The following is a 55589-nucleotide window of genomic DNA, read 5'->3' as shown; positions in this document are numbered from 1 at the left end:
ACTTTACCCAAGAGCGCCACGTCGGTTTTGAAGCCGCAGCATGGTACTGGCACTTTGTGGACGTGGTCTGGCTGTTCCTCTTTGCCGCCATCTACATCTGGGGCCGGTAAGCATCCGGCTGACCTGCAACGCTGCGGCGGCACAAGTGGCCATTCGGGGCGGACAGGGTTTATCATAACAAAAGGCGCGGGCTGGAAGGTTCGCGCCTTTGCCGTTTGAAGGGCCGAAGGGTCTGAATCGAGTATTTGGAGAACATTGAAGCATGAGTGTCCGAATGATTTTGCCCCTGCTGTTCGGTATCGCAGGTGTTGCGACCCTGTTGTGGCTAGGGTTCTGGCAGTTAGACCGGCTGGCGTGGAAAGAGGACCGTCTGGCCCAGATCGAGGCGCGCAAGTCCGCAGCAGCGTCACCTTTGGCGCCGTATTTCCATGACAGCGGCCCGCGGGAAGATGACAACTATCGCCGTGTGGCGTTTGAAGGGGTGCTGACAGACAAGCAGGCCCATGTGCTGACCTCTTTGAAGTTCACAGGGGCGGGGTTTCGCATCCTGCAAGAGGTGATCTGGGAGGGCAAAGCCTTTATGCTCGATCTCGGGTTTGTGCCGGAAGAGGAAAAAGACGCGCCGCGTCCGGTGGGGCCGGTGCGTGTGGTGGGGAATATCCTTAATCCGGATGATTATGACGAATCCTTCACCCCAGACCCCGATCTCGACAAGAATATCTGGTTCGCCCGCTACCTGCCGATGCTGGCGGAAAAGCTCGATGTTCTGCCGTTCATGGTGGTGGTGGAAACAGCGGAATACCGCAAAGATGGCGCTTGGGTCGCTTATGATGCGGTAACACCGTTGCCCGTCTCGGTGAATATCCCTAATGATCACCGCGAATATGCGATCACATGGTTTTCATTAGCGGTTGTCTGGTTCGGGATGACCGCTTACCTGTTGTGGCGCATTCGGCAGAAAACGGTTTAGGCAAGGCTGGCATGAAATATATCTCCACACGCGGGCAGGCGCCCGAGCTGACATTTGAAGAAGCGATGCTGACAGGGCTGGCCCGTGATGGCGGACTTTATGTGCCGGAAAGCTGGCCAAGCCTGAGCGAAGGGCAGATCGCAGGGTTTGCCGGTAAGTCTTACGAGGATGTTGCTTTTGAGGTGATGAAGCCTTTCGTGGGTGACACGTTCGGTGACGCAGAATTTCGCGAGATCATTGCTAGAGCCTACAGCAGTTTCGGGCATGACGCCCGTTGCCCTGTCGTGCAACTGGACAGCAACCACTACCTGCTGGAGCTGTTCCACGGTCCGACGCTGGCGTTCAAAGATGTGGCGATGCAGTTGATCGGCCAGATGTTCGAAGCCGCGCTGAAACGGTCCGGCAAACGGGTGACGATTGTGGGGGCGACCAGTGGCGACACAGGATCGGCTGCGATTGAAGCCTTTCGCGGGCTGGACGCGGTGGATGTGTTTATCATGTATCCCCATGGCCGCGTATCCGAGGTACAGCGCCGCCAGATGACCACTCCGGTAGAAGACAACGTTCATGCGCTGGCGGTGGACGGTGATTTTGACACCTGTCAGGCCTTGCTGAAGGATATGTTCAACGATTTTGATTTCCGCGATTCCGTACAGCTCGCCGGTGTGAACAGCATCAACTGGGCACGGGTGCTGGCACAGGTGGTGTATTACTTTACCTCTGCCGTGTCGCTCGGAGCGCCCCATCGCAAGGTCTCCTTCACGGTGCCAACCGGCAATTTCGGGGATATTTTTGCAGGCTATGTCGCCAAACGCATGGGACTGCCGATTGAACGTCTGGTGATCGCGACGAACCAGAACGACATTCTGCACCGGACGCTGCAATCAGGTGATCATGCGAAAACAGGCGTTGTGCCCTCTATCAGCCCGTCGATGGATATTCAGGTCAGCTCCAATTACGAAAGGTTAGTATTTGACCTGTATGATCGGGAAGGAGAGGCCGTCGCGCAGCTGTTCGAGGCGTTGAAAGATGTCGGGTCTTTCAAACTCTCGCAAGGGGCGTTGGGCCGGATGGCAGAGGAATTTGACTCCGGGCGCGTTTCGGAAGAAGAGACCACTGCGGCGATCAAGGATTTTTACGACCGCACCGGAGAGGTTCTTTGCCCCCATTCGGCCATCGGTGCGAAGATCGGGGATGAAATGCAGGGCAATGTGCCGATGATCACGCTGGCCACCGCCCATCCGGCCAAGTTTCCGGCGGCGGTTGAGGCGGCTTGCGGTGAGCATCCGGCCTTGCCCCCACGTATGGCAGACCTATTTGAACGCGAAGAGCGTGTCACACGGGTCGCAGGCGATTTGGCAGCGGTTGAGGCTGTCATTCGAGAAAGGATTGCGGGTTGACCGTAGAAATACACACACTCTCTAACGGATTCCGCGTTGTGACCGAACATATGCCGGGGCTGAAATCAGCGTCTCTGGGGATCTGGGTCGGTGCAGGCGGGCGGCACGAGCGGCCCGAGCAAAACGGGATCGCCCATTTTCTGGAGCATATGGCCTTTAAGGGCACACAGAAACGCAACGCACTGGAGATTGCCGAGGCGATTGAGGACGTGGGCGGTTACATCAACGCCTATACCAGCCGCGAGATGACGGCCTATTACGTGCGTGTGCTGGAAAACGACGTGCCGCTGGCGATGGATGTGATCAGCGACATTGTGTTGAACTCCGTCTTTGATCCGGCAGAGGTCGAGATCGAACGGGGCGTGATCCTGCAAGAAATCGGGCAGTCGCTCGACACGCCGGACGATGTGATTTTCGACTGGCTGCAAGAGGTCTCTTATCCGGATCAGCCCATCGGGCGCACGATCCTTGGACCGGAGGAGCGGGTGCGCGCCTTTACCCGTGCGGATTTGCAGGCCTTCATCAAGGAACAATACCGCCCCGAACAGATGGTTCTGTCGGCGGCAGGGGCTGTGGATCACGACCAGTTGGTGAAACTGGCGGAAGAAGCCTTTGGTCATATGGAGCGGGGCGCAGCACCCGTGCTGTTGCAACCGGCACTGTATCGGGGTGGTGAACACCGTGTGGTCAAGGATCTGGAGCAGGCCCATTTCGCGCTGGCGTTTGAAACGGCCAGTTACATGGACGATGAAATTTACACCGCGCAGGTGTTTTCGCTCGCGCTTGGTGGCGGCATGTCGAGTCGGCTGTTTCAGGAGGTCCGTGAAAAACGCGGGCTGTGTTACACGATTTACGCGCAGGCAGGGGCCTATGCCGATACGGGCGCTCTGACGATCTATGCGGGCACCAGCGGTGCAGATGTGGCGGACCTGTCCACCCTTTGCATTGACGAGCTGCGCCGCGCGGCCGACGACATGGGTGAGGCCGAAGTCAACCGTGCCCGTGTGCAGATGAAAGCAGGAATGCTGATGGGGCTGGAAAGCCCGTCGTCCCGCTGTGAACGTCTGGCGCGGATGGTGATGATCTGGGGCCGTGTGCCCGGTCTGGACGAGGTGGTGGCCAAAATTGACGGCGTGGACCGCGCCGGTGTTGCGGAATATGCCGCACGGCTTTGCGCCTCCGGAGTGCCCTCGCTCGCGCTTTACGGTCCGGTCGTGGATGCGCCGGAAGTGGGCGTGCTGGCGGATCGGCTGGCGGCCTGATCCGTGGCCTCCATCACCTTTGACGATGTCTCCCTGACGCTGGACGGGCGGCAGGTCTTCGGACCGGCCTCTCTGGTGCTGGAAGAGCGGCGCATCGGGGTTATCGGGCAGAACGGCGCAGGTAAATCCAGCTTTCTGCGCTTGATGGCAGGTCTGGTCAAACCGGACAGCGGGAAGGTGCGACTGGGCGACAGTGATGTATACACCGATCGCAAGGCGGCACTGGCAGGTATCGGGGTGATCTTTCAGAACCCCGACCATCAGATCCTGTTTCCCACCGTGGTCGAGGAAATTGCCTTCGGACTGACCCAGCTTGGCGCGTCCAAAGCCGAGGCCCATGCACAGGCCCTTCGCGTTCTGGAAACACAGGATCGTGCGGATTGGGCGGATCGGCAATGTTACACCCTGTCAGGCGGGCAGCGGCATTACCTGTGCCTGATGGCGGTTCTGGCGATGGAACCGGATGTGATCCTGCTGGATGAACCCTATGCGGGGTTGGATATTCCCACGTCGGCGCGGCTGCACCGGCAGTTGCACGGTCTGGCGCAATCGCTGGTGATGATCACCCATGATCCCGAACTACTGACTGATTATGACCGTGTGATCTGGCTTGACGGTGGCAGGGTTCAAGCTGATGGCGCACCGGCAGAGGTTCTGCCGCCTTTCAAGGCCGAAATGGCGCGGCGCGGCGCATGTTGAGCCTGACACTAGAGCGGCAAAGCTGGGCCCATCGCATCCCTGTCGGCTGGAAACTGGCTACATTGTTCGCGCTGACCTTTGTGACTTTTCCGATTGAACGGCTCGAACCCCTGATTGCGGGGATTGTGCTGGTGGTTCTATGCTGGATCAGTCTCGGGCGCACCGGTTTCAGGGCGAGCCTGCGGGCCTTGCGTCCGGTGTTATGGTTTGTGGTGATCATTCTGGTTTACCACTTTTTTGTCGGGCGTCTGCATCAAGGCGCGGTGATTGTGCTGCAAATGCTGTTCCTGTTTGGCGCTGCGAATTTCGTCACGATGACCAGCCGGTTAAGCGACATGATGGAATTGGTGATCCGGTTGCTCTCGCCACTGCGCCGGTTCGGTATTCCACCGGAACGGATAGCGCTTGCCTTTGCTTTGGTGATCCGCTTTACCCCTGTGTTAGGTCAGCGCGGCGTGCGTCTGGCCGAGGCTTGGCGGGCGCGATCGCCCCGACGGGTCGGAGTTCGAATCGTCGCCCCCCTTGCGGTGTCGGCACTGGATGATGCGGATCAGGTTGCCGAGGCGCTGCGCGCGCGGGGCGGTCTGCGCGAATAGGAATAAGATTATGGAAAGAAACATTGTATATATCGCCGTTTTTGCGGCCCTGATTGCGGCTCTCGGGCTGGTGCCGAAGGTTACTTTGCTCAGCGGGATTCCGATCACCGCGCAATCAATGGGGATTATGCTCTGCGGGGCCATGCTGGGGGCACGTAAGGGTGCGCTGGCCGTGCTGCTGTTTCTGGGGCTGGTTGCCCTTGGCCTGCCGCTGCTTGCGGGCGGTCGTGGTGGATTGGGTGTGTTTACAACACCGTGGGCCGGTTTTCTCTTCGGGTTTCCGGTTGCCGCATTTGCCACGGGTCTGGCGATGCGCTGGATGCGCGGTGCCCGCGTGGGTGTGGCCGCCGGTGTGGCATCGGTCTTTGGCGGGATCGGTGTGCTCTACCTGATCGCTGTGCCGTATTACATGGCGATGACCGGCGCCGGTCTGCCGGATGCAATTGCGACTGCGATGATCCCGTTTATTCCGGGTGATCTGGTCAAGGCTGTTGTTGCAGGGGCCATCACCGGCACGATCTACAAGGCGCGTCCACGGGCGGTTATGTCCCGCGCCTGAGGCTTACACCTCTAGCAGCAGGGCGGTGCCCAATCCGCCCGCTGCAGCAATTGCGGCCAGACCTGTGCCGCCGGTCTGCTGTAATTCGTGAAACAACCGCACCGCATTGATTGCGCCTGACGCGCCGATAGGATGCCCCCGCGCCAAAGCACCGCCGCCGCGGTTCATCGTTTCAGGATCAAGCCCTGCCGCCTGCTGACAGGCAATGGCCTGCACTGCGTAGGCTTCCATAACCTCGCTACAGACCAGCGCCGCTGCGTTAACTCTTGCCTGATGCAGTGCCGTGCGCATGGCTGCGATTGGCGCCGTCGCAGGGGTTTCCGGTGCGGCCCCAAGTGTGATGCCGCCGGCTATGCGGGCCGGTTTTGTCCCGTTCACAGCAGCGGCCAGCGTTTCGTCCACCACCAGAACAAAGGCCGCCGCATCCGCTTTGACAGCGGTGTTTGCCGCGCTCAGGCTGCCGGTGATCTGCGGCACACGGGCGGCTGTTTTGGCTGACAGGTCACGGGTGAAGGCATCCCTGTCCAATCCGTTTATCGGTAGAATCTCTTGTCCCAACCGGTCAGCGGCGGCGCGGGCCTTTGCGTGGCTTTGCACCGCAAAGCGGTCCTGTTCGGCGCGGGAGATCCCAAGTCGCGCTGCCAGCCGTGCGGCGCTTTCATGGAGGTCGGGATCGCGTTCTGCAAAGGGGCTGAAGGGCGGGCGGTCATAGGCAACAGGCGGCCCGCCATCCGGATCGGTACGCAAGCGCAGAGGGCGGCGGGAATGGCTTTCGGCACCGCCCGCCAGAACCGCCCGCGCCGCGCCGGATTGCACCAGCCGCGCTGCCAGCAGCACCGCATCAAGCCCGCCCGCGCACTGCCGGTCGATGGACAGGCCCGCCACTGTTTCCGGCAGACCGGCCGCAAGAGCGGCGAGCCGTGCGGGATTACCACCCCCATAAAGAGCATTAGACAGGATAACTTCGTCAACATCGCAAGGACAGTCGGCAAGACAGGCCTGCAACACCGGCGCTGCCAGTTCGTGCAGATCCAATCGCGCAAAGGCGCCGTTTTCAGGGGCGACCGCGCTGCGGTATCCGGCGATGATGTAGGCTTGGCTCATGGCAGCAGGCGCTCCAAAGCGCGGTAATCCGGTTTGCCAGAGGCAAGGCGGGGCAATTCGGGCAGGCTGGTCAGGGTTTTCAGCGCGGCCGGACAGGGGACCGCGCCCTCAACAAATCCGTGCAGGATGTAGCCGCGCAGGGGATCTGGCACCGGCAAAACCGCAGCGGCCGTTGCACCAGCGGTGATCAGGCCGATTTCCAGTTGATCGAGCGACACCGACGTATCGGCAATGGTGAGGATACGATCCTGTCGCCCTGTCAGACATAGAAAACCGTCCGATTCTAGCCTGCCGATCTCTCCGACTGTGATCCAACCGTCTTGGACCCGTGTGCTGCTGCTGCTCTCGCAGGCGTATTCCGTGAACAGCATCGGGCTGCGCACCCAGACCAGACCCTCAGCGCCGGACTGACAGGGCTGACCCTGAGAATCGCGGATTTCAATTTCGACACCGGGAAAGGCGGCGCCAACCGCGTTTTCGGGGGTAGAGCTGTCGGCAAGCGTGATGAAACTGGTCTCTGCCGCGCCGTAAAACCGCCAGACCTGCGCGTTGGGCAAAACCGTTGCCACATGCGCTGCTGTTGCCGGATCAAACGGACCACCACCGCTGATGACATGGGTTACATCGGGCGCGATCTGGCGGATCAGGCGCAACTGTGTCGGGGTGGCGTAAAGATGGGTGATGCCCCGTGCCGCCAATCCGCGGCGCGGCAGGAAATGCAGATGCGCCCCGCAGCACAGGGCTTCAACCGCAGCATAGAGCGAGAGGGAATAGGTGAGATCCCCGAAAACACCAACCCGCGCATCCGGCCCAAGGCCGAGCCGCGCAGCAAGCACAGCAATGGAATGCTCCCAACTGGCAGCGCTGCGCCGGATCACCTTGGGCGGGCCGCTGCTGCCCCCTGTCAGGGTGAAAAAGTGATCTGCCAGATCAGGGGCGTCTACGGGCGGTCCGATCACCGGCGACAGACCAGCATCCAGTGCCTGAAAGAACCCGGCCATAGCACGGGCGGGGGCGGCAGGATCGCCTTGGCGTGCCGCTGGCACAGCCGCAGCCTGCGCCGCAGTCAGGGTGACGCCGTCAAAATCCGTTAACGTTGCTTTCGGGTGCCAGATAAGCCTGTTCATACAGGCGGTGTAGCGGGGATTGCTGGGTGGCTCAATCCTGTTGGGCGGGACGGGACAGGGGCTTGTGCCGCAGTTTGCCGCAAAACCGTGCATTTTTTGCCCGCAGACCGCGGCTTGTGCTTTTCTTGCGGGCGCTCTTGTTCTAAGAGCGGGTCACTTGCGATCCAAGGAGTGCTGCACATGTTTTCCAACAGTTTTATCGACAAAGACGCGATGGCCGAACTGGCAGCCAAGATGCTGCTGGAAATCAAGGCAGTCAATTTCCGCGCGGACGAACCCTATACCTTTGCCAGCGGGCTGGCCTCTCCGGTGTATATCGACTGCCGCAAGCTGATTTCCTATCCCCATATCCGCAGCGCGCTGATGGATTTCGCCGTGGCCACGCTCTACCGCGATGTGGGCTTTGAGCAGTTCGACGCAGCCGCAGGTGGGGAAACCGCGGGCATTCCTTTTGCGGCCTGGATTGCCGAGCGTATGGCCCTGCCGATGCAATATGTGCGCAAGAAACCAAAGGGTTACGGGCGTGATGCGCAAATCGAAGGGGATATTTCCGAAGGTCAGCGGGTGCTGCTGGTGGAGGATCTGACCACCGACGGCGGCTCCAAACTGCGCTTTGCCGAGGCGATCCGCAAGGCGGGTGCTACCTGTGATCACACTTTGGTGGTGTTTTACTATGACATCTTCAAGAACACCCATGAAATGCTGGCGGAAAACGGGCTGAAGCTGCACTATCTGGTGACGTGGTGGGATGTGCTTAAGGTGGCCCGCGCACAGGGCAACTTCGACGATAAAACGCTGGATCAGGTTGAGGCGTTCCTGAATGCGCCGCTGGAATGGTCCAAGGCCAACGGCGGTGTCTACGAACTGCCAAGTGCCGGATAGGATTCGCGCCACGTGCTGCTGGTCCGCCGTTCGTAAAAATTTGACGAGCCCTCCGCCAAAAACGGGGGGCTTTGTCGTTTTTCTGTGGATAAGACGGGATTAGCTGGGGATGGAACGGGGCTGTTGCCAAGTTTTTTCTTTACATGCCGCCGGATTGCTTACACCATATCTTGTAAGGAAAGCGGAAAAAATCCGTAAACCTAGCGCCAGAGCCTACTACTAGGTGTGGCGTGTACCGGATGGGCAACCAAGAAGGCAGCAGGCATGACAAGCACAGAGCATTATCTTGATAGCGGTGAAATGCATCCAATCGATGTGGTCGAAACACTGGCCGAACATTACGATTGGGCGTTTGACCGTGTGGCCGAAGACCAGATCGCTATGGCGATCGAAGGGGCGTGGCGCACCTATTCCATCACACTGGCGTGGTCCGATTACGATGAAACCTTACGGATGCTATGTTCGTTTGAAATGGCACCGCCTCAGGACAAACTACCCGCATTGTTTCAGGCAATGAATGCGGCCAACGACAAATGCTGGGCGGGGTCTTTCTCTCTCTGGGATGAACAGCAACTGATGGTTTACCGTTACGGTCTGATGCTGGGGGGCGGCGTGTCCGCAGCACCCGAGCAAGTGGACCAGATGCTGTCAGCGGCAGTAATGGCCTGCGAGCGGTTCTATCCCGCCTTTCAGTTGATCTGCTGGGGCGATGAAACTGTCGAACGGGCGATGGACATTGCCATGTCGCAAGCCTACGGCCGCGCCTGAGGCAAATGTGGTGACAGGGCCTGCGAGTCGGGCTTGATTTCCCTATGGTCATCCCCCAAGGTCCGCCCTGAATCGGCGGGACTTTGAGAGGGTTGGAAACGTGACTTTAGAACGTGTGAATACGGGCGGTCTTGTGCTGCTTGGCTGCGGTAAAATGGGCTCTGCCATGTTGCAGGGCTGGTTGTCCCAGGGGGTAAAACCGCCGTCTGTTACAATTCTTGATCCGTCCCCCTCTGACTGGGTGCAGGCGTTGCAGGCTGACGGTGTCGGCGTGAACGGTGATTTGCCCCCCGCACCCGCGGTTTGTATCGTGGCGGTCAAGCCGCAGATGATGGGCGATGCCTTGCCCCGTTTGCAGGCGATGGGCAATGGCAGCACTGTCTTCATCTCTGTGGCGGCTGGTACGCCGATTGCCGCGTTTGAGGCGGTTCTGGGGGATAAAACCCCGATTATCCGCGCGATGCCGAACACACCCGCAGCGGTGTCCAAGGGGATTACCGCCTTGATCGGAAACGCAAATATCTCTGAGGCGGATATGCAGATGGCAGAAAACCTGCTGCAAGCGGTGGGACAGACTGTCCGACTGGAGGACGAGGGCCAGATGGATGCGGTAACGGCTGTGTCCGGCTCCGGTCCGGCCTATGTGTTCCACCTGATAGAAACCCTTGCTGCGGCAGGCGAAGCCGAAGGGCTGAGTGGGGCGCTATCCCTGAAACTGGCGCGCGCCACAGTTGCCGGGGCCGGCGCACTGGCAGAACAAGCCGAGGAAGATCCCGCGCAATTGCGGCGCAATGTGACCTCGCCCGCGGGTACAACAGCCGCTGCACTGGAGGTGCTGATGGACGCGGAAACCGGCTTTCCGCCCCTGTTGCGCCGTGGCGTCAAAGCCGCAGCAGACCGCAGTCGGGAGCTGGCGAAATGAGCGATCAACGGGACGATAACATCAGTTTTGACGATTTCATAAAGGTAGACGTGCGTGTTGGTGTCATCACTCGCGCCGAACCCTTCCCCGAAGCCCGTAAACCGGCGCTCAAACTTTGGGTGGATTTCGGCGGAGAGCTGGGGGAGAAGAAATCTTCGGCACAGATCACCGCCCATTACACGCCGGAAACGTTGGTGGGGACGCAAGTCATGGCGGTCGTGAACTTCCCGCCGCGCCAGATCGGGCCGGTGATGTCCGAGGTTCTGGTGCTGGGCGTGCCGGATGCCAATGGAGAGGTCGTGTTGGTGCGGCCCGACCAGACTGTGCCTGCGGGCGGGCGGTTGCATTAGGTGTAACCTGCACTGCGACCTTGTTAATTTTGAGTATTTGAGGAACATTGAAGATGGCTGACTTGCCACAAGTATTCGTGACACGGCCTCTGCCGGAGAAGGTTCTGGAAGAAGCGGCGCGGCATTTTGAGTTGACGGTGCGCAAAGAGACGCTGCCGCTCGACAAGGGCGAGATGGCTGCGGTTTTGGGTGCCTATGACGGGGTTTTGCCGACGCTGGGCGATCCGCTTGGCGCGGATGTTCTGGGCCGCGGTGCAAGAGCGCGTGTTCTGGCAAATTTCGGTGTGGGGTATAACCATATCGATGTAACAGCGGCAGAGGCGGCGGGCATCGTTGTCTCCAACACGCCCGGAGCGGTGACGGATGCGACCGCAGATATTGCGGTTCTGCTGATGTTGATGACCGCACGGCGGGCGAGCGAGGCCGAGGCCGCTGTACGGGATGGTAGCTGGCAGGGCTGGCATCCGACCCAGTATCTTGGTCTGCATGTCAGTGGCAAAACCCTTGGGGTGATCGGCATGGGGCGGATCGGTAAGGCGATTGCAAAACGCTGCCACTACGGGTTTGGAATGGATGTGGTGTTTTACAACCGCTCGACCGTTGCGAATTGTGGTGTGCCTGCCCGTCAGCTTGGCTCTGTGGCCGAGGTGATGGCGGCGGCGGACGTGGTGTCGCTGTCTGTGCCGGGTGGCGCGACCAACCAGCATATGATCGGAGCAGAAGAACTGGCGGCGATGAAACCTCACGGTGTTCTGGTGAACACGGCGCGGGGCGATGTGGTGGACGAGGCAGCTTTGATCGCGGCGTTGGAATCGGGCAGCATCGGTGGCGCAGGTCTGGACGTTTATGAAAACGAGCCGCAGGTGCCAGAGGCGCTGCGCCGGTTGAAGAACGTGTCCTTGCTGCCCCATCTGGGCACGGCGGCGCTTGATGTGCGCACGGATATGGGGCTGATGGCGGTGGAAAACCTGCGGACGTTTTTCGCCGGTGAAGACATGCCCAACAGGGTGACGGCCTAGCCTAGCCGCGAAGTAGGCTGTCTACCCATTCCGGTACAATCTGGCTGGCAGGGCCGTTGCGGCTTTCGTCAAAGCTGGACGCGCCGAGCGAGGGTTCGAGGTTTAGTTCCAGCGTGCGCGCGCCTGCGGCGGCGGCCTCCTGAACGAAACCGGCAGCGGGATAGACATTGCCCGAGGTGCCGATAGACACGAACAGGTCTGCGCGATGCAGCCGGTCGTAAATATCTTCCATGAAATAAGGCATTTCCCCGAACCAGACCACATCCGGACGGGTGGCTGCTGTGTTGCAATCCGGGCAGGGGTCGTCGGGGTGCATCTTGGCCGGTGCGTTCCAGCTATGATCGCAAACAGCGCATTTCGCGCGGTTAAGGGCGCCGTGCATGTGCCAGACAGACCGACTGCCCGCCCGTTCGTGCAAATCGTCCACATTCTGCGTGACGATCAGCATGTCATTCCCGAGTGTGCCTTCCAGTCGCGCCAGCGCGTCATGCGCAGCGTTCGGGGCAGAGGTCAAACAGTTGGCGCGGCGGGCGTTGTAGAATTCATGTACCAGCGCTGGATCAGCCGCAAAGCCTTCGGGGGTGGCGACCTGTTCGATGGGGTATTTCTCCCACAGCCCACCTGCATCGCGAAATGTGCCAAGGCCGCTTTCGGCAGAAATTCCCGCACCTGTCAGAATGACCAGTTTCATGTTCGGCTCCTTCACATATTCAGCAATGGCTCATAAAAAAACCGGGGCCAGTGGCCCCGGCTGTTGTCCGGTTAGCAATCCTGTCGGCTGCGATTATTCGCGATTGCCAAACAGGGCGAGCAGCATCATGAACATGTTCAGGAAGTTCAGATACAGGCCCAATGCGCCCATGATCGCGGATTTACCAAGCCATTCGTTGTCGCCGTGGTGGGCGTGGGCAAGGTAGGTGTTCTTGATGTTCTGCGTGTCATAGGCTGTCAGACCCGCAAAGATCAGCACACCGATCGCGTTGATTGCGAACATAATGGCAGGGGATTGCAGGAAGATGTTCAGGATCATCGCAACGATAATGCCGATCAGACCCATGAACAGGAAGCTGCCCCAGCCGGAGATGTCTTTCTTCGTGGTGTAGCCCCAAAGCGACAGGGACGCAAAAGCGATGGCTGTCACAAAGAAGATCTGTGCGATGGAAAAGCCGGTGTAAACCGCGAAAATCCACGAAATCGACAGACCCATCAGGGCGGAAAAGCCCCAGAACACCAGTTGTGCGGTGCCCAGAGACATCTTGTTGATCATTGCGCCAAAGGCGAAGACCACGGCCAGCGGAGCGAACATAATGACGTATTTGATCGGGCTGCTGAACATGGCCTGAAGCATGGCGACAGGGAAGATCAGTGTTTCTTCGCCGTTCACGGCACGTGCAAAATCCGTGCCGACGAAATAGGCGACGATGCCGGTAATGAACATCGCGACACCCATCAGGGCGTAAACTTTGTTCATATGCGCGCGCAACCCTGCGTCAATCTGGGTTGCTTCGACACCCACACCTGCGCGGCGGACTGTCTCGTATTGTGCCATTTGGTTTTCTCCTCGAAAATCTGTTGAACGTCCCACCGAGAATTCCGGAAGGGTTACAGAGAATATCGGTGGGATGGACCAATAATTCAAGAGAAACCCGTTGAAAATTGTGCTGTTAGACCTAGAGCAGCACAATTTTCATCTTGGTTGCGCGGGGATCACCCTTTCCAGTGGCTTGGCGCGTCCCAGGGGCTACGGCGGGCCTCGGCTTCGACTTGGGTGCGGGTCAGGCCGATGTCGCGCAACTGGGCATCGGTCAGCCGCAGGAGGTGCAATCGCTGGCGGCGCAGGCGCAGGGCGTTTTTAATACGACGCAATAATCCGGTACGACGGGTGGCTGCGCGGGGCAGGGGGGTTACTGTGTAAGCCATTGAATTATCCTTTCGAGTTTCGGATATGAAATCCGGTTTTCATCAAACTTCTTGATAAGAATCTCGCATAGGGGTACCTATTTGAGAAACGAATGTTTGTGTCTGTTAACATCAAGGAATTTGATATGGTGCGAAATCTGGATCTGACCGCGTTGCGCAGCTTTGTTGCTGTGGCGGATACCGGCGGCGTCACGCGGGCGGCGGCGCAGTTGAACCTGACCCAGTCTGCGGTTTCTATGCAGTTGAAACGGCTGGAGGAATCCTTGGGGCAGAGCCTGCTTGACCGGGCCAATCGCAGCGTGACCCCCACCGCGCAGGGGGAGGTGTTGCTAAGCTACGGGCGGCGTCTGCTGGCGTTAAATGACGAAGCGTGGAACCGGATGACCGATCAGAAATTTGAGGGCGAAATCGTGTTCGGTGTGCCCCATGACATTGTCTATCCCCATATTCCCAAAGTGCTAAAGCGGTTTTCCACGGCCTATCCCAAGGTGAAGGTAAAAATGGTGTCCTGCTACACGTCCGAGTTGAAACGCCAGTTTGAGGCCGGAGAGTGTGATGTCATCCTCACAACAGAAACCGGCGGTGCAGAAGATTCGATCCGGCTCGCCAGTCTTGATCTCGTCTGGTACGGGGCGCCGGGGGGAACCACGTGGAAAGAACGGCCTTTGCGGATTGCGTTTGAATCCCAGTGTATCTTTCGCCCCATCGCGCTCAGAGCGCTGGATGAGGCGCAGATCCCTTGGGAAATGGTGGTGGAATCCATGTCCTCCATGACGGTGGAGGCATCGCTAAGTGCGGATCTGGCGGTGCAGGCGCGGTTGCAAGGGACAGCGCCCCCCTATCTGGAGGCGATCCCGCAGGGCGCATTGCCCGATTTGCCGGAGTTCCAGATCAACATGATGATTGCGCCGGCCAGCCGCAACGAGATGGCACCGCTGCTCGCAGAAGTGGTGCGGGAGGAATATTGTTGCAGCGTAGAACCGGCGCGACGGATCCGGGCTGCCGAATAACCCTGTCGTCCCTTTAGGGGAATAAGGGGGCGGATGTGGCGCCCCCTTTGCAATTCACGCGATGGTTATGACAACCTTGCCCGTCGCTTTGCGGGCGCGCAGCAGTTCCAGACCTTCATTGGCCTGTTCCATCGGCAAGGTGTGGCTGACGTGGGGTTTGATCTTGCCCGCCGCGTACCAGTCCAGCAGTTTTGCAAGACTGTCGTTCAGCACCGCAGGGTTGGTTTTGGAATATCCCCCCCAATAATAGCCGATTACCGTCAGGTTCTTCACCAAAAGGATGTTGGCGGGAATTTGCGGCACCTCGCCAGAGGCAAAGCCGAGCGGGATCAGGCGGCCTTCGGGATTGGTGGCGCGCAGGGCCTGATTGAACAGATCACCGCCCACCGGATCGTAGACCACATCGGCCCCGCCCAGCGCCTTGACCCTGTCACGCAGGTCGCCGTCATCGGAATCAATCAGGTGATCGGCACCGGCGGCTTTGGCAATGGCGAGCTTTTCTGCCCCCCGCGCCACCGCAATGACCTCGGCGCCCATCAGCTTGCCAAGTTCTACCGCCGTCAATCCAACACCACCCGATGCCCCAAGCACCAACAGTCTTTCGCCCGGTTGCATCCTTGCGCGGTGATCAAGCGCAAGATGCGCCGTGCCGTACCCCACGGGGAAGGCGGCCGCATCAACCATCGGCATGCTATCGGGCACCGGCAGACAAATATCCGCATCCACAGCCGCATATTCAGCAATGCCGCCATACCCGATGTAGGAAATGACCTTCTGCCCCACGGCGAGCCCGCTGACATCTGTGCCCACCGCTTCGATCGTGCCGGAAATCTCCATCCCCAGCGTGAACGGCAGGGGCGGTTTTTCCTGATAGGTGCCTTTGACCAGCAGCAGATCCCCGAAGTTCAACGCACAGGCGGCGACACGGATGAGCACCTGCCCGCTGGACGGTTCCGGCTTGTCGACCTCGCGCAGATCAAGCGGGTCTTGATGTTGGATGACTTGCATTGCACGCATTCGTGTGTTCCTCCTTAAATTCTGCTATGGTCTAAACGAAGTTCGCGCAGAGGTGAAACGGGGATTCTCTCCCGATAAATGCGCAATTGAGACTTTTAGTGAAAAAAATGGCGAAAAAGTTTTTGCATAATGCAAAAAAATCTGCTTTTTCGCGTTCAGATCCGCGAACATGTTAAACGATCACCTTTAGATTGTATGCATTTTGCGTTAGCACGTTAAAAGAAAGTTCGAGGGGGCGGATGTGGGATGAGTCGCCCAATAGCTAAAGATAATAAAATTTATTTTGAAAAACAGCAGAGTCCGTCGTCAATTTTTAGGATGGATAAAGCGGATATGTCATTAGACAGAACAGCGGAGATTTTGAATGAAACATCCAGTTGATATTCATGTAGGTAAACGGGTGCGGCACCGTCGGTGGATGTTGGGCGTGACCCAACAACAGCTCGGCACGAAGGTCGGGATCAAATTCCAGCAAATCCAGAAGTATGAAACCGGCATGAACCGGATCAGCGCCTCCCGGCTGTGGGACATTGCCGAAGCGCTGGAGGTTCCGGTCAGCTTTTTCTTTGAAGGGTTCGACAAATCCGACGACATCCTTGATGTGGAAATGCAGGCTGGCGGTGAAGCACAGCAAGGCGATCTGTTGTCGGATAAAGAGGCGCTTGAACTGGTACGTTCTTATTATGCGATCCCCGAGAACCAGCGGCGCAAACTCTTTGATCTGGCCAGGGTTCTCAGCGCAAGCTGAGACATCCGGCTGGATAACAGCTCTGTTTCACGCTAGATGCGCATTTGTCTAACCGAACGCACCAACAGACGAGCGCGCCTATGCCAAAGACAGCCCCTCTCACACACGCCTTACACGAAGAACTTGTTGCCGTTGCCCATCTGCTTGCAGATGCGGCGCGGCCGATTGCCTTGCAGTATTTTCGCGGCGCGGGGCAGGCTATCGAAAACAAACTGGCCAAAGACTTTGATCCGGTCACTGTGGCGGACCGTCTGATCGAACAAACCATGCGCGAACTTCTGGCGCAGCACCGGCCGCAGGACAGTATCCTCGGGGAAGAATTTGCCGCGTATACGGGCAGCAGCGGGCTGACCTGGGTGCTTGATCCCATTGACGGAACACGGGGGTTTATTTCCGGCACGCCCACTTGGGGGGTGTTGATTGCTGTTGGCCCCGAAGATGGTCCATTGATTGGCATCATCGACCAGCCCTTTACAGGTGAACGGTTTATCGGCACGCCCCATCTGGCAGAATGGCAGCACGCCACCGGAACGCGCCCTTTGCAGGTGCGGACCTCGGTGTCTCTGGAGGATGCGATCCTGTTCACCACCTTTCCCGAAGTCGGCACCAAAGACGAGCAGGCCGCGTTCAACCGTGTGCGCGACAAGGTGAAACTGGCCCGCTACGGGATGGATTGCTACGCCTACGCGCTGCTTGCGGCGGGGCAGATTGATCTGGTGGTTGAGGCGCAACTGAACGCCTATGATATTCAGGGTCCGCTGGCCGTGATCAAGGCCGCCGGTGGTGTGGTCACTGACTGGCAGGGCGGACCGGCCCATATGGGGGGGCAGGTCGTCGCCGCAGGGGGTCCCGCGCTGCACGCCGCCGCCCTGAAACTACTACAGTCCGGCAAGGCCACCTGACAGAGCGCGGATCGGCGGGCTTTAGTAATGTCCGCCTTTGATCCCGTCATAAAAATCAAACATCTCAAGCGAAATGACGCCCGACACGATGATCGCCATCACGCCAAGCCAGATCACCACAGATATGCCGGTCACAATCAACGCCCGTTTGCCAAGCTGCGGGTCCGCAGGGGCAGAGGGCGGGGTGCCTTTGACCACCGGACCGTCTTCCGTCTGACTCTTGAGCCGGATGGGAAGGACAATGAACAGGGTCATAAACCAGACCACTGCATAAAGAACGAGTGCTGCGCCGATTGTCATCTAGATTTGTTCCAGTTCAACAAGAGTTCCGGTGAAGTCTTTGGGGTGCAGGAAGAGAACCGGTTTGCCATGGGCGCCGATCTTTGGCTCGCCGCTGCCCAGAACCCGTGCTCCGCTGGCTTGCAGCCGGTCCCGCGCCGCAAGAATATCGTCCACTTCGTAGCAGATATGATGGATGCCGCCGGCAGGGTTCTTGTCAAGAAACCCCTGAATGGGAGAATTTTCGCCCAGCGGGTAGAGCAATTCAACCTTGGTGTTGGGCAGTTCGATAAATACAACCGTAACCCCGTGATCCGGTTCGTCCTGCGGCGCGCCCACATTCGCCCCGAGCGTATCGCGGTATTGCGCACAGGCTGCTTCCAGATCCGGCACGGCAATCGCCACGTGGTTCAAACGTCCAATCATCATAGTCTCCTCTATACCCGTTCGTCAGATATGGCGCGAAGGTCGGGTTTTGGCAACGCGACAAAGGGCGCATCCGCACGCGGTGCCGGCAGGTTTTACGAAAACCTTACATTTATTAGGAAACTGTTAGCACATTTGAGGTTCCATAGGGGGAGTTCCTTGCAACAATCCGGGGGCAGCCATGCCACATGATGTAGATCCCTTCACCGCCAATTTCGCCCGCAGCAGGCCCCTGATGGGGGTGACGATCCTTCTGGCCGAAGACAGCAGATTCTGTTCCGAAGCAGTGCGCCTGATGGCTTTGCGCAGCGGGGCGCGGTTGCGTCGCGCGGATTGCGTGAAATCCGCGTACAGCCACCTCAAACTGTATAAACCGGATCTGGTTATCGTGGATCTGGGTCTGCCGGATGGTTCGGGGCTGGACCTGATTCGCGACTTGTCCGCACAGAACCGGCCAGAGCAGATAATAATCGCTCTTAGCGGGGATGACAGCGACGGGATAGAGGCAAGCGTGATAGCGGCCGGGGCGCAGGGGTTCCTGACCAAACCGATCCGCAGTCTGGCGAATTTTCAGGACCGCATCGTGGCAGTGTTGGCAGCGCATCGAACCGGGCAGGCCTATCCCGTGCAACCGGCGGAGGGCGACACCGATGATGCTGTGGATCTGGACCGGCAGGCGCTGTTTGATGATCTGGACCGGCAGGCGCTGTTTGATGATCTGGACCGAATACGTAAAATTCTAGAGACAGCCTTGCCCGAAGGGGACCGCGCACAGTTGCGGTATTGTGCGCAATTCGTGGACAGCGTGGGCCAGACTGCCCGCGACCGCGAATTGACCCAACAGGCGCGGCGGTTCTTCAGGCGCATGGAAACCGGCGCGCCGGGACAGGAAAGCGGGCATCAGATGTTGCAGTTGCTGCGGCGTAAACTTTCTGAAAATGCGCCCCTGATCCAAAGCCGTGAACACGTGGCATAATCCCGTGTAGCGGGAGGAATCCATTCCCAACAGAAAGGAAAATGACGACGGAATGCCGCTTTAGGACTATCGGCCTTTCAGGTTTCGGCGCAGATTTGCGCCATGACATATCTCGCGAATCCCTGGCGGTCCAAGGGCCTGCCCCCGCAATCCGGTCTGGCGGAAGGCCAGATCACAATAGATGACCATCTTGTTCTCAAGCTGCTCAGCCAATGTCCGGCCCACGCCGAAACGCCATTGGTGAACGCGCAGGAACTGGCCAACAGGCTGGGTATCCAAAGCCTGTATATTAAGGATGAACGTCCGCGTATGGGGCTAGGCAGTTTCAAGGCGCTCGGGGCGGCGTTTGCGATCGCCAAAACCGCCTATGAAAAGGCCGGAGAGTCGGTTTTCGATCCCCAGCGGGCAAAAACAGCGCTGGACGGTCAGGTTTTTGTCACAGCAAGCGCCGGAAACCACGGCCTGTCGGTGGCTGCGGGTGCCCGGGTTTTCGGGGCGCGGGCGGTGATCTATCTGGCCCAAACCGTGCCATCCGGGTTCGCCCAGCGACTGCGCGACAAAGGGGCCGAGGTGGTGATCGAAGGGGAGGATTACGAGGCGAGCATGGCCGCCGCCGCCAAAGCCGCGCAGGACAACGGATGGCGGCTGTTGTCGGATAGCACATGGGCGGAGGACACCTCGGGCAAAGATGTGATGGAGGGGTATCTGGCGCTGAGCGCAGAGATGGTCGCGCAATACGAAGCAGCAAACGATGCACCACCCAGCCATGTTTATTTGCAAGCGGGCGTTGGCGGATTGGCAGCGGCCGTAGCTGCGTCCTTGCGGCATCACTGGGATGATTCCGTTCAGATCACTGTGGTCGAACCCACGGCTGCCCCCGCCTTGCAGGAAAGCATCCGTGCCGGAAAACCCGTAGCAACACAGGGGCCTGCCTCTAACATGGGGCGGCTTGATTGCAAGGAACCCTCACACCTCGCACTCAAGGCGCTGGCGCAGGATGCGGACGGGTTTGTGACGCTGGAAGACGATGATGTTGCAGAGAAAATACAGCAGCTGGAAGCTGTCGGCCTGCACACATCGCCCTCGGGCGGTGCAGGTTTCGCAGGCGTTGTGACGGATGCGACGCAGCTTGGCGCACAGGCGCGGGTGCTGGTGATCCTGTCGGAAGATGCGGCGGATGACTGACTTTCCCGCTGCCGAATTTGAGGCCCGTCTTGCACCGGCCCAGATCCTTATGGCAGCGGCAGACTTTGACGCGATCCTGTTAACCACAGAGCCCGAGGTTCGTTACTTCACCGGATTCCGCAGCCTGTTCTGGCAAAGCCCGACCCGCCCGTGGTTTGTCATCCTGCCCCAGTCCGGCGCGCCCGTTGCCATCATTCCTGCCATCGGTGCTGACCTGATGGGGCGCACATGGGTCAAGGATATTCGCAGTTGGCCCAGCCCGCGCGGATTTGACGAAGGCATCAGCCTGCTGGTTGATGCGCTTTCCCCATACCGCAGAATCGGCCTGCCGATGGGTGAGGAATCCAGTCTGCGGATGCCCTTAACCGATTTCCAAATGCTCAAAACCTCCCTGAAAGCAGAATTTGCCGATTGCACCCCGCTGATAAAATCCCTGCGGATGGTAAAATCGGATGCGGAAATCGCGATTTTGAAAGACATCTGCCAGATTGGTTCCCGCGCCTTCGCCCGCGTACCGGAATTTGCGCAATCAGGCACAGCCCTGTCCGAAGTTTTTCGCCGCTTTCGCATCGCCCTGCTGGAAGAAGGCGCGGAAGAAACGCCCTATCTGGTGGGCGGCGCAGGGCCGGGCGGCTACACGGATGTGATCTCGCCACCCGATGAAACCCCACTGGCGCAAGGGGATGTTCTGATGCTCGACACAGGGGCCAGCCTGAAGGGGTACTTCTGCGACTTCGACCGCAACTTTGCCATCGGAACCGCCAATGCCGCAGCCCGCGCGGCCCATGCACGTCTTTGGGATGCCACCGAAGCTGCATTTGATATGGCGCAGGCAGGAAAAACGATGGCTGATCTCTTCGCGGCGATGCAGGGCGTGCTAAGCGGCGGATCCGATGTAGGGCGGTTCGGCCATGGGCTCGGGATGCAATTGACGGAATGGCCTTCTATTGCGGCCCATGACCATACGGAATTGCAGGCGGGGATGGTTTTGACGCTGGAACCCTCGCTAATGCTGGATGAAACCCGTATGATGGTTGCCGAAGAAAACATCCTGATCACCAATTCCGCACCCGTGCTGCTGACGCAGCGCGCACCGCGTGCGCTGCCGGTGATCTGATACAGCAGAGTAGGGACACCGATGGCGCAGCAGTTTGAAACGGATCAGGGATACGGGGATAATGCGGCGCTGGGCCTGATTGTCCTGTCCACCGATGAAACGATGGAGCCGGAGCTGTCAGGCGTTTTCGGACCCGCAAAAGTGCCGGTTTATCACAGCCGTTTGCCCAGTCAGGCGGATGTGACCCCCGAAACACTGGCGCAAATGGAGGCGGACCTGCCGGCAAGCGCGGCGCTTCTGCCACAGGGTGTGTCCTTCGGGGCGATCGGCTACGGCTGTACCTCGGGCGCGACGATTATCGGAGAGGACCGAGTCGCCGCCTGTGTTCACACAGCCCATGCAGGTGTTCCTGTGACAAATCCGATGAGCGCGGTCATGGCCGCCTGCCGTGCGCTCGGCGCAAAAAAGATCGGGTTCCTGACACCCTATGTGGCAGATGTATCGGCGGCGATGCGCAAGTTGTTGGAAGATAACGGTTTTGCCATCACTGGTTTTGCCAGCTTTGAAGAGGGGCGCGAAAAAGTCGTGGCGCGGATCGCGGAATCCTCGGTTCTGAAAGCGGTTGAGCAACTGGGTCAGGGCGATTGCGATCTGGTCTTTGCCTCTTGCACCAATCTGCGTGCGTTCAACATTATCGAACAGGCCGAGGCGCGGATCGGAAAGCCGGTGATTTCCAGCAACTCTGCGCTGGCGTGGCATCTGGCCCATCTGGCAGGGCGCAGGGTGCCGGGACCGGGGCGGTTGTTCCGGCTCTGACCCCAGCGATTACAGGCGCAAACAGCACTTTCTTGGGGTTTTCCTTTGGCCAAGGGCTGGTTAGAAGGTGGCGATGACTTTTAGGCGGGACTGAACCTATGGCGATGGAAAAGAATTTTGATGCGGCCAAATCCGAGGCGGCAATTTTCGAGAAATGGGAAAAGGCAGGGGCCTTCCGCGCGGGAGCCAATAAATCCCGCGACGAAGCCTTCACTATCATGATTCCACCGCCCAATGTGACGGGCGCCCTGCACGTGGGCCATGCGTTCAACAACACTTTGCAGGATATTCTGGTCCGTTGGCACCGCATGCGCGGGTTCGATACGCTCTGGCAGCCCGGACAGGACCACGCGGGGATCGCCACCCAGTTGCAGGTTGAAAAACAGCTTGCCGCCGAAGGCGGGCCGACCCGCGCCGAAATGGGCCGCGATGCGTTTTTGCAGCGTGTGCATGCATGGAAGGACGAAAAAGGCGGCACCATTATTTCCCAGCTGAAACGCCTTGGCGCCTCGGCAGATTGGGAACGCAACGCCTTTACGATGGATAAGAATTTCCATGATGCGGTGCTGAAAGTCTTCGTCGATCTTTACAACAAGGGCCTGATTTATCGCGGCAAACGGCTGGTGAACTGGGACCCCCATTTTGAAACTGCCATTTCCGATCTGGAAGTCGAGAATATCGAAATCGACGGCCATATGTGGCACTTCAAATACCCGCTGGCGGGCGGCGAAACCTATGAATACGTTGAAAAAGACGAAGACGGAAACGTCACCCTGCGGGAAACGCGGGACTATATTTCTATTGCGACCACGCGGCCTGAAACCATGCTGGGGGACGGTGCGGTTGCGGTGCACACCAAAGACGAACGCTACGCGCCGATCGTTGGCAAGCTGTGCGAAATTCCGGTTGGCCCGAAAGAGCACCGCCGCCTGATCCCGATCGTCACTGACGATTACCCCGATCCGGAATTCGGCTCTGGCGCGGTGAAAATCACCGGGGCCCATGACGCGAACGATTATGGCGTGGCCAAGCGCAACAATATTCCGCTTTACCGTTTGATGGACACCAAGGCGCGGATGCGGGACGACGGTATGCCCTACGCCGAGGCAGCAGAACGTGCCGGCGAACTTGCCAAAGGCGCGGAATTCACCGAGGCGGATGTGGAGCAGATCAATCTGGTGCCCGACGCCTATCGCGGGATGGACCGGTTCGCGGCGCGCAAGGCGGTGATCGCGGATATTGATGCCGAAGGTCTGATGATCGAAGTGGAAGACAAGAAGATCATGCAGCCGTTCTGTGACCGCTCCAAAGTGGTTATGGAACCGATGCTGACCGACCAGTGGTATGTGGACGCGGCCAAACTGGCCGTTCCGGCACTGGAAAAGGTGAAGGACGGAACTGTCCGCATCCTGCCGGAGCGAGACAAGAAGGTGTATTATCACTGGATGGAAAACATCGAACCGTGGTGTATTTCCCGCCAGTTGTGGTGGGGTCATCAGATCCCCGTCTGGTACGGACCGCGGATGGAAAACGGCCAGATCATTCCGGAGGCGCCTTGGAAGGAATTCTGTGCGGCCAATGAATCCGATCTGACCAACCAGACGATGGAATACTACGGCGGCACGGTTCTGCTGGTGGATGAAGAACCCGAAAACGTCACCCCTGGCGGGCCTCTGGGCCTGACCGGAGCGGTGCCGGTCTGGCGCGATCCGGACGTGCTCGATACGTGGTTTTCCTCCGGTCTCTGGCCAATCGGGACGCTCGGCTGGCCCAATGACACCGAGGAACTGAAGCGGTATTTCCCGACATCAACGTTGATCACCGGCTTTGACATCCTGTTTTTCTGGGTGGCGCGGATGATGATGATGCAGCTTGAGGTGGTGAAGGAAATTCCATTTGATACCATATACTTGCACGCGCTTGTGCGGGACGAGAAGGGCGTGAAAATGTCCAAAACGCTCGGCAATGTGGTGGACCCTCTGGATCTGATCGACGAATTCGGTGCCGACGCGCTGCGCTTTACCATGACCTCAATGGCCGCTTTGGGCGGGACGTTGAAACTGTCGGTGGACCGTGTGAAAGGCAACCGGAACTTTGGGACCAAACTGTGGAACGCGGCCCGTTTTGCAGAATTCAACGAAGCCACGCCACAGCCGGATTTCGACCCCGCCAAGGTCGAGCAAACGCTGAACAAATGGATTGTGGGCGAAACGGCCAAAGTGCGCGAAGTGGTTGATACTGCGCTGGAACAATACCGGTTTAACGACGCGGCCAACGGGCTTTACGCCTTTGTCTGGGGCAAGGTTTGTGATTGGTATGTGGAATTGTCCAAGCCGCTTTTGCAGGGCGATGACGAGGCTGCCAAGGCGGAAACCAAGGCGACCCTTTCATGGACGCTGGATCAATGTCTGATCCTGTTGCACCCGATTATGCCATTCATCACCGAGCAGCTTTGGGGCGATATTGCCGAGCGGCAGAAAATGTTGATCCATGCTGACTGGCCGACCTATGGCGCGGAACTGGTCGACGCAGCGGCGGATCGGGAAATGAATTGGGTGATCGGTCTGATCGAACAGGTGCGTTCGGTGCGATCCGAAATGCGGGTCAATGCCGGTGCGAAAATTCCGATGGTGCAACTGGCACTGGATGATGCGGGTAAGGCGGCGCTCGACCGGAACCTGCCGATGATCATGCGTCTGGCGCGGATTTCCGAACTGACCTCGGCTGATGAAGCACCCAAGGGTGCGGTGACATTGCCGGTAGAGGGCGGGTCTTTCTGCCTGCCACTGGCCGATGTCATTGACATCGAAGAAGAAAAAGCCCGTCTGCAAAAGGCAATCGACAAGCTCGGCAAGGAAATCGGTGGGTTAAAAGGCAAGCTGGCAAACGAAAAATTCGTGGCCAATGCGCCCGAAGCTGTAGTGGCCGAGAACCGCGACCGTCTGGAGGCCGCAGGTGTTGAACAGGACACTCTGCAAGCGGCCTTTGATCGGGTTGCCGCGCTCGGCTAATCGGTTTCGCCAAAAAATACCCCGGCTCATAGGCCGGGGTCAGTCAGGGCAGCGCGGCGAAAAACGCCTGCGGGTTGCGTCTGTGAGGCAGAAACATGCAACCAAAGCCCAAAGGGTAAGAGCAGCTACCCAATTCTGTTAACGGGCGGTGCCTAGGCTCGGCATCAGGGTTCCTGTTGCCGGATCATGCCAGAAGGTCAGGAACGGTCTGTCGTTCTCTACTGGCGCAGCATGGGTCAAATTCAGCTTTCGCAAATCCAGTACAGGCCGTACCCGTTTTGCGGTATTTATTCGGTTTGTGAAATCTTTCAAACGTATCGGTTTCATATCCAGCCACCCAATTTGTCGGTTTCAACACTATATCAGGTAGGCTGCTTGCGCGGATCGTCAAGAACAGGTGTTGGTCACAGCTGCGAGAGTTGGATTTGACCTCTCGCCCGCAGGCGGCTGCAATGTTGGAAAATTGCAGCTTAAACCGGCCGAAGTTACCTGCGTTGCAACGGCTTGGGCTTGTGGGCATCCCGGTGATAGTGTTGAACAGCAGCAGACAAAATTAAGCTCTGAATGAGGAGACAGCCATGAACGGCCCGATGTACACGAAACTCGTAGAGACCCTGCCATCGGCGGTGCCGTTCGTCGGACCCGAGACGCAAGAACGGGCCCGCGGGCGCAGTTTTGCGGCACGCTTGGGCGCGAATGAGAATGTCTTCGGGCCGAGCCCTCACGCCATCGCTGCCATGACCAAAGCCGCCGGTGAGGTCTGGCAATACGGCGACGCCGAGAGCTATGATCTGAAACAGGCGCTGGGCAGGCTGCACGCTATTGAGCCGGAAAACATCATCGTCGGGGAAGGGATCGACGGGCTGCTCGGCTATATCGCGCGGATGTTTGTGGAGCCGGGGGTGAAAGTTGTGACCTCTGAAGGGGCCTATCCCACATTCAACTATCACGTTGCTGGATTTGGCGGGGAACTGGTCACGGTGCCCTTCAAAGGCGATTACGAAGACCCCGTAGCATTAATGGAAACGGCGGCAGAGGTCGGCGCGCGGCTGGTCTATTTGTCCAATCCCGATAACCCGATGGGCACCGTCCATAGTGCCGAAGTTATTCAGGCTGCGATTGATGCGGTGCCGGAAAACTGCTTGTTCATTCTGGATGAAGCCTATATCGAATTTGCCCCGGACGGCCATGCGCCTGCCCTTAATACCGAGGACCGCCGCGTTATCCGGATGCGAACCTTTTCAAAGGCTTACGGCATGGCAGGCGCGCGGATCGGCTATGGCATCGGGCAGGCGGATCTGATCACCAGCTTTAATAAAATCCGCAACCATTTCGGGCTTAGCCGGATCAGTCAGGCCGGTGCGCTTGCCGCCGTTCAGGACCAGCGGTATTTGCAACAAACCGTGAATAGCGTAGCGCAGGGGCGCAAGCGGATCGAAGGAATCGCGGCAGAGCAGGGGCTGTCTGTGGTGCCCTCCGCCACCAACTTTGTCGCGATTGATTGCGGGCAGGATGCGGCCTATGCCAAGGCGGTTCTGGATCAGCTTGTCGCGCGGGATATTTTCGTGCGGATGCCGTTTGTGGCACCACAAAACCGCTGTATCCGCCTGTCGGTTGGCACCAGTTCGGACCTGTCGCTGTTTGAATTGCAGTTCCCGCTCGCTTTGGAAGCGGCCAGCGGCGATTAACTATAAAATCGCGCTTAAAAAAGCCAGCGCGGCGATCTCTGCGATTTGCTGGCACCCGCCCAGCACGTCGCCGCTATATCCCCCGATCCGCCGCCACGCGAGCCAGCAGAGCGGCAGACAGGACAGGACCGCCACCAGCATCAGCGGTATCGCCATCAAGCCAAGACACAGTACCGTGACAAGCAGCGCCAGCGCGGTGGCGATAAGAGCGGTCGGCGCGGTAATCATCCCGACTCTGGCCGCAAAACCGTCCGGCCGTGCCAGCGGCATGGCATACATAACCAGAACCATCGGCAGCCGGCTGACTGCGCCCGCCGCACTAAAAGCAGCCAGCCAGTTTCCTTCGATAACAATGCCATAGCCGGACCATCGCGCCAGCAAAACCACGATCAGCGCCGCCGCGCCAAAGGCTCCGATCCGGCTGTCTTTCATAATATCCAACCGGCGGGCAGGGGTCGCACCGCCGCCAAAACCGTCGGCGCAATCGGCAATACCGTCTTCGTGCAAAGCCCCCGTCATCAGCATAAGCGCACCCAGCCCACAGGCCGCAGCGATGCCCGTTGGAACCCCGATCCAATACAAGGCGATGGCGATTGCCCCTGCTATCAACCCCAGCACCGCCCCGACAAAAGGATAGGCCCAAGCCGCCTGACCCGCCCGCTCTCCGGCGCGAACGTGGTTAACGGGCAGGGGGATGCGGGTCAGAAGGGTAAAAGCGGCGGCAATGTCTACCGGGTCGAGATCGGGTTTCGCAAACCCTGTGCTGCGTATGTCGTTCATAGGGAATATGCCTTCGCGAATCCGGTGTTACAGCGCGGAATTTATGGGTAAACACAGCGCCAGACAACAAAGCTTCCGCCACGAACGGGCGTATTCGGGGACAACAGACCTATGACACAACCTTTTTCCAGCCTTGCAGAGTTTCAGGCCCTTCTGGAGCAGGCCGGCGGGCCGGATGGTTCCGCGATTGAAGCGGCGCAGGATCGCGATAGTCATTTAACCAAACCACCGGGGGCCTTGGGGCGGCTTGAGGATCTGGCAATCTGGTATGCGGGCTGGCGCGGGGATGCAGCGCCCCGGATTGAAAACCCGCAAGTGGTTGTATTTGCCGGAAATCACGGGGTTGCGGCTCGGGGTGTTTCCGCGTTTCCCGCTGAGGTGACAGCCCAGATGGTGCTGAATTTTCAACACGGTGGCGCCGCGATTAACCAGCTTTGCGCCTCGGTCGGGGCCAGTCTTGACGTGATCGCGCTTGATCTTGACACGCCGACTGCGGATTTCAGCGCCGGACCCGCCATGAGCGAGGCAGAAACCGTCTCGGCGCTGGCGACGGGCTGGAAGGCGGTCGATCCTGCAGCGGATTTGTTTGTCGCTGGTGAAATGGGCATCGGAAACACCACCTCCGGCGCGGCGATTTGCACTGCACTGTTTGGTGGCAGCGCTGCGGATTGGGTCGGTCGCGGCACGGGTGTGGATGACGCGGGTTTGACGCTCAAGGCGCAGGTGGTGGTTGAAGGTCTGGCCGCCAATCCACAGGCAAAGGGCAACGGTCTGGAGGCGCTGCGCTGTCTGGGCGGACGGGAGCTGGCGGCGATGGCAGGGGCGATTGCCGCCGCGCGTTTCCATAAAATACCCGTAATAATCGACGGATTTATCTGCACAGCCGCTGCTGCCTGTCTGGAAACCGCTTGCAAAGGCGCGTTGGATCACGCTGTCGCGGGCCACCAGTCCCGCGAAGCAGGCCACGTACAGGTGTTGCAGGAAATTGGTAAAGAACCATTACTTTCCTTAGGGTTACGGCTGGGCGAAGGGTCGGGCGCTGCACTGGCAATCGGTGTGCTGAAGGCGGCGCTCGACTGTCACTCCGGCATGGCAACCTTTGCACAGGCGGGTGTCGCTGACGGAGGATAATCTCCGGGTGGTAGAGGAAATATTAAGGAATCAAGGCTAGCGTCTCCCTATTCCAGTCAGGGACGGGCGGACCAAGGCTTTGAAACCAGATACAATCGCGCAAGAAGAAAACCGGATACCGACCGATCTGGAGAGGTTCGAAGAAGCCTCTTCAGAGGCAGGTCTCATGCGCCGTTATGTACGCGGGCGCATCGCGGCTCTTCCGATCCGTCTGATACTGGCGGTGGTTGGCTGTACGCTGATTTCGGCTTTGATTTCACCGTATTATGCGTTGCTTGTGGCTGTGGTGGTGTTCCCGCTGGAGATGCTCGAATACATGATCCTCGCGCGGGTCCGGCAGAGAGAGGATTTCGTCGGCTTCGGGGTAAGCTGCCGTGTCACGCTGGTCAGCTTGTTGCAGGTTTCAGGGCTTGGTGCGGGTATGGTGATGGCGGGCACCTATTCCGAAAGCTTGCGAATGTTCAGTTGGGCGTATTTGTTTGGCGCCATTATGAATTCGCTTCTCATGGCGCGGTTCCATCCGCCTTCGCACAAGGTCAGGCTTTATGTTTTGGGATTGGCAGGGGCGATTATTCTGGCCCACGCTTTTCTGGATCACTCGGCCAAGGTTGAGGCGATTGCCTCTGAAATGGCGGCTGTGGCCTCGATGATCCTGATTGTCGCTTACCTTTTTTCCCATCTGGCACATAGGGGAGACCGCAACCGCGCGGCCGAACGGGCACTCATTTTGAAATCGGAAGAGGCTGGTCGTCTCGCCTTGGTGGCCGAACACGCATCCGACAGCATCGTATTGATGAACCCGAACCGCGAAGTAACCTGGGTCAATTCACGCTTTACCGCCTTAACCGGCTACACCGGCAAAGAGGTCATAGGCCGCAATATAGGTGAGCTGCTGAACCATCCAAAAACCGATTTGGGCGTCGTCAATGAGATGGTACAAAAAGTATCAAGCGGGACACCTGCAACCGCACGCATCCGAAACCGGACCAAAACCGGTCGGGCGTTCTGGATGGAAACCCACCAAACTCCGTTTTTTCACGATGATGGGACAATCGCGGGTTATATCGCGGTGGAACGGGATGTGACCGATACTGTCCGTCAGGAGAGAGACTTGCGTGACGCGCTGGCAAAGGCAGAGAAAGCCGCTGCCGCCAAAACCGAATTTCTCTCCCGCATGAGTCATGAATTGCGCACACCGGCCAACGGTTTATGCGGGGGGGTGGAACTGTTGAAAGACACGCAGTTGCAGGCGGATCAGGTGGATGCGTTCAGCATTCTTGACAGTTCAACCAAGAGGCTCGCTGGTCTCGTCGACAACATTACGATCGTCGCAGATATGGAGGCCGGAAAGCTGAAGCCTACGCCGCGCCCCTTCATGATAGATGCGGTGCTGGAACAGGTGACAGATGCCTATCGACAGGAGATTGACGAAAAGGCTCTTGATTTAGGGGTTGAGATCGCTCCCGCGGCGCGCCAACCCCTTACTGCCGACCCCGATATTCTGCAACGGATACTTTGCCGCTTGATCTGTAACTGCGTAAAATTCACCAATAAGGGTGGCATATATATTACCGTGGCGGTGGATAAGGCCGCCGCTCTGATAGTGACAATTAAAGACACTGGCGTCGGGATCGAACCGGCTAATCTAACGCGGATATTCGATTCTTTTGAACAGCAGGACAGTGCCATGACCCGACCCTTTGACGGTGCCGGTTTAGGATTGTCGAGCGCTCGTGACCTTGCGCGGCTGATCGGCGCGGATATTCGGATTAAATCCGCGCCGGACGCGGGCTGTACAGTCACACTCTCTCTGCCGTTGGAGCCGGCGGCGAAAGGTATTGATGGCACGGCTGAAACAACTCCGCACGCCGGACAAAAGGAAACTGGCCGGAAAAGACTGCTTGTTGCGGAGGATAACAGCACCAACCGGCTTTTGATAAAGACCATGTTGAAGAATGCCGGACATGCGCTGGAATTTGCAGATGACGGTGTTCAAGCAGTCGAACGATATTCCCGCAATCGTTATGATTGCATCCTGATGGATATTAGCATGCCGAACAAAAACGGTCTGGATGCCACCCGCGATATCCGCGCTATTGAAAGTGACAAAGGGCTGCGGCGTTGTCCGATTGTCGCCGTGACGGCGAATACCTCTGGCGAAGACCGGCGCAGGTGTGCGGCGGCGGGAATGGACGGGTTTCTCGCCAAGCCGCTCACTAAAGAGCGTTTACTCGATACGATCGGCCACATCGGGATGGATGCAACTGACAAGCCTGTGATTACGCATTGAATCAAGGACTGAAAGACAGAAACCGATCATTAGACGTCCCAGGTCATCGGTATCTTGTAGGAGAAAAAGGAGACAGATCCATATTCGGTGTTCTGCCACTGATCAGGTCAGCAATGATCCGGCCGGTTTTAGGACCGGCGGTCAACCCGACGTGTTGATGACCCAAAGCAGCATAGGTCGTATTGCTATCGTCACAGGCGCCGATTAGGGGCAGGCTATCGGGCGTTGACGGGCGATGGCCCATCCATTCATCCATTCTATCGTAGGACAGGTCCGGAAAGATTTCACCAATATGGCGTTTCAGCAAATTGAAGGGCGCGGCAGAAGGGGCTTTGGTTGATCCGCCAAATTCGACAACGCCCGCGCAACGGATCCGATCGGTCATTGGAGTAATGACAAATTTACCGGCAGCCACCATCATCGGTGCTATGGGCATGTGGGACGGGTTGACCAGTTCGATATGATACCCGCGTTCGCTTTCAAGCGGAATCTCCAGACCCATTTTCCGCCCAAGCGGTTTTGACCATGCCCCGAGCGCCAAAACCGCATGATCGCCGCGCAGTTCCCCCGCATCAGTGACAAAGCCACGAAGACCGGAGCCATCGCGGATCACATCCGTCACAGTCGCAATTACCAGCCTGCCGCCTTCTTCTTTGAAATGGCGGGCCAAAGCCTGAACATACGCGCCCGGATCGCTGATCCGCCCGTGATTTTTACACCGCACCACTATGCCAAAACGCTCTGCGTAAAGCGGGTCGTAGGTGGCAAATTGCGCACCGCTTTGCACCTCAAAAATGACGCCGTTGTCCTGCCTGATTTTCCAACCATAAGCGTCCGCTTCAAAACTCTCTCTGGTGGGGTAGCCAAAGCAAAAGTCTTCGTCGGTTATAAATTCTTCCGCCCCTGTTCCCGCAGCCAGCGCCCGGTGTTGGTCCACACTATCATGCAATAAACCGGCCATTGTGGTGGCAAAGCCGGTCACATGCGCATCGGTGGCATGGCGCAGAAATTTCCAGAGAAACGGCAGCATTTTAGGAAGGTAGGACCATCTGAGAAACAGCGGGCTGTTTTTGTTCATCACCATGGCGGGTGCCTTGCGCCACAGGTCCGGCGTTGTCACAGGGACGATGGCACCAGAGGCCAACACTCCCGCGTTGCCATAAGACGTGCCCGCGGCCGGACCTTCTCGATCGACGATGGTGACGGTATGCCCCGCCCGTTGCAGCCAGATCGCCGTCGAAATGCCAACTATGCCTGCGCCGGCAACTATTATTTCAGCCATGATGCCTCGCCAATTTAATTGAGTGCAGGATTATCGAAGCTTGCGCGGTTTGCAAAATGAAACTGTGATCGTCCTGAACTTTATTGCGCGATACCTGCAGAAACGTCTTGCTGAACACCACGGATTTCTGTTTGAAAATGAAGAACGGCATTGGAATCATTGCGGAATATTTTCCATCACCCTGCAAATATGAAGCGTCTTATATGAAGCTTCATAGCAGCAGGGTGATCAGCGCACCCGATGTGCCTAGGTGTTCACAGTTCAACAATCTTGCGGACACGGGCTTAATCCCGTTTCGTGTCACTCGCGTGAGAAGGTGTCGAAGGCTTTCAGGGCTTTTGCAGAATAGGCATAGGACGGCCCGCCCCCCATGTATGTCGCCATTGCCAAGGCTTCGCAAAGTTCCTCCCGCGTTAGGCCCAGCCGGATGAGTGACTTCACATGGAATCCGATGCAACTGTCACAGCGGGTGGCAATCGCAATGCCCAACGCCATAATTTCTTTGGTTTTTTCTGGAAGCGCCCCGGATTTTTTCGCCGCAGCGCCCATCCGGTTGAAACCGGCAACGGTCTCGGGGATCTCTTGCGCGAGCGCCCCTATATCGGCTTGCGCCCCTTGCATAAAATTTTCCCAATCCATCGTCTCTCTCCTTAATTGCGTTCGTCTGCGCCCATGCGTCGCTCCAGCCAGCGCACGCCGGCGCTGATGATCAGCACCAGAACCAGATATTCCAGAATGAGGAACGTGTAGAGTTCCAGCGGCCGGTATTCGCTAACCACCAGCTCGTTCGCGCGTCGGGTCAGTTCCTGCATGCCGATGACACTGGCGAAGGCGGACATTTTCACGATGTAAATGAACTGGTTGGCCAGCGGTGGCAGAATGCGCCGGATCGCTTGGGGCAGGATCACGTAACGCATGGTCTGCGCATAGCTCAGCCCGATTGTTCGGGCGGCCTCGGTCTGGCCACGGGCGATGGACTGGATGCCGGAGCGGTAAATCTCGGCTGTGAAAGCGCTGTCCGACAGGGCGAGCGTGATAACCGCGCCCCAGAACGGATCAATCGGGATGTCTAACCCCATAGATTTGAAGATGATCGGCAACCCGTAAAACACCCAGAACAGCATGGGCAACAGCGGGATCGAGCGGACAAATTCCACGTAAATCCGGTTAATAATGCGAAGCCAGCGCCGGTGGGACAGAGCCGGTAAAGCCACCAACAGCCCAAGCGCGATAGAGAAACCGGCAGCAATCAGAGAAACCAGAATGGTGTTACCCATCCCGTTGATCAGGAACTTGATGTTGATCCAGCCGTTTTTTGTTGTCGGATCGATGACATACCAGCCCCATATGTCCGATGAGGCACAGCTCGAAAGAAAGAGGAGCGTCAAAAGCGCTAAGAGAATTTTCACAGATATGCCCTAATGCTGCAGGATTTGGGAAAGAAATTTTTGACAACGCGCCGATTTCGCAGCGGTGAAAAAAGGTTCGGGCGGTCCGGACTCTACAATTTCGCCGCCGTCCATAAAAATCATCTGGTCGGCAACCTTGCGGGCAAATCCCATTTCATGGGTGACAACGATCATCGTCATTCCGTCCCGCGCCAGCGACACCATCACATCCAACACTTCCGAGATCATCTCGGGGTCCAGTGCCGAAGTGGGTTCGTCAAACAGCATGACTTTTGGCTCCATCGTCAGACTGCGGGCGATGGCGACCCGTTGTTGTTGCCCGCCGGACAGTTGCGCAGGACGTTTTCCGGCCTGTTCGGGGATGCGCACCCGTTCCAGATAGTGCATCGCCCGGTCGGTGGCGTCCGCGCGGGACAGGCCGCGGGCTTTCATCGGGCCGAGGATCAGATTGTCGAGCACGCTGAGGTGGGGGAACAGATTGAACTGCTGGAACACCATCCCCACTTCAGAGCGGATGGTGGCGATGGCGGCTTTGTCATTGGTTAATTCAACCCCGTCCACGCGGATTACGCCGCTTTGATGCTCTTCCAGCCGGTTGATACAGCGCACAACGGTAGATTTGCCAGAGCCGGAGGGCCCGCAGATCACCACCCGTTCGCCGGCTTTGACAGTCAGATTGATATTCTTGAGCACATGAAAATCATCGAACCATTTGTTCACGTCGATCATTTCGATCTTTTTGTCAGTCATTGTGCCTCGTCATTCCCTGAAAGGGGGCTACTTCCCCGAGGGGACGAATTCGCTTGAGTTTAACGGGGGTTTATTCCCTTATTCAACGATGAAACGCAGCCCGTCACGAAATGGTGCGGGAATGATATAAGGATATGCTGGATGACATTTTGGAAAGTCGGGATCACTGCCGCTTTGGTCAGCCTCGGGGCGGCATTCGGGGCTTCGGCGCAATCTGCGTTGAACGAAATTCTCGATAGTGGCACGTTGAAGGTCGGCACGACGGGGGACTGGAACCCGATGACGCTGAAGGATCCGGCCACCAATAGCTACAAGGGCTACGACATTGATATTATGACCGAACTGGCCAACGATCTGGGGGTCGAAGTTGAATTTGTACCCACTGACTGGAAAACGCTGGTGAATGGCGTGGTTGCGGGCAAATATCACCTGACCGGATCGGCGTCTATCTCCGCAGCGCGTATGAAGGTTGCCGGTTTTTCCGACAGCTATATCGCGGTTGAAATCATGCCCTTTACCACGAAGGACAAGGCAGAGCGGTTCGACGGCACGGACAGCATTAACAAGGCAGAGGTGAAGGTCGCAACGACGCTTGGCACCTCCTTTGAAAAAATGGTGCGCGACTGGTACCCGAACGCGGATATCAAAGTGGTCGAGGCTCCGGCGCGGGGCTATCAAGAGGTTATCGCAGGGCGCGCGGATGTGTTTATCACCTCCAACATCGAAGGCTCTACGCTGGAGGCCAAATTTCCAGTCACGCGGGTGAAGAATGTGACCTCCCCGTCGAGCACGCCAATTGCAATGATCATGCCGCAAGGGGATCAAATCTGGATCAATTATGTGAATAACTGGATCGAACTGAAAAAAGGCGAAGGCTTTTTTGAGGCGACGCGGGAAAAATGGGGGCTATAACCGCACCCGGAAAATCTCACGAGAGGGCTGCCTGCGGGCGGCCCTTTTTATTTGCGGGTGTTTCATGTTGACAGACTCACGTCGGCGGTTGTTTATTAGTATACAAATGAATAACCGCCGAGAGGTGCTGCCCCGTGTACTTCCAACCGACAACGCTGGATCAGGCTGTGCAGGATGCGCAGACCGAACGCGTGCGTATTCTGGCGGGCGGCACGGACTTTTATCCGATGCAGGGGGACCGACTGCCCGATGTGCCCATCCTTGACGTCACGCGGGTTGACGGCATGGCTGGCGTGACCCGCACAACGGACGGCTGGCGCATTGGCGGCGCGACCTGTTGGAGCGATCTTATCCGCGCGGATTTACCACCGGCTTTTGACGGTCTGAAAGCGGCCGCGAAAGAGGTGGGATCGGTGCAGATCCAAAACGCCGGAACCGTTGCGGGCAACCTCTGCAATGCATCGCCCGCGGCGGACAGCGTGCCACCGCTGCTGACATTGGACGCGCAGGTTGAACTGACCTCGACTTCCGGCAAGCGACTGATGCCATTGGCAGATTTCCTGCTGGGTGTGCGCAAAACCGCGCTTCGACAAGGGGAGATCCTGACCGCTGTTCATGTGCCCGATGTCAGAGCGGGGCACAGCGCCTTTCGCAAACTTGGCAGCCGCAAATATCTGGTGATCTCCATCGCGATGGTGGCTGTTCTGATCGAGGTGCAGTCCGGCAAAATCTGCAAGGCCCGTGTCGCGGTCGGCGCCTGTTCCCCTGTAGCGCAACGCCTGCCAGCGCTGGAGTCCGACCTCTGCGGTCAAGGGAAGGTGGCTGGGCTGGTCACACCGGACCATCTGTCAACGCTGACCCCGATTGACGATGTGCGCGGCTCTGCCAGCTACCGGCTGGAGGTGCTCGCCCCGATGATAGAACAAGCCATCACCGGATGTCTGGAGCAGCCATGAAAGACGCCGCCACCCCGGAAGGAATTGCCTTCACCCTGAACAACCAGCCGGTCCAATCCACCCTCGAACCGGGCGAGAGACTGTCTGCAACCCTGCGCGAAAGCCTCGGGGCGCGGGACGTCAAGATCGGTTGCAACGCGGGGGATTGCGGTGCCTGCACGGTTCTGGTGGATGGTGCGCCGGTCTGTGCCTGCCTGATGTCCACCGCGCAGGCGGCTGGGCGTCATGTGGAAACACTTGGCGGGTTGGTGAAAGGGGATGAAAACACCAAAGCACTGGCCGCTGCGTTCCAGAACCACGGCGCCGCCCAATGCGGGATATGCACGCCGGGTATGATGGTTGCGGCCACAGCCTATTTACGGAATAAAAACAGCACCGTAGAAGACGCGCTCGGCGGGGTGTTGTGTCGCTGCACCGGCTATCGGAAAATTCTTGACGCCGTGGCCGAAGCTGCAAGGGGCGGCGCTGCCCCGCTCCCTGTCTCCGGTAAAACAGGACAGTCGATCCGCAGGCTGGACGGGCTGGCCAAGGTAGAGGGGCGCGAATCCTTTGGCGATGATGTAGCCACGCCCGACACGCCGGTTATCCGCGTGATCCGTTCGCCCTTTGCCCGTGCCCGGTTCGAATTTGGCGATCTGGAAGGCTTCAAAACCCACACAGAGGGCGTTCTAACCGTGCTGAGCGCGGCTGACATCACAGGGCGCAACTGTTTCGGGGTGATCCCGCCCTTTGCGGACCAGCCGGTGTTTGCCGTGGCCGAAACCCGTTTTCGCGGAGAGGCGGTCGCTGCCGTGGTCGGCACACCGGAATTGATGGCGCGGTTTGATCCGGAAGATTTTCCTGTGACTTGGCAGGAATTGCCAGCGGTGATGGATTGTGCGACGGCAATGGCGAACGACGCCCCGCAACTGCATTCAGGGCGCAGCGGTAACGTCATGACCGGCGGTTTTGTGCAGTGCGGGGACGCAGATGCCGCGCTTGCGCAGGCGGCCCACAGCGTTTCCGGCGCATTCAGCACGGGTTTTGTAGAACACGCCTATATCGAACCCGAAGCCGGATTTGCCACGGTAAAAGACGGACGTGTAGAGATCTACGGCTGCACGCAAGCCCCTGTTATGGATCTGGATTCACTGGAAGAAATCCTCGGGGTCGGGCGAAGCCGCATTCGCATCAAACCCACGGCGGTCGGCGGGGGATTTGGCTCCAAACTGGATATTTCCATGCAGCCTTATCTGGCCCTCGCAGCCCTGAAAACCAATGGGCCGGTGCGTTTGGCCTATTCCCGCGCGGAATCCATGCAATCTACCACGAAACGGCATCCTGCCGACATCGAGTTGACCATTGGTGCGGATGAAAACGGGCGGCTGCAGGGGTTTCGCTTTGACGGGCTGTTCAACACGGGGGCCTATGCAAGCTGGGGGCCGACCGTGGCCAACCGTGTGCCGGTCCATGCCTCCGGTCCCTATCGCATTGCCGATTTCCGTGCTGAGGCGAAGGGCATTCACACCCATTGCCCGCCCTCAGGTGCGTTTCGCGGCTTTGGCGTGCCACAGGCCGCCATCGCGCAGGAGGTTCTGTTCGATGAACTTGCCGCCAAACTGGACATGGACCCGCTGGCGTTCCGCGAGCTGAACGCGCTGGAAAACGGTACGCCAACGGTCTGCGGGCAGGTGTTTGAACAGGGCGTCGGGATCAAAGCCTGTTTCAAAGCCCTTCGGGAGCCGTGGGCCAAAGCCACGGCGGATGCGGCGGCGTTCAACGCAAAAGGCGGTCCGATCCGTCGCGGCGTCGGGATCGCTGCGGGCTGGTACGGTTGCGGGAATACCTCTTTGCCGAACCCTTCGACGATCAAGTCGGGCGTGCGCAGGGACGGTAAAATCCTGCTACATCAGGGCGCGATGGACATCGGGCAGGGCGCAAATACCGTTATTTCCCAGATATTTGCACAAGCGCTCGGGGTGGATGTGAAGCACTTGCACCTGATCGGTGCGGACACAGATTTAACGCCGGATGCGGGCAAAACCAGTGCTTCGCGCCAGACGTTTGTGTCGGGCAATGCGGCACGCCTCTCCGGTCTGGCGCTGCGTGCGGAAATCCTGCGCCGCTGCAATGTGGACAGCGCCTCTGCTGTGATCGAACCGTCTGACGGCGCGCTGATTGTGCGGGACGGGTCCGCGCGGCATGAGGTTTCCCTGAGCGGCCTGCAGAGCGATGCAGAGGGTTATGTCCTGCGGGCCGAAGAAACCTATGATCCGCCAACCAAACCGCTCGATAAAGACGGGCAAGGTGTGCCTTATGCGCAATTCGGCTATGCGGCCCATCTGGCGGTTGTGGATGTGGACACCCGTTTTGGCACCGTGCATCCGGTACGCTTTGTGGCGGCCCACGATGTAGGTCACGCGGTGAACCCGATGCTGGTAGAAGGGCAGGTCCACGGCGGGATTGCGCAGGGTTTGGGCATGGCCCTGATGGAAGAGTATATTCCGGGGCGCACGGAAAACCTTCACGACTATCTGATCCCCACAATCGGGGATATTCCCCCGATTGAAACCCTGATCATCGAGGAACCGGATGCGCATGGTCCTTATGGCGCCAAGGGGCTGGGGGAGCATGTGCTGATCCCGACTGCCCCTGCCTTGATCAATGCCATCAACCGCGCCACAGGGGTGCAATTGCGGCAGGTTCCGGTTACGCCTTCCCGTCTGAAAGCCGCACTGAAGGAGGCGCGTCATGACTGAACGGGCTGCTGTCGAGAAAATCCGCTGCGATGCCTGTCCGGTGTTGTGTTATATCGCTGAAGGCCGCTCCGGTGCCTGTGACCGTTACGCAAATCACAATGGTGAACTGGTGCGGCTGGACCCTCTGACGGTGATCGAAAATGGTGGTCCGGCTGTGCCGTTTCTTCAAGGGGGCGAATGGGACGGCGACATTGTGCAAGGGTCGCGCCCGTTTGTGACGGCTATTGGTGCAGGTACCACTTATCCTGATTACAAGCCCGCGCCGTTTATCGTCTCGGCGGAAACGCAGGGTGTGGATATGGTGACGGTCGTGACCGAAGGGATTTTCAGCTATTGCGGGGTGAAGGTTAAAATCGACACGGACCGCCACATAGGCGAGGAACGGTCCATCGTGCGCGTGGACGGAGAGGCTATCGGCCATGTGATGACCAGCGAATATGGCAGCAAGATGCTATCCCTTGGCGGGGTAGACCACCTGACCGGAGGCTCCAAGAAGGAAGGTCGCGTCACTTGCGACGCTTTGTTGGCTTTGTGCAACTGCGAGCCGGTCGAGTTGGAAATAGACGATGGTTCCGTTGTAATTGTGCAAGCAGGTAAGGCGCCGATCATCAATGGAGAGCAGGAAAGGCTGATGCGGGTGGGTTGTGGTTCCGCCGCAATCGGCATGTTTGCGGCCCAGTGGAAGGGCCATGCGGATGAGGTGATTGTGGTGGACGATCATATCACCGGCGTCCTGTCCGAACATCAGGCTGGCGTGCTGCTGGACATCCCGCCAAGCGGCATTCGTGTGGTCGGTCGCCGCTCTACTCCGGGGCGGTATTTTCAGGTGGCCGAGCCGGGGACGGGATGGGGTGGCACCGATATTTCCGACCCGCTGAAGGTGATCAAAACCGTGAACCCCAAAGTGGCATGGCCCGGATTGCGGCTATTCATGATTTCCACCACCGGAGAGCAATGGGCCTATTTCGAGCTGGACGAGGATCTTGTGCCCCAACCCGCTGAAGCACCCGCCGCGCTGCGGGCCAGTGCGGAACGGGTGGCGGAGAATTGCGAACCTTCGGTCTGTTCGGTGCTGTTCATGGGCGGTGCAGGGGGATCGTTGCGGGCGGGGGTGACGGAAAATCCGGTAAAGCTGACCCGATCCGTGCGCGATACGCTGACACAGGTGACGATTGGCGGGGCCGAGGCCTATCTCTGGCCGGGAGGGGGCATCACCGTGATGGCCGATGTGACGCAAATGCCATCCAACGCTTTTGGCTATGTGCCGACGCCAGCCCTTGTCGCGCCGATCGAATTTACCATGCGCCGCAGCGATTATATTGCTTTGGGCGGCTATGAGTCCGAGATCCGCAAGGTTGACGCGGTGCTGGATGGCAAGGAACGCCGCATCGGTGGCGCAAAGGCGGCGGAATGATCGCAGCACGAATTTCCAGCGACAGGTTGCATCTGCAACACGGGCCGATTGATCTGATCATCGGCGTGGACGGCGACCGCGCGGCGGCTTTTGCTGCTGCTGAGGCGCGTTTTGCGACGATCCTTGACGAACTGGTGGCCGAGTTGCCCCTGTTGCGTAAACCGATGCCGGTGGCTCTGCGCGGGCATGTGGCACAACGAATGGCGCGGGCATCGTCTGGCTATCAGGATTTCATAACGCCGATGGCTGCTGTTGCTGGGGCTGTTGCGGATGAAATCCTAACCGCGATCCGCACGCAAACACGCCCCGAAAGGGCCTACGTGAACAACGGCGGAGACATCGCCGTGTTTCTGGCCAAAGGGCAGAGGTTTGACGTGGGTATTGCCGGTCTGGATGCAACGGCGCTCGGGAAGGTGACACTGCACAGCGGTGACGGAATTGGCGGAATTGCCACCAGCGGGCAGGGCGGGCGCAGCCTGTCGCTGGGCATTGCGCAAAGCGTGACGGTTCTGGCGGATTGCGCGGCGGTCGCGGATGCTGCCGCGACTCTGATTGCCAACAGGGTTGATTTGCCCGACCATCCCGCTATCACGCGGGAGAGCGCAGACCGGCTGGACCCTGACAGCGATCTGGGCAAGCGTATGGTTGTGACGGGATGCGGCCCCTTGGGGGTAAGGGATAAAAGGCGCGCCTTGGAATATGGCGCGCAATTTGCGCAGGATTTATGGGCGCAGGGACGCATAAAAGCGGCTTACCTGTTGGTGCAGGGAGAAAGCCGCGTGATCGGAACAGAGGAGCTGGCACATGCCTGACGTAGTGGTTCGCAAGATTATGACAACGATGGAGGAGATCCATCACGAATTCGGCCCCGAACCGGAGGTGCCCCTGCGTCGCGTTGCAGCCGTGGCCGTGATTAAAAACCCGTTCGCGGGAAAGTATGTTGCTGATATTGCAGGGTTTATGGAAGACCTCAAACCCCTTGGCTTAACGATGGCGCAAAAGGCGCTGGCGCTGTTGGGCGGGGATGCTTCGGTGGTTGAGGGCTATGGCAAGGGCTCTATTGTGGGCACCGCCGGAGAGTTGGAACACGGTGCGCTCTGGCATGCGCCGGGGGGCTATGCCATGCGCGAATTGCTCGGGGATGCGGCGGCGATTGTGCCTTCGACAAAAAAGGTCGGTGCGGCGGGGACACGGCTGGACGTGCCGATCACCCATATCAACGCTTCCTATGTGCGCAGCCATTTTGATGCGATGGAAATCGGTATGAATGACGCGCCCCGCGCTGATGAGTTGGCCTTTATTCTGGTGATGAGCACGGGTGCCCGTATTCATGCACGGGTCGGTGGTCTGGCGGCAGAGGAGATTACAGGGAAGGACGGGTTGAGATGAGCCTGAAGATCAGAAAAACCGCTGTTTGGGTGGAAGAAACCCATCTGGAAATGGGCCGCGAGATTTCGCCGCCCACGCGCAAGGCAGTGGCAGTTGCGGTGATCGAAAATCCCTTCGCAGGTAGCTATGCCGAAGACCTTACACCGCTGATGGATATGGGCGCGGAACTGGGTGGTCTGCTCGGGGAGCGTTGCGTGCAGGCGCTGGGGATCACGCCGGAGCAGGCGGAAAGCTATGGTAAATCCGCGATGGTGGGTGAAAACGGCGAACTGGAACATGCCGCTGCGATCCTGCATCCCAAATTGGGCGCACCCCTGCGCAAAGCGGTTGAAAAAGGGGCGGCTTTGGTGCCCTCGTCAAAAAAAATGGGCGGGCCGGGGCAGGATCTGGACGTGCCGCTGGGCCATAAGGACGCGGCTTACGTGCGCAGCCATTTCGACGGGGTAGAGGTGCGGATGAGTGATGCGCCCCGCGCCAATGAAATCCTTGTGGCTGTCGCGGTGACGGACAGCGGGCGCCCGTTGCCCCGTGTTGGCGGGCTGACCCACGAAGAGGCTGAAGGCAAGGACGGGTTGCGCTGAATGGCATACCGTTTGGACGAACAGATCGGTTATATCCTGCGGCTGGCGAACCAGCGGCACGGGCTGATCTTTAACAAACACTCTGAACTGGGGCTGACCCCGACCCAGTTTGCCGCCCTTGTGCGGATCGGGGAAATGGGGGCCTGTTCACAGAACCTTCTGGGGCGGCGTACGGCGATGGATGTGGCTACGATCAAGGGCGTTGTGACGCGGTTGAAAGCCAAAGGGTTCATCCAACTTAGCCCTGATCCCGGTGACAAAAGACGCACGGTTGTGTCGCTGAGCGCGCAAGGCCAGGAGGTGATCGACCAGCTTCATGCCTTTGGCGAGAAGGTGACAGAGGAAACCCTGTCGCCCCTGAACGAGCCGGAACGCAAGGTTTTTCTGGACATGTTGAAGCGTCTGACGTGATCTGTTGGGGAGGGCAGGGCCAGAGCGGTCGCTGCGCCTGTTTGACGGGAGGACGTGATGACACCGGGTCGTGCTTATCTGAATACAGAGGAAATCCGCAGCTTTAATGGCCGCTCTGATCTTTGGGGCGCGTGGCTGGTGCTGCATTGCTGGGGGGTGATCGCGCTGGCGCTGGCGCTGTTTGCGCTCTGGCCCAATGTGCTGACCTTCGTACTGGCGGTGATGCTGATCGGCTCGCGCCAGTTGGGGCTGGCAATCCTGATGCATGAAGCGGCCCATGTGGCCCTGTTCAAGACGCGGAAATATAACGAGTTCGCGGGGGAGTGGCTGTGCGGGCGGCCGATCCTTGCGGATATGTTTGAATACCGCCGCTATCATCTGAAGCACCACCAGCACACCCAGACCGAAAAAGATCCGGACCTGAACCTGTCCCGCGCCTTTCCAACCACCAAGGCCAGCCTGCGGCGCAAGCTGCTGCGCGATATTACCGGGCAGACCGGATTTCGCCAGCGCAGCCAGCAGATCATGATGGCCTTCAAACTGGCAGGGGAAGCAGAGGGCATGACCCGTCAGGATCTGGCGCAGGCGTTTTCCGGTCCGGTTCTCGGGCGTGCGCTGATTGCCAACGGGGTGATTTTTGGGGTGATGTGGGCTATTGGCGCGTGGTGGTGGTGGTTTGCGTTCTGGGCGCTGCCGCTGTTGACGTGGTTTCAGTTGGTGCTGCGGGTGCGCAATATTGCCGAACATGGCGTGGTAGAGTTTTCTGACGATCCCCTGCGCAACGTGCGCACCACCAAAGCGGGACCGTTGATGCGGCTGTTTCTGGCGCCGTACTGGGTAAATTACCATCTGGAGCATCATCTGATCATGCATGTACCCTGTCGGCATTTGCCACGGTTGCACCGGCTGATGCTGGAGAAGGGTTATGGCGATAAAATGCGGATCGGGCGGAACTACTGGGACGTGCTGAAACTGGCGGCATCCCGTCCGGCGGGATGAAGGGATGGCGGGTAGTTAGATGGCGGGATTTCTTAACAGAGGGTTAATTTAGACCCTGCAAATATGAAGCGTCATACAAGACGCGTCTTCCAAGACGCTTCAATAATGAAGCTTCATATAAGACGCTTCATTATTGCAGGGTGATCAGACCTATGTTCGCTTGAACCCCTGACCCCAACAAGGTTTCAGCTTACAACCTCGGGCAACCTGTTCGCAGGCGGGGTGTTGCGGGACCGTCCCGATGTCACCTTGCCGTCAATGATCGTCATTCCGACCCCGGGCAGGTTGCCCAGTTCAATGCTTTCCAGAATATGCTTGCCCGGTGCATGTTGTGCCTGATCCATCAGCACGAAATCCGCAGCCTTGCCCACTTCGATCAGGCCGGTGTCCAGCTCTCGCCGCCGCCCCGTGTTGCCATTGGCAAAGCAAAAGGCGGTTTCGGCTTTCACGTTCCCGAGCGAGGACAGCATCGCCACCATCCGCAGGATACCAAGGGGTTGCACCCCTGACCCCGCCGGACCGTCCGTGCCGAGGATCACTTGATCCAGCTTGCCCAACTCCCGTGCGGTGTTCAGCGTCAGCAGGGCCGCCCGTTCATTGCCGTTGTGCACGATCTCCAGCGCTGCGGTGCAATTCTCACACAGGCAAATGATCTGATCGTCGGGCAGGGCGGAGTGTCCGCCGTTGATATGGCCGACCACATCCGTGCCGGTTTCAAGCACCATATCCGCATCAATCAGGCCGGAACCGGGAATGGACGGCCCGCCGGTGTGGATCGTGGACTGTATCCCGTATTTGCGCGCCCAGCTGACCATCTGTTGCGCAGTCTTGCCATCCTTCACGGTGCCAAGCCCCACTTCGCCCAGCAACTTGACACCTGCACTGGCCAGTTCCTTAAAGTCCTCTTCCACCATACCGTGTTCGATCACCGGCGCACCAGCGTGGACTTTCATACCGGAGGGGCGAAAGTTTTCGTACCAGCGCTGGGCGGCAATCGCCATCGCTTTCAACCCCACCACATCTTTGGGGCGGCCCGGCATATGCACTTCGCCCGCTGAAATCAGCGTGGTGACACCGCCGTGCAGGGTGCTGTCGATCCAGTGCAACTGCTGCTGGCGCGGGGTATAATCCCCGACAACGGGGTGGATGTGACTGTCGATCAGACCGGGGGCGAGCGTGACTCCATTGGCATCTACGATCGTATCGGCCTGATCTATGTCCATCTCGGCTCCGCGGCCGATTTCGCTGATCTTGCCGTCAATGGCGATGATGCAATCCGCGTCCAGAATCGGCTCTTCGATCCGGCCCGAGAGCATTAATCCGATGTTCTTGATCACTGTCTTTTCCATGGGCTCTCTCCTCTATACGCCAAGGTAATGGTGTAGCTTTTCGGGGTTTTCGCGCAGCGCACCCGTGTCTGTCGTCTCTAGCGAGCGGCCGTTTTCCACAAACACCACCTGATCGGCAATGTTCAGAACCGCATCAATGCGCTGTTCCACCAGAACAACCGCCAGATTGCGGGATTTCATCTGCAAGACCACGTCACGGATCAGATCAATCATAGAGGGTTGCAGCCCCTCGGTCGGTTCATCCAGCAGCAACACTTTGGGACGCAAGCACAGGGCACGCCCCATTGCCAGCATCTGCTGTTCACCCCCTGAAAGCGTATCCGCCTGTTGCCTCAACCGTTCGCGCAGGCGGGGGAACAGGTCCAGCACCTCTTCACGCGTGGCGGCCTTGTCCTTGGTGTGGAGCAACCCCACCTCCAGATTTTGCGCCACGGTCAGTTCGGAAAACAACCGCCGGCCTTGGGGAACATAGGCGATGCCGGATTTTGGCACGCCGTGGGGCGGCAGGTCGGACAGGGTCACACCGTCCAGCGTCACAGAACCGGCTGTCAGGGGCAACATGCCCATGATCGCCTTGAGCGTGGTAGTTTTGCCCGCCCCGTTGCGCCCCATAATGCAGGTGATTTCCCCCGCTTTCGCGGTCAGCGATACATCAAACAGTACCTGAACACGGCCATAGCCCGACTGGATATGTGAAAGTTCAAGCATGTCCGCTCCCCAGATAGGCCTCTTGTACGGCGGTATTGGCGCGGATTTCCTGTGGCGTGCCATTGGCCAGAACCATCCCCTGATCCAGTACGGTGATGTATTCCGCCACCTCCATCACCACATTCATATTATGTTCGATCAACAGGATTGTGGTTTCTGCATCCAGCGTTTTGATCAGCGTGTTGAACTCTTCCACTTCGGATTCCGCCAGCCCTTGGGTCGGTTCATCCAGAATGAACAGGCGCGGTTCCTGTGCCAGACCCATGCCGATTTCAAGGATGCGCTGATGGCCGTAGGACAGATCGCCTGCCATCTGATCGGCGCGGTCGCTTATGTTAAGACGGCTTAGAACCTCATCCGTTTTGGCGCGCACCGCGGCTTTGTTCCGGCCCAATCCGCGCCGTGCGGCCAGTGCCACATTCTCGCGCACCGGAAGCCCCGGAAACACTGAAGTGATCTGGAAGGTATAGGCCATGCCCCGCTCGATCCGCTTGTGGGCGGGAAGGGCTGTTACGTCCTGCCCGTCAAACGTCACCGTGCCACGGGTGGCCGGAATGCGCCCGCAGATCATGCCGACAAAGGTGGATTTTCCCGCCCCGTTCGGCCCGATAATGGCGCGGGTCTGGCCTGCTGGCAGATCGAAATCCACATCCGTATTGGCCTTCACACCGGCATAGGCTTTGGTCAGTCCGCGTGTAGTCAGAATCATGGCAGCCACCTTAGGAAACGGGTCCGGATCGTGCCGACAATGCCGTGGGGCAGAAACAGTGTAACCAGCACCAGTGTCACACCAACCACCAGCAAATAAGCCTCGGTTTTGCCAGAGGCGTAGTCGATCAGGTAGAACATGAACAAGGCACCGACAAAGGGGCCGACCGTTGTGCCAGCCCCACCGACCAGCACCCAGAGCAGGGGGAAGATCGAATATTGCACGGTGGCAAAGGTCGCCCCCGCGTAGCCGAACAACAGCGCGTATGTCGCACCCGAAGCGCCCGAAACAACACCCGACACGATCACCGCCTTCAGCTTGATCGCGGTGACGTTATAGCCGAGCATCCGCGCCCGTTCCTCATTCTCGCGAATGGCCACTAATGTCCGCCCGAACGGCGCGCGGATCATATAGGCCAGCCCGAGCAGCGTGACCGAGAACAGTACCAGCGCACAGAAATACCGCACGCCCGGATCGCTCAGGTCATACCCCGCGATCTGGCGGCTTGCCTGTTGCAGGGCAAAGCCCTCGTCTCCACGGGTGTATTTGCCAAAGTAGAGGATCGTCAGATAGCCTGCCTGCGCGAACATCAGTGTCACGATCATAAAGGCAACGCCCGTGGTGCGCAGGATCAGAAACCCGATCACCGCAGAGACCACAAGGGCAGCGATCAGTCCGGCGGCAAAGGCAGGCAGCGGCGTCCAGTCCGCCAGATGCATCGTCAGCCCAAGCCCGTAGAGACCGGCAGAAAAGAACAGCGCATGGCCAAGGGACAGCAGCCCCGTGTAGCCGAACAGCAGGTTGTACCCCATTGCGTAGATGGCAATGACCATAACACTGGCCAGATTGCCCGAATGATAGGCGGGCAGCACAAAATAAGCCAGCGCAAGCAGGCCGATCAACCCGAAATGAAGCCCGTGGGTCTTTCCTGTATCGCTCATGATGTGGACTTCCCGAGCAGACCTTTTGGACGGAACACAAGCACCATTGCCACCACCAGTGTGGCAAAAATCTTGGCCAGCGTCGGCGTGAAGAAGACCGAAATAATCCCGTCCGCCATTCCGATCAGAATGGCCGCAATAATGGTGCCGGGCAGAGAGCCTAGCCCGCCGATAATCACGACGATAAAGGATAAAAGCAGCGGATCATGCCCCATCAGGTAATAGGCCTGCTGGATCGGCACCACCAGAACCGCACCGATAGCAGCCAGCCCTGCGCCCAGTCCAAAGACGACCGAATAAACGGTTTTGACAGGGATACCAAAGGCTTGTGCCATATCACTGTCCTGTTGGGTAGCGCGCATCACCAGCCCCGCCTTGGTGCGGGTAATGGCCAGCCAGAGGGTAATCAGGATCACAACGGCGGCTGCAATGACGAACAGTTTGTAAGATGTGGTTGAAAGCCCCCAAGGAAAGTAGACTTCAAACCCGTTTTCGCCCCATTCAAACCACGGCAGGGCAATGCGCGTGTTGAACGGCGGCTCCACGGGACGGGCATCCGGACCAAAGGTCATCAGCGTGGTTTGTTGCAGGATATACAGCGTGCCGATGGTGGCAACGATGGTGCGTTCGGGATCATAGTTGATATGGCGCAGGATCAGCCTGTCCACCCCAGCCGCAAGCAGCCCCACCAGCAGAGGCGCAATCAGCAGCGCCGCAATAAAGCCAAGCGCGGGATGGGCACCGACACTGGTGGCGATAAACCACGCCAGCACAGCGCCGACCATGTAGAATTCGCCGTGGGCCACATTGACCACGCGCATCACGCCGAAGACGATGCTTAGCCCCATAGCGGTGAGTGCCAGAACAGCGGCGGTGGTTGCGCCCTCTAGTGAGGCAAGCAAAAGGTGGGGGCCAAACTCCATCGGTTAGCCCCACATGCCGGTGGCGGGCGGTGTGGCAACTGATTTGCAAAACAGTGCGTTATCGCACAGATTCTGAAACCCGCGGATTGTATGAATAGTATATGAAACTGGGGGCATTAGCGGCTTTCGACACAAGCGGTGATCGTCTTTTGATAAGGGCGGCACATTGAATGCCCCGTCCCGTTTGCAAGTGATAAGGCGCGCCACTGAGCGGTTATGTGGCAGTTCCGCCTTGGGGGGCCACCCGGCGTGTGCGTGCAGGGTGGCTCTCCGTGTTTGCGCCATTCTTGGCGGATCGCAAGCTCGGTTCAGAAGCTTTGTGTGGTGTAATCCACTTCGTCTTCATACAGCGTATCTTCGATGGAAGATGTATGGGCCAGAACCAGTTTGCCGCTGTCCACCTTGGATATATACTGGTGGCCAAAGGTCTGGTGCGTTTTACCGTTAAAGCGTTTCGCCCCCTGCGGATGATCGTCCGACAGCGGCATGTCCGTCATCTCCTCAATCGCTTCGATCAGTTTGGACCGGTCGGCTGTGCCTTTGTAATCGGCAGCCTCCATCCCGCGTTTGATGATGTTCAGGGTCTCCCAGCAGCCAAACATATGGGAATAGGTCGAGACATCCTTGGCATCAGACACAGACGCGCCGTTGTCATCCACGCCCACAGCCTCGCGGTACAGTTTGTCATGGCTCGACTGGTCCGCCTGCGCATAGCGCGGGTTGCCTTCCCAGAAATAGGTGCCTTCAAGAAATTCCAGACCGGGCGAGTTGATGTCCACCGCCTCCAGACTGTCGAGGAAACCGAAGATTTCCGGCTTGGAGGGGCCAAAGAACTCGCCCATCTCCTTCACGAAGGTCAGAACAGCAGGGCCGATCATCACGTGGTAAATCACCTCTGTGTCCCGCGGGATTTTCGGGAAATACTTGGTGAAAGAGGTCTCACTGGGCGGAATGGCGATCTTGGCTACAACCTCGCCCCCCTGTTTTTCAATCGCCTCAGAGAAATAATCACGGTGATCATGCCCGAACGCAAAATCGGGATAGATCATGGTGACTTTCTTGCCGAGATTATTTGCAACAAACGGTGCCATCGCCTGAACCTGCGATTTCACATCCGTAATGCCGGGTTGCATGGTCCAGCGGTTCAACGCGCCAGAGGCGACGTGATGGCCTTCGGAAACCACGAAATACGGCAGTTTCAATTCGCCCGCACGGGGGGCCGATCCGTAAACCACATGGGAAAACAGCGTCCCGAACCCGATGTCGCAATTGTGTTGGGTTGCGAATTTCTCAACCACTTCGGCACCCCGTTTGGGGTCGGTGCCATCGTCTTCTGCAATGATCTCGACAGGGCGGCCGTTGATCCCGCCCGCATCGTTGATCCGCTTTACAGCGGCGGTGGTCGTGCGGTCATACCAACGCCCGTAGGATGCACCAATGCCGGTGCGGTGGACCTGAAAACCGATGCGAATAGGCTCTGAACTTTGGGCTTGGGCATAGCGCCCCAAGAGGGGGGTCGCGGCGGCGGCGGCTGCTGTTCCAAGCAGGGTGCGGCGCGTCAACGTAGGGGTAGGCTTAATCAATTTTCTCATTGGAACCTCCGAGTCGTCTGTTGGTGGGTTAGTCTTTTTTCGTCAAGTCTGTATGTACACTAACAATTTGTCTACATTTTTTTTACGCCCCCTTTGGTGTCGCCAAAAGCCACAACCCCAGAATAGTATAGCCGATCATAAAGGCCGAGAGAGGGATCTGACTGATCAGGATTCCCCGTCGGGTCGCAAAATATTCGCTGGCGATACGGTGGGACAGGAGGATGGCCAGCACATGGCCAAACACAATCGCCCCCGCCTGACTGAGGAAAATCATCCGCACGGTTGCGGTGGTGTTGAAGAAACCTGTGGATACGAAAAACGGCCCGAGGTTCAGGTAATCCGCGCCACGGCCCAGCGGGTTGGACAGGGCCACCAGCGCGTGTTGGCCATCCACCAGCAGGGCAGGCAGGAAATGGGCGAAATGATAGGCCAGTGCAATCGGCAGAATGGTTAACGCCTGACGGCGAAACAGATGTCCGGTTTGTCCCTGCGGTGCGGTCATCCAGACGCAGACGTAAAAAATCACGCAAAGACAGATGTTTGTCAGGATCAACCCGACAAGGGTCTCGGTGATAATGGCCGATCTGCCCGGAAACTCCAGCGGGTTAATGCCAAGCTGCACCAGCCAGAAAAAGGTCTCGTTCAAACCGTCAAACGTGCCGGTGCCAAGCAGCACCAGTGCGAAAACCGCCAGTGAGAGCGGTGGCACGCCGGACTCTGCAATCCGCCAGCCCGGTGCACCGATGCGAAGCGCGCCATTGCGCCGGAGCGGAGAGATTTTGGCGATCAGGCCGATGAAGACGGTAAGGAATTCGCCTTGTTGCAACCATCTCTGCCCCCCGAACACCATCATCATCACAAAGGTGAACATCCAGTAAAGAACCGCCAAAGTCGCCAGAAGCCGCGGGTCGGTAGCATGGGAGCTGGCAATCCCAAAACCGTTGAACGCCATCAAAAGAACAACCGCAGGCCAGTGCCCGACCCAAGCCGGCAGGTGCAGCAGCGGCGTGGAATCCCCGCCCGATACCAGACGGAACAGCCCGCTCCACGGGTTGAGCCAGACCCACAAATTGCCAAACAAACCGCAAAGGATCACGAAACCGATCCAGAACACCGTCCAGACCCCCAGCGTCATCAGATTGGCCAAGGGATCATAAGGGCCGAACAACCCAAGCCAGACGAGGCCGAGAAACACAGCCGTCGACAACAGGCTTAACAGGACGGGTGCGGGTGCGGGCAGATCAAACAGGCGGATGCTGCGAAACAGCCCCGCCAGCGCCGCATGGTTCATCATCGCGGCCAGTATCACTGTGGCCAGCACCGCCAGTCCGCCGGAAATGATATAGATTTCAGTGGGCAACAGCAGGATCAGACCTTGCTGACCCGCATGGGCGAAGGCGGCGGCGGGCGCAAGAAGAAGGACAGACAACAGCCGGATCTTAATCATGGGGGGACGTTAGAAAACTATTTCGGGTTTGAACAGCTATAGTCTGGGCTTGTGTCGCTGCCAGCCCCAAGCTACGCCTTTGCAACGGGAACAGGGAAGGGAACAGACATGGCTGCGGGCATCTATCCGAAGACACCGAAACATGACTCCTATGACGTGGTCATAGTGGGCGGCGCGATTTATGGCGCCTCTATTTCGTGGTGGCTGACGGAAATGTCAGGGTTTGACGGGCGTATTCTGGTTGTGGAACGGGACGCAAGCTATGAGTTTTGTTCAACCGTTCACACCAACAGCTGCATGCGCCAGCAGTTCAGCCGTGCAATCAATATCCAGATCTCGCAGTTTGGCGCGGAATTTGTCAACAACTTCAAGGCGTTCATGGGGGGTGATGATCGCGTTCCCGATCTTGTGCTGCAGAACTTCGGGTATTTGTACCTCGCAGATACGCCGGAATTTGCCCGAACATTGCAGGACGTGCAGCGGCTTCAGGCACAGAAAGGCGCAGGGACGCGGCACATGTCAGCGGCGGAACTGGCGGCGGAATATCCGTTTTATCAGCTCGATGATATTCTGGCCGCGAACCACAATACGGTGAATGAGGGCTATTTTGACGGCGGCACAATGTTCGACTGGTGGAAGAAATCCGGTCGGGAACGGGGCGTGGAATATATCGAAAACGAGGTGGTCGGGCTGGGCTGTTCTGTCGCAGGGGATTGCGTGGAGTCTGTGACGCTCCGGTCGGGGGAGGTGGTGTCTTGCGGGACGGTGGTGAACGCATCCGGCCCGCGTGCGGCGCAAACGGCGGCGATGGCGGGCATTGACCTTCCGGTGGAGCCGCGCAAACGCTACACCTATATTTTCGCAGCAGAACAACCGCTTGACCGCGACCTGCCGCTGACAATCGACCCAAGCGGCGTGCATTTCCGCACCGACGGGCGATATTATATGGCGGGCTGTCCGCCGGAACCCGAAGATGACCACGCCGTTTTGCCGGATGATTTTGTCGCGGATCACGGGTTGTGGGAAAACAAGGTCTGGCCCGCCATTGCCAACCGGATTCCCCAGTTTGAGGCGATTAAACTGGTGAACAGTTGGGTCGGCCATTACGCCTATAATACGCTGGACCAGAACGCAGTGGTGGGGCGGCATCCCCATGTGACAAACTTTGTGTTTGCCAACGGGTTTTCCGGTCATGGTTTGCAACAATCCCCCGCGCTTGGCCGTGGGGTGGCAGAGTTGATCTCTTACGGGGAATACCGTTCGCTCGACCTGACGCCTTTCGGGTTCGAGCGGATTGAAAACAAGCAGAGTTTCGACGAAAAGGCGGTGATTTGAACCGTCCCTGCGGCGATACAACTTGAAAGTCGCCGCGCGTGAACCGATACGAAGAATGAAAGTTAAGAGGATAACATGCTGAAAAAACTGGTTTTAACAGGGGCTGCAGGGCGGCTCGGGTCTTATCTGCGAGAGCCACTGTCAAAAATGTGCGAAGAGCTGGTGTCTACGGATATTGCAGAAGGCATTGGCAATCTTTACCCCAACGAGCGGTTCGTTCAGGCGGATATTGCCAAGTTTGACGAGGTAGAGCCGCTGATGGAGGGGGCCGATATGGTCATCCATTTCGGCGCGATCGTGGACGAAGTTCCCTTTGAAGAGATTTGGGGTCCGAATTTTGTCGGATCGTATAACGTGTGGGAAGCAGGCTATCGTCACGGCGTGCGCCGGATCGTTTATGCAAGTTCCATCCATGCGGTCGGGATGCACCCGTCGCGGGACAATATCGGCGTAGATGCACCACACCGTCCGGATACGTTTTACGGTCTGGCCAAATGTTTCACCGAAGATCTGGGCCGGATGTATTGGGAAAAACGCCAGATGGAATCGGTGCATCTGCGGATTCTTTCGGCAGCACAGGTTACGGGCGCACGGGCGCTGGGCACATGGTTGTCATACGACGATCTGATCCAACTCGTCACCCGCGCGATTGAAACGCCTGTGGTGGAGTGGAGCGTGATTTACGGCGTGTCCAACAATGACCGCGCACCTGTGGACAACACAAAGGCGCGGCATTTGGGGTATAAGCCGAAGGACAATGCAGAGGTGTTTGCACAAGAAATCCTCAAAGATGCACCGCCAATGGATCCAACCGATGTGGGCCATTCCAGACTAGGCGGACCCTTCGCCTCGGTTGAGCTGGGGCAGAGCGGTCTGGCCACGATGGACATTGTAGACGACAAAAAGATCACCTGATCCGGAAAGATCAAATCGCAACGCCGGAGCTATCTCGTCCGGCGCAATTATTTATTGAACAGGGCGGCGCGATAAGTGCCGCCCTTTTTCCAAGCTGCATACCATCCCCACAAATCCCTTATTAAAATAACCTGTCTGTGAAATCCCTTTTCCATCTGGTCCGCTTGCTGTTTCGGTACGGCGGTCGCGAAACGTCGTATCTCCCTCAGGCAGGATACACCCCACAGCTTAAGAAATACTTACCACCACAAAGGCGATTATCGTCGGAGTTTTGCGAAACCGGGACAGTGCACCCATCACGTCAGAGAGGGTAATCCGCTGAATATTACTGGTGCGGGCGGGGGGACTCGAACCCCCACGGCACAAAGGCCCACAGATTTTAAGTCTGTTATGTCTACCATTCCATCACGCCCGCAACCGGCTGACTGGAGGCGCACAATTGCGGTTTGGGCCGCGATTGTAAAGCGCCTCTATGCGCGGTTTTTAGAAAAAATTATGTCCCATGCGGGGGCGCAGGCGGGCGGCCATCTCTGCGCCGATCTCTGCCGCTTCGGTGCGCGCGCCAGAGAGGGTCTCTGTCAGGCTCTCGCTGCCGTCGGGACGCAATACCTCACCGCGCAGGGTGATTTGGTCGCCGTCGAGCAGGGCCAGCCCCGCAATCGGTGTCTGGCAGGACCCGTCCAGCCCGCGCAGCAGGGCGCGTTCTGCGAACAGGCGTGTTTGCGTTTCGGTGTCGTTGATCAGGGCCAGCGCGTTGGCTGCGGTTTCGTCATCCTTGCGCCGTTCGATCCCGATGGCACCCTGCGCGATGGCGGGCAGCATGTCGTCGGGGGAAATCGGTGTGGCGGTGTCGGCCGGCATCTCAAGCCGTTTCAATCCGGCCATTGCCAGAAAGGTTGCCTGCGCCACCCCTTCGGAAAGTTTGCGCAGCCGTGTTTGCACGTTGCCGCGAAATTCAACCACTTGCAGATCGGGCCTGCGGTGTTGCAATTGTGCGCGCCGCCGCAGCGACGATGTGCCGACAACCGCGCCGTGGGGCAGTTCCGCAATCCCTGTCACACTGGGGGACAGAAACCCGTCGCGCACGTCTTCGCGGGGCAGGATGCAGTCGATCACCAGACCGTCGGGCAGGTCTACCGGCATATCTTTCATGGAATGCACCGCGATGTCGATGGTGCCATCCAGCATGGCTTCTTCGATTTCCTTGGTGAACAGCCCCTTGCCGCCGATCTCGCTCAGGGCGCGGTCTTGCACGCGGTCGCCTGTGGTTTTGATGGCGTGGATTTTGAAGGCGGATTCGGGAAGGTCCAGCGCGGCCATCAGCCTGTCACGGGTTTCGTAAGCCTGCGCCAGCGCCAAAGGAGAGCCGCGGGTGCCAATGTTCATCGGGGTATCAGGTGAATAGGTCATAAGTTGCGGTTTAAGGCCGCGCTTGCCCATAAGCAAACGGGAAAATGTCGCGGACGGGTTCCCCCGACGGCGGTGGCGGGATATAGCGGGCGGAGTTTGCACGAAAGGCTGCGCGATGAAAACCGAAGACAAGTTGCTGTTGCGTGCACTGCGCGGGGAAACCCTGCCGGTGCCTCCGATCTGGATGATGCGTCAGGCGGGCCGGTATCTGCCCGAATACAAGGCCACCCGCGCCGAGGCAGGGGATTTCCTGTCCCTGTGCTATAATCCCGATCTGGCCACCGAAGTGACCCTGCAACCGATCCGCAGGTTCGGATTTGACGCAGCGATCCTGTTTGCCGATATTCTGCTGGTGCCACAGGCGCTGGGGGCGGATTTGTGGTTTGTCACCGGTGAAGGACCGCGCCTTTCCACCGTTACAACGCCTGCGGATTTCGCCAAGCTGGGTCCGGCAGAGGACATCCACGAGACCCTGTCCCCGATCTATCAGACCATCCGCAACCTGCGTGAAAGCCTTCCCGCAGA

Annotated in this window: 57 protein-coding genes and 1 tRNA gene (2 of these 58 only partly in view); 35 read left to right on the top strand and 23 right to left on the bottom strand. The window is 58.4% G+C overall.

The features are described from left to right. The 7 genes from BFV97_RS10200 to BFV97_RS10170 all read left to right on the top strand — a co-directional run. Nucleotides 1-110 carry the final stretch of a cytochrome c oxidase subunit 3 gene (locus BFV97_RS10200; protein WP_069300247.1) on the top strand. It extends 694 nt beyond the left edge of the window, so 110 of the gene's 804 nt are visible here — the last part of the coding sequence; the start codon falls outside the window, past its left edge; its stop codon occupies nucleotides 108-110. Nucleotides 111-274: 164 nt separating this feature from the next. Then, entirely contained in the window at nucleotides 275-970 is a 696-nt protein-coding gene (locus BFV97_RS10195) for an SURF1 family protein (protein WP_157888310.1), read from the top strand. Between the two features lie 11 nt (nucleotides 971-981). After that, nucleotides 982-2370, top strand: coding sequence for a threonine synthase (thrC, locus tag BFV97_RS10190; RefSeq protein ID WP_069300245.1), 1389 nt, complete (start codon nucleotides 982-984; stop codon nucleotides 2368-2370). Further along, a complete protein-coding gene (locus tag BFV97_RS10185) occupies nucleotides 2367-3632 on the top strand; it encodes a M16 family metallopeptidase (protein ID WP_069300244.1) in 1266 nt (421 codons plus the stop codon). Before thrC ends, BFV97_RS10185 begins: the two co-directional genes overlap by 4 nt. A 3-nt stretch (nucleotides 3633-3635) precedes the next feature. Then, on the top strand, nucleotides 3636-4331 hold the full coding sequence (locus BFV97_RS10180; protein ID WP_069300243.1) for an energy-coupling factor ABC transporter ATP-binding protein: 696 nt from the start codon (nucleotides 3636-3638) through the stop codon (nucleotides 4329-4331). Continuing rightward, nucleotides 4325-4927 carry an energy-coupling factor transporter transmembrane component T family protein gene (locus tag BFV97_RS10175; protein ID WP_069300242.1) on the top strand — a complete coding sequence of 201 codons (603 nt, stop codon included), beginning with the start codon at nucleotides 4325-4327 and terminating at the stop codon, nucleotides 4925-4927. Before BFV97_RS10180 ends, BFV97_RS10175 begins: the two co-directional genes overlap by 7 nt. Nucleotides 4928-4937: 10 nt before the next feature. Next, entirely contained in the window at nucleotides 4938-5486 is a 549-nt protein-coding gene (locus BFV97_RS10170) for a biotin transporter BioY (protein WP_069300241.1), read from the top strand. 3 nt (nucleotides 5487-5489) lie between these two features. Here the strand turns inward: BFV97_RS10170 and BFV97_RS10165 are convergent, their stop codons facing one another. Both BFV97_RS10165 and BFV97_RS10160 read right to left on the bottom strand, forming a co-directional pair. Continuing rightward, nucleotides 5490-6590, bottom strand: a complete 1101-nt coding sequence (locus BFV97_RS10165) for a thiolase family protein (RefSeq protein WP_069300240.1) — start codon at nucleotides 6588-6590, stop codon at nucleotides 5490-5492. Then, nucleotides 6587-7717 carry an AMP-binding protein gene (locus BFV97_RS10160; RefSeq protein ID WP_157888309.1) on the bottom strand — a complete coding sequence of 377 codons (1131 nt, stop codon included), beginning with the start codon at nucleotides 7715-7717 and terminating at the stop codon, nucleotides 6587-6589. The genes BFV97_RS10165 and BFV97_RS10160 overlap by 4 nt, the downstream gene beginning before the upstream one ends. Before the next feature lie 180 nt (nucleotides 7718-7897). Between BFV97_RS10160 and BFV97_RS10155 the strand changes: the two genes are divergently transcribed. The 5 genes from BFV97_RS10155 (at nucleotide 7898) to BFV97_RS10135 (ending at nucleotide 11658) form a co-directional block, all read left to right on the top strand. Next, nucleotides 7898-8599: an orotate phosphoribosyltransferase gene (locus BFV97_RS10155; RefSeq protein WP_069300238.1), complete on the top strand. Its 702-nt coding sequence runs from the start codon at nucleotides 7898-7900 to the stop codon at nucleotides 8597-8599. Nucleotides 8600-8863: 264 nt separating this feature from the next. Beyond that, nucleotides 8864-9367 carry a type III secretion system chaperone family protein gene (locus BFV97_RS10150; protein ID WP_069300237.1) on the top strand — a complete coding sequence of 168 codons (504 nt, stop codon included), beginning with the start codon at nucleotides 8864-8866 and terminating at the stop codon, nucleotides 9365-9367. 100 nt (nucleotides 9368-9467) lie between these two features. Continuing rightward, nucleotides 9468-10289, top strand: coding sequence for a pyrroline-5-carboxylate reductase (gene proC, locus BFV97_RS10145; RefSeq protein ID WP_069300236.1), 822 nt, complete (start codon nucleotides 9468-9470; stop codon nucleotides 10287-10289). Then, entirely contained in the window at nucleotides 10286-10639 is a 354-nt protein-coding gene (locus BFV97_RS10140; RefSeq protein WP_069300235.1) for a tRNA-binding protein, read from the top strand. Before proC ends, BFV97_RS10140 begins: the two co-directional genes overlap by 4 nt. Nucleotides 10640-10692: 53 nt before the next feature. Beyond that, nucleotides 10693-11658 carry a 2-hydroxyacid dehydrogenase gene (locus tag BFV97_RS10135; RefSeq protein WP_069300234.1) on the top strand — a complete coding sequence of 322 codons (966 nt, stop codon included), beginning with the start codon at nucleotides 10693-10695 and terminating at the stop codon, nucleotides 11656-11658. A 1-nt stretch (nucleotide 11659) separates the two neighbouring features. On the opposite strand, the gene BFV97_RS10130 is transcribed toward BFV97_RS10135, so the two are convergent. From BFV97_RS10130 to BFV97_RS10120, 3 genes are all read right to left on the bottom strand, one after another. Next, nucleotides 11660-12349 carry an NAD-dependent deacylase gene (locus BFV97_RS10130; protein WP_069300233.1) on the bottom strand — a complete coding sequence of 230 codons (690 nt, stop codon included), beginning with the start codon at nucleotides 12347-12349 and terminating at the stop codon, nucleotides 11660-11662. Between the two features lie 93 nt (nucleotides 12350-12442). Then, nucleotides 12443-13207, bottom strand: a complete 765-nt coding sequence (locus BFV97_RS10125; protein WP_069300232.1) for a Bax inhibitor-1/YccA family protein — start codon at nucleotides 13205-13207, stop codon at nucleotides 12443-12445. Nucleotides 13208-13365: 158 nt separating this feature from the next. Next, the gene (locus BFV97_RS10120; protein ID WP_069300231.1) at nucleotides 13366-13578 is read right to left on the bottom strand and encodes a YjiS-like domain-containing protein; all 213 of its coding nucleotides are present in this window, start codon (nucleotides 13576-13578) and stop codon (nucleotides 13366-13368) included. A gap of 125 nt (nucleotides 13579-13703) precedes the next feature. Between BFV97_RS10120 and BFV97_RS10115 the strand changes: the two genes are divergently transcribed. Continuing rightward, nucleotides 13704-14588: a LysR family transcriptional regulator gene (locus tag BFV97_RS10115; RefSeq protein ID WP_108721669.1), complete on the top strand. Its 885-nt coding sequence runs from the start codon at nucleotides 13704-13706 to the stop codon at nucleotides 14586-14588. Nucleotides 14589-14642: 54 nt separating this feature from the next. Here the strand turns inward: BFV97_RS10115 and BFV97_RS10110 are convergent, their stop codons facing one another. Beyond that, nucleotides 14643-15605, bottom strand: a complete 963-nt coding sequence (locus BFV97_RS10110) for an NADPH:quinone oxidoreductase family protein (RefSeq protein ID WP_069300230.1) — start codon at nucleotides 15603-15605, stop codon at nucleotides 14643-14645. A gap of 364 nt (nucleotides 15606-15969) precedes the next feature. Between BFV97_RS10110 and BFV97_RS10105 the strand changes: the two genes are divergently transcribed. Further along, nucleotides 15970-16353, top strand: a complete 384-nt coding sequence (locus BFV97_RS10105) for a helix-turn-helix domain-containing protein (RefSeq protein ID WP_069300229.1) — start codon at nucleotides 15970-15972, stop codon at nucleotides 16351-16353. 80 nt (nucleotides 16354-16433) lie between these two features. Beyond that, nucleotides 16434-17255: an inositol monophosphatase family protein gene (locus BFV97_RS10100; RefSeq protein ID WP_069300228.1), complete on the top strand. Its 822-nt coding sequence runs from the start codon at nucleotides 16434-16436 to the stop codon at nucleotides 17253-17255. Nucleotides 17256-17276: 21 nt separating this feature from the next. On the opposite strand, the gene BFV97_RS10095 is transcribed toward BFV97_RS10100, so the two are convergent. Beyond that, a complete protein-coding gene (locus tag BFV97_RS10095; RefSeq protein ID WP_069300227.1) occupies nucleotides 17277-17555 on the bottom strand; it encodes a DUF1467 family protein in 279 nt (92 codons plus the stop codon). Further along, entirely contained in the window at nucleotides 17556-17960 is a 405-nt protein-coding gene (gene mce, locus BFV97_RS10090) for a methylmalonyl-CoA epimerase (RefSeq protein ID WP_069300226.1), read from the bottom strand. A 181-nt stretch (nucleotides 17961-18141) separates the two neighbouring features. On the opposite strand from mce, the gene BFV97_RS10085 reads away from it, so the two are divergent. The 5 genes from BFV97_RS10085 to BFV97_RS10065 all read left to right on the top strand — a co-directional run bounded on the left by BFV97_RS10085 (nucleotide 18142) and on the right by BFV97_RS10065 (nucleotide 25005). Continuing rightward, a complete protein-coding gene (locus tag BFV97_RS10085) occupies nucleotides 18142-18936 on the top strand; it encodes a response regulator (protein ID WP_069300225.1) in 795 nt (264 codons plus the stop codon). 102 nt (nucleotides 18937-19038) lie between these two features. After that, the gene (locus BFV97_RS10080) at nucleotides 19039-20121 is read left to right on the top strand and encodes a pyridoxal-phosphate dependent enzyme (protein WP_069300224.1); all 1083 of its coding nucleotides are present in this window, start codon (nucleotides 19039-19041) and stop codon (nucleotides 20119-20121) included. Continuing rightward, complete coding sequence (locus tag BFV97_RS10075) at nucleotides 20114-21238, top strand: M24 family metallopeptidase (RefSeq protein ID WP_069300297.1); 1125 nt, start codon at nucleotides 20114-20116, stop codon at nucleotides 21236-21238. Before BFV97_RS10080 ends, BFV97_RS10075 begins: the two co-directional genes overlap by 8 nt. A gap of 21 nt (nucleotides 21239-21259) precedes the next feature. Next, the gene (locus tag BFV97_RS10070; RefSeq protein ID WP_069300223.1) at nucleotides 21260-21994 is read left to right on the top strand and encodes a maleate cis-trans isomerase family protein; all 735 of its coding nucleotides are present in this window, start codon (nucleotides 21260-21262) and stop codon (nucleotides 21992-21994) included. Between the two features lie 98 nt (nucleotides 21995-22092). After that, on the top strand, nucleotides 22093-25005 hold the full coding sequence (locus BFV97_RS10065; protein ID WP_069300222.1) for a valine--tRNA ligase: 2913 nt from the start codon (nucleotides 22093-22095) through the stop codon (nucleotides 25003-25005). Between the two features lie 138 nt (nucleotides 25006-25143). On the opposite strand, the gene BFV97_RS18760 is transcribed toward BFV97_RS10065, so the two are convergent. Next, complete coding sequence (locus BFV97_RS18760; protein ID WP_157888308.1) at nucleotides 25144-25332, bottom strand: hypothetical protein; 189 nt, start codon at nucleotides 25330-25332, stop codon at nucleotides 25144-25146. A gap of 251 nt (nucleotides 25333-25583) precedes the next feature. Here BFV97_RS18760 and BFV97_RS10060 point away from each other — a divergent pair, with 251 nt between their 5' ends. Continuing rightward, nucleotides 25584-26693: a pyridoxal phosphate-dependent aminotransferase gene (locus BFV97_RS10060; RefSeq protein WP_069300221.1), complete on the top strand. Its 1110-nt coding sequence runs from the start codon at nucleotides 25584-25586 to the stop codon at nucleotides 26691-26693. On the opposite strand, the gene BFV97_RS10055 is transcribed toward BFV97_RS10060, so the two are convergent. Then, nucleotides 26694-27473, bottom strand: coding sequence for an adenosylcobinamide-GDP ribazoletransferase (locus BFV97_RS10055; protein ID WP_069300220.1), 780 nt, complete (start codon nucleotides 27471-27473; stop codon nucleotides 26694-26696). It abuts the gene before it with no gap. A gap of 111 nt (nucleotides 27474-27584) precedes the next feature. On the opposite strand from BFV97_RS10055, the gene cobT reads away from it, so the two are divergent. Next, on the top strand, nucleotides 27585-28604 hold the full coding sequence (gene cobT / locus BFV97_RS10050; protein WP_069300219.1) for a nicotinate-nucleotide--dimethylbenzimidazole phosphoribosyltransferase: 1020 nt from the start codon (nucleotides 27585-27587) through the stop codon (nucleotides 28602-28604). Nucleotides 28605-28683: 79 nt separating this feature from the next. Next, nucleotides 28684-30894: a response regulator gene (locus tag BFV97_RS10045; protein WP_069300218.1), complete on the top strand. Its 2211-nt coding sequence runs from the start codon at nucleotides 28684-28686 to the stop codon at nucleotides 30892-30894. A 43-nt stretch (nucleotides 30895-30937) separates the two neighbouring features. Here BFV97_RS10045 and BFV97_RS10040 read toward each other — a convergent pair whose 3' ends face one another. From BFV97_RS10040 to BFV97_RS10025, 4 genes are all read right to left on the bottom strand, one after another. Then, nucleotides 30938-32176 carry an NAD(P)/FAD-dependent oxidoreductase gene (locus tag BFV97_RS10040; RefSeq protein ID WP_069300217.1) on the bottom strand — a complete coding sequence of 413 codons (1239 nt, stop codon included), beginning with the start codon at nucleotides 32174-32176 and terminating at the stop codon, nucleotides 30938-30940. Nucleotides 32177-32476: 300 nt separating this feature from the next. Next, on the bottom strand, nucleotides 32477-32815 hold the full coding sequence (locus BFV97_RS10035; RefSeq protein ID WP_069300216.1) for a carboxymuconolactone decarboxylase family protein: 339 nt from the start codon (nucleotides 32813-32815) through the stop codon (nucleotides 32477-32479). Between the two features lie 11 nt (nucleotides 32816-32826). Beyond that, entirely contained in the window at nucleotides 32827-33585 is a 759-nt protein-coding gene (locus BFV97_RS10030; protein ID WP_069300215.1) for an amino acid ABC transporter permease, read from the bottom strand. A gap of 9 nt (nucleotides 33586-33594) precedes the next feature. After that, entirely contained in the window at nucleotides 33595-34335 is a 741-nt protein-coding gene (locus BFV97_RS10025; RefSeq protein ID WP_069300214.1) for an amino acid ABC transporter ATP-binding protein, read from the bottom strand. A 141-nt stretch (nucleotides 34336-34476) separates the two neighbouring features. On the opposite strand from BFV97_RS10025, the gene BFV97_RS10020 reads away from it, so the two are divergent. From BFV97_RS10020 to BFV97_RS09980, 9 genes are all read left to right on the top strand, one after another. Beyond that, nucleotides 34477-35247, top strand: a complete 771-nt coding sequence (locus BFV97_RS10020; protein WP_069300213.1) for a transporter substrate-binding domain-containing protein — start codon at nucleotides 34477-34479, stop codon at nucleotides 35245-35247. A gap of 134 nt (nucleotides 35248-35381) precedes the next feature. Beyond that, a complete protein-coding gene (locus tag BFV97_RS10015; protein WP_069300212.1) occupies nucleotides 35382-36203 on the top strand; it encodes an FAD binding domain-containing protein in 822 nt (273 codons plus the stop codon). Beyond that, a complete protein-coding gene (locus BFV97_RS10010; protein WP_069300211.1) occupies nucleotides 36200-38941 on the top strand; it encodes a molybdopterin-dependent oxidoreductase in 2742 nt (913 codons plus the stop codon). The genes BFV97_RS10015 and BFV97_RS10010 overlap by 4 nt, the downstream gene beginning before the upstream one ends. Next, nucleotides 38934-40355, top strand: coding sequence for a 6-hydroxynicotinate reductase (locus tag BFV97_RS10005; RefSeq protein ID WP_069300210.1), 1422 nt, complete (start codon nucleotides 38934-38936; stop codon nucleotides 40353-40355). Before BFV97_RS10010 ends, BFV97_RS10005 begins: the two co-directional genes overlap by 8 nt. Continuing rightward, entirely contained in the window at nucleotides 40352-41167 is an 816-nt protein-coding gene (locus tag BFV97_RS10000) for a UPF0280 family protein (protein ID WP_069300209.1), read from the top strand. The genes BFV97_RS10005 and BFV97_RS10000 overlap by 4 nt, the downstream gene beginning before the upstream one ends. Beyond that, nucleotides 41160-41744 carry an amino acid synthesis family protein gene (locus BFV97_RS09995; RefSeq protein ID WP_069300208.1) on the top strand — a complete coding sequence of 195 codons (585 nt, stop codon included), beginning with the start codon at nucleotides 41160-41162 and terminating at the stop codon, nucleotides 41742-41744. Before BFV97_RS10000 ends, BFV97_RS09995 begins: the two co-directional genes overlap by 8 nt. Then, nucleotides 41741-42325 (top strand): amino acid synthesis family protein, encoded by a 585-nt coding sequence (locus tag BFV97_RS09990; protein ID WP_069300207.1) that lies wholly within the window; start codon nucleotides 41741-41743, stop codon nucleotides 42323-42325. The genes BFV97_RS09995 and BFV97_RS09990 overlap by 4 nt, the downstream gene beginning before the upstream one ends. Beyond that, complete coding sequence (locus BFV97_RS09985; RefSeq protein ID WP_069300206.1) at nucleotides 42326-42736, top strand: MarR family winged helix-turn-helix transcriptional regulator; 411 nt, start codon at nucleotides 42326-42328, stop codon at nucleotides 42734-42736. A gap of 57 nt (nucleotides 42737-42793) precedes the next feature. Beyond that, entirely contained in the window at nucleotides 42794-43735 is a 942-nt protein-coding gene (locus tag BFV97_RS09980) for a fatty acid desaturase family protein (protein ID WP_069300205.1), read from the top strand. Between the two features lie 185 nt (nucleotides 43736-43920). On the opposite strand, the gene BFV97_RS09975 is transcribed toward BFV97_RS09980, so the two are convergent. The 7 genes from BFV97_RS09975 to BFV97_RS09945 all read right to left on the bottom strand — a co-directional run bounded on the left by BFV97_RS09975 (nucleotide 43921) and on the right by BFV97_RS09945 (nucleotide 51404). After that, on the bottom strand, nucleotides 43921-45084 hold the full coding sequence (locus tag BFV97_RS09975; protein ID WP_069300204.1) for an amidohydrolase family protein: 1164 nt from the start codon (nucleotides 45082-45084) through the stop codon (nucleotides 43921-43923). Between the two features lie 12 nt (nucleotides 45085-45096). Next, the gene (locus BFV97_RS09970) at nucleotides 45097-45792 is read right to left on the bottom strand and encodes an ABC transporter ATP-binding protein (protein ID WP_069300203.1); all 696 of its coding nucleotides are present in this window, start codon (nucleotides 45790-45792) and stop codon (nucleotides 45097-45099) included. After that, nucleotides 45785-46501: an ABC transporter ATP-binding protein gene (locus BFV97_RS09965; RefSeq protein ID WP_069300202.1), complete on the bottom strand. Its 717-nt coding sequence runs from the start codon at nucleotides 46499-46501 to the stop codon at nucleotides 45785-45787. Before BFV97_RS09965 ends, BFV97_RS09970 begins: the two co-directional genes overlap by 8 nt. Continuing rightward, nucleotides 46498-47442, bottom strand: a complete 945-nt coding sequence (locus BFV97_RS09960) for a branched-chain amino acid ABC transporter permease (RefSeq protein WP_069300201.1) — start codon at nucleotides 47440-47442, stop codon at nucleotides 46498-46500. Before BFV97_RS09960 ends, BFV97_RS09965 begins: the two co-directional genes overlap by 4 nt. Continuing rightward, nucleotides 47439-48365 (bottom strand): branched-chain amino acid ABC transporter permease, encoded by a 927-nt coding sequence (locus BFV97_RS09955; protein ID WP_069300200.1) that lies wholly within the window; start codon nucleotides 48363-48365, stop codon nucleotides 47439-47441. Before BFV97_RS09955 ends, BFV97_RS09960 begins: the two co-directional genes overlap by 4 nt. 308 nt (nucleotides 48366-48673) lie before the next feature. After that, nucleotides 48674-49957: an ABC transporter substrate-binding protein gene (locus BFV97_RS09950; RefSeq protein ID WP_069300199.1), complete on the bottom strand. Its 1284-nt coding sequence runs from the start codon at nucleotides 49955-49957 to the stop codon at nucleotides 48674-48676. Nucleotides 49958-50039: 82 nt separating this feature from the next. Beyond that, on the bottom strand, nucleotides 50040-51404 hold the full coding sequence (locus BFV97_RS09945; RefSeq protein WP_069300198.1) for a hypothetical protein: 1365 nt from the start codon (nucleotides 51402-51404) through the stop codon (nucleotides 50040-50042). Nucleotides 51405-51512: 108 nt separating this feature from the next. Here BFV97_RS09945 and BFV97_RS09940 point away from each other — a divergent pair, with 108 nt between their 5' ends. Together BFV97_RS09940 and BFV97_RS09935 are read left to right on the top strand one after the other, a co-directional pair. Beyond that, nucleotides 51513-52739: an NAD(P)/FAD-dependent oxidoreductase gene (locus tag BFV97_RS09940; protein ID WP_069300197.1), complete on the top strand. Its 1227-nt coding sequence runs from the start codon at nucleotides 51513-51515 to the stop codon at nucleotides 52737-52739. A gap of 75 nt (nucleotides 52740-52814) precedes the next feature. Further along, entirely contained in the window at nucleotides 52815-53654 is an 840-nt protein-coding gene (locus BFV97_RS09935) for an NAD-dependent epimerase/dehydratase family protein (protein ID WP_069300196.1), read from the top strand. A 329-nt stretch (nucleotides 53655-53983) separates the two neighbouring features. Here BFV97_RS09935 and BFV97_RS09930 read toward each other — a convergent pair. Beyond that, nucleotides 53984-54069 (bottom strand) — tRNA-Leu (locus BFV97_RS09930). 68 nt (nucleotides 54070-54137) lie between these two features. Further along, entirely contained in the window at nucleotides 54138-55064 is a 927-nt protein-coding gene (hemC, locus tag BFV97_RS09925; protein WP_069300296.1) for a hydroxymethylbilane synthase, read from the bottom strand. Between the two features lie 115 nt (nucleotides 55065-55179). On the opposite strand from hemC, the gene hemE reads away from it, so the two are divergent. Further along, nucleotides 55180-55589 carry the beginning of a uroporphyrinogen decarboxylase gene (gene hemE, locus BFV97_RS09920; RefSeq protein WP_069300195.1) on the top strand. It continues 631 nt past the right edge of the window, so 410 of the gene's 1041 nt are visible here — the first part of the coding sequence; it begins with the start codon at nucleotides 55180-55182; its stop codon lies off the right edge, out of view.

The sequence above is a fragment of the Neptunicoccus sediminis genome, from assembly GCF_001719615.1.
In the GTDB taxonomy this organism is placed as follows: domain Bacteria; phylum Pseudomonadota; class Alphaproteobacteria; order Rhodobacterales; family Rhodobacteraceae; genus Amylibacter; species Amylibacter sediminis.
This window is presented reverse-complemented; position numbering and strand designations above follow the sequence as displayed.

What these genes read in the sequence shown, in the direction of transcription:
- BFV97_RS10020 (WP_069300213.1), top strand. Translation starts at nt 34,477, where the DNA reads ATGACATTTTGGAAAGTCGGGATCACTGCCGCTTTGGTCAGCCTCGGG.
- BFV97_RS10080 (WP_069300224.1), top strand. Translation starts at nt 19,039, where the DNA reads ATGACATATCTCGCGAATCCCTGGCGGTCCAAGGGCCTGCCCCCGCAA.
- BFV97_RS10065 (WP_069300222.1), top strand. Translation starts at nt 22,093, where the DNA reads ATGGCGATGGAAAAGAATTTTGATGCGGCCAAATCCGAGGCGGCAATT.
- BFV97_RS10195 (WP_157888310.1), top strand. Translation starts at nt 275, where the DNA reads ATGATTTTGCCCCTGCTGTTCGGTATCGCAGGTGTTGCGACCCTGTTG.
- hemC (WP_069300296.1), bottom strand. Translation starts at nt 55,064, where the DNA reads ATGACCTATTCACCTGATACCCCGATGAACATTGGCACCCGCGGCTCT.
- BFV97_RS09965 (WP_069300202.1), bottom strand. Translation starts at nt 46,501, where the DNA reads ATGATTCTGACTACACGCGGACTGACCAAAGCCTATGCCGGTGTGAAG.
- BFV97_RS10125 (WP_069300232.1), bottom strand. Translation starts at nt 13,207, where the DNA reads ATGGCACAATACGAGACAGTCCGCCGCGCAGGTGTGGGTGTCGAAGCA.
- BFV97_RS10170 (WP_069300241.1), top strand. Translation starts at nt 4,938, where the DNA reads ATGGAAAGAAACATTGTATATATCGCCGTTTTTGCGGCCCTGATTGCG.
- BFV97_RS09985 (WP_069300206.1), top strand. Translation starts at nt 42,326, where the DNA reads ATGGCATACCGTTTGGACGAACAGATCGGTTATATCCTGCGGCTGGCG.
- BFV97_RS09975 (WP_069300204.1), bottom strand. Translation starts at nt 45,084, where the DNA reads ATGGAAAAGACAGTGATCAAGAACATCGGATTAATGCTCTCGGGCCGG.
- cobT (WP_069300219.1), top strand. Translation starts at nt 27,585, where the DNA reads ATGACACAACCTTTTTCCAGCCTTGCAGAGTTTCAGGCCCTTCTGGAG.
- BFV97_RS10160 (WP_157888309.1), bottom strand. Translation starts at nt 7,717, where the DNA reads ATGAACAGGCTTATCTGGCACCCGAAAGCAACGTTAACGGATTTTGAC.
- BFV97_RS09945 (WP_069300198.1), bottom strand. Translation starts at nt 51,404, where the DNA reads ATGATTAAGATCCGGCTGTTGTCTGTCCTTCTTCTTGCGCCCGCCGCC.
- BFV97_RS18760 (WP_157888308.1), bottom strand. Translation starts at nt 25,332, where the DNA reads ATGAAACCGATACGTTTGAAAGATTTCACAAACCGAATAAATACCGCA.
- BFV97_RS10155 (WP_069300238.1), top strand. Translation starts at nt 7,898, where the DNA reads ATGTTTTCCAACAGTTTTATCGACAAAGACGCGATGGCCGAACTGGCA.
- BFV97_RS09990 (WP_069300207.1), top strand. Translation starts at nt 41,741, where the DNA reads ATGAGCCTGAAGATCAGAAAAACCGCTGTTTGGGTGGAAGAAACCCAT.
- BFV97_RS10070 (WP_069300223.1), top strand. Translation starts at nt 21,260, where the DNA reads ATGGCGCAGCAGTTTGAAACGGATCAGGGATACGGGGATAATGCGGCG.
- BFV97_RS10000 (WP_069300209.1), top strand. Translation starts at nt 40,352, where the DNA reads ATGATCGCAGCACGAATTTCCAGCGACAGGTTGCATCTGCAACACGGG.
- thrC (WP_069300245.1), top strand. Translation starts at nt 982, where the DNA reads ATGAAATATATCTCCACACGCGGGCAGGCGCCCGAGCTGACATTTGAA.
- BFV97_RS10055 (WP_069300220.1), bottom strand. Translation starts at nt 27,473, where the DNA reads ATGAACGACATACGCAGCACAGGGTTTGCGAAACCCGATCTCGACCCG.
- BFV97_RS10100 (WP_069300228.1), top strand. Translation starts at nt 16,434, where the DNA reads ATGCCAAAGACAGCCCCTCTCACACACGCCTTACACGAAGAACTTGTT.
- BFV97_RS09940 (WP_069300197.1), top strand. Translation starts at nt 51,513, where the DNA reads ATGGCTGCGGGCATCTATCCGAAGACACCGAAACATGACTCCTATGAC.
- BFV97_RS09970 (WP_069300203.1), bottom strand. Translation starts at nt 45,792, where the DNA reads ATGCTTGAACTTTCACATATCCAGTCGGGCTATGGCCGTGTTCAGGTA.
- BFV97_RS10085 (WP_069300225.1), top strand. Translation starts at nt 18,142, where the DNA reads ATGCCACATGATGTAGATCCCTTCACCGCCAATTTCGCCCGCAGCAGG.
- BFV97_RS10135 (WP_069300234.1), top strand. Translation starts at nt 10,693, where the DNA reads ATGGCTGACTTGCCACAAGTATTCGTGACACGGCCTCTGCCGGAGAAG.
- BFV97_RS10140 (WP_069300235.1), top strand. Translation starts at nt 10,286, where the DNA reads ATGAGCGATCAACGGGACGATAACATCAGTTTTGACGATTTCATAAAG.
- BFV97_RS10105 (WP_069300229.1), top strand. Translation starts at nt 15,970, where the DNA reads ATGAAACATCCAGTTGATATTCATGTAGGTAAACGGGTGCGGCACCGT.
- BFV97_RS10130 (WP_069300233.1), bottom strand. Translation starts at nt 12,349, where the DNA reads ATGAAACTGGTCATTCTGACAGGTGCGGGAATTTCTGCCGAAAGCGGC.
- BFV97_RS10035 (WP_069300216.1), bottom strand. Translation starts at nt 32,815, where the DNA reads ATGGATTGGGAAAATTTTATGCAAGGGGCGCAAGCCGATATAGGGGCG.
- BFV97_RS10040 (WP_069300217.1), bottom strand. Translation starts at nt 32,176, where the DNA reads ATGGCTGAAATAATAGTTGCCGGCGCAGGCATAGTTGGCATTTCGACG.
- mce (WP_069300226.1), bottom strand. Translation starts at nt 17,960, where the DNA reads ATGATTGGACGTTTGAACCACGTGGCGATTGCCGTGCCGGATCTGGAA.
- BFV97_RS10005 (WP_069300210.1), top strand. Translation starts at nt 38,934, where the DNA reads ATGACTGAACGGGCTGCTGTCGAGAAAATCCGCTGCGATGCCTGTCCG.
- BFV97_RS10110 (WP_069300230.1), bottom strand. Translation starts at nt 15,605, where the DNA reads ATGCGTGCAATGCAAGTCATCCAACATCAAGACCCGCTTGATCTGCGC.
- BFV97_RS10095 (WP_069300227.1), bottom strand. Translation starts at nt 17,555, where the DNA reads ATGACAATCGGCGCAGCACTCGTTCTTTATGCAGTGGTCTGGTTTATG.
- BFV97_RS10075 (WP_069300297.1), top strand. Translation starts at nt 20,114, where the DNA reads ATGACTGACTTTCCCGCTGCCGAATTTGAGGCCCGTCTTGCACCGGCC.
- BFV97_RS10060 (WP_069300221.1), top strand. Translation starts at nt 25,584, where the DNA reads ATGAACGGCCCGATGTACACGAAACTCGTAGAGACCCTGCCATCGGCG.
- BFV97_RS09950 (WP_069300199.1), bottom strand. Translation starts at nt 49,957, where the DNA reads ATGAGAAAATTGATTAAGCCTACCCCTACGTTGACGCGCCGCACCCTG.
- BFV97_RS09955 (WP_069300200.1), bottom strand. Translation starts at nt 48,365, where the DNA reads ATGGAGTTTGGCCCCCACCTTTTGCTTGCCTCACTAGAGGGCGCAACC.
- BFV97_RS10120 (WP_069300231.1), bottom strand. Translation starts at nt 13,578, where the DNA reads ATGGCTTACACAGTAACCCCCCTGCCCCGCGCAGCCACCCGTCGTACC.
- BFV97_RS09960 (WP_069300201.1), bottom strand. Translation starts at nt 47,442, where the DNA reads ATGAGCGATACAGGAAAGACCCACGGGCTTCATTTCGGGTTGATCGGC.
- BFV97_RS10025 (WP_069300214.1), bottom strand. Translation starts at nt 34,335, where the DNA reads ATGACTGACAAAAAGATCGAAATGATCGACGTGAACAAATGGTTCGAT.
- BFV97_RS09995 (WP_069300208.1), top strand. Translation starts at nt 41,160, where the DNA reads ATGCCTGACGTAGTGGTTCGCAAGATTATGACAACGATGGAGGAGATC.
- BFV97_RS10175 (WP_069300242.1), top strand. Translation starts at nt 4,325, where the DNA reads ATGTTGAGCCTGACACTAGAGCGGCAAAGCTGGGCCCATCGCATCCCT.
- BFV97_RS10165 (WP_069300240.1), bottom strand. Translation starts at nt 6,590, where the DNA reads ATGAGCCAAGCCTACATCATCGCCGGATACCGCAGCGCGGTCGCCCCT.
- BFV97_RS10115 (WP_108721669.1), top strand. Translation starts at nt 13,704, where the DNA reads ATGGTGCGAAATCTGGATCTGACCGCGTTGCGCAGCTTTGTTGCTGTG.
- BFV97_RS10010 (WP_069300211.1), top strand. Translation starts at nt 36,200, where the DNA reads ATGAAAGACGCCGCCACCCCGGAAGGAATTGCCTTCACCCTGAACAAC.
- BFV97_RS10150 (WP_069300237.1), top strand. Translation starts at nt 8,864, where the DNA reads ATGACAAGCACAGAGCATTATCTTGATAGCGGTGAAATGCATCCAATC.
- BFV97_RS09980 (WP_069300205.1), top strand. Translation starts at nt 42,794, where the DNA reads ATGACACCGGGTCGTGCTTATCTGAATACAGAGGAAATCCGCAGCTTT.
- BFV97_RS09935 (WP_069300196.1), top strand. Translation starts at nt 52,815, where the DNA reads ATGCTGAAAAAACTGGTTTTAACAGGGGCTGCAGGGCGGCTCGGGTCT.